Raw genomic sequence first — 50,349 nt, 5'->3', positions numbered from 1 at the left:
GCGCGAACATCGGCGTCATCTCGTCCAGGCTCTGCAGCTTCGCCATCTTCGGTACTCCCTCTCGCTTCTTTCCGGGACTTCTCCATCGTCCCGGCGCGAGCGGGCCCTGAAGTCAGCCGCTGCTCCTGTTCCGGCGGGCGACTCCGGTCGGAGTACGTGACGGCGTGTCAGACCTGGGGATGACACCGGGTCCCTGTCCTGCCGGCCGGGCCGCCGTGTCACCGCATCACACGAGGCGGAGCGGAACCGCCTGCCACGGCGGCCGTCGCAAACGGACCAGAACCGCCCGCCACGGCCGCCGCCGGGTCACTCCCCCGTGAGGCGGATGGCCTGGGCCGGGCAGGCCGACCGGGCCTCCTCCAGGGCGCGCTCGTCCAGTCCCTCGCCGGATCCGGCGCCGGCCCGGACCCGGCTCAGGCCCTCCTCGTCCTGTTCGAAGACCTCCGGTGCGTTCCAGGCGCAGAGCCCCGCGCCGATGCACACCTCGCGATCGACCTCGATCATCGCCATCTCCGTCGTCCCTCCTCGCCGTCGCCCTGTGCCGGATCCGTCACCATTCGACCGGGAACTCGATCAGGCCCTGGATGGTGTCCCCCGGTTTGATCGGCAGCTCGTCCACGGTGACGGACGAGCGCAGCCGGGGCAGCCGCCGGAACAGGGTGCCGAGTGCCACCTCGAGTTCCAGCCGCGCCAGGTTCTGGCCCAGGCACTGGTGGACCCCGAATCCGAACGCCAGGTGGTGCTGCCCGGCGCGGTCCAGGCGCAGCTCGTCCGGCTCGGGGAAGTGGTCCGCGTCCCGGTTGATCATCGAGGTGTTGAAGACCACGCCCTCGCCCGCCCGGATCACCTGGGTGCCGCAGGGGATGTCCTCGGTGGCCACCCGCAACAGCTCGTCCACGACCGACAGATGCCGCATCAGCTCGTCGACCGTCTGCGGCAGCAGCCCCGGATCGGCGCGCAGTGCGGCCGTCCGGTCCGGACGCTCCAGGAGCAGCAGCGTCCCGAGCGAGATCATGTTGGTGGTGGTCTCGTGCCCGGCCACCAGCAGGTTGAACGCCAGCCTGGCGATCTCCTCGTGGTCCGTCTGGCCGGTGAGCAGCCGGTCCCGTACGAGTTCGTCCAGCAGCCCGGACTGCGGGCCGTCCTCCTGCCCCTGCCGCCGGCGCCGCTCCTTGTCGATGAGGAGCCCCTCCAGGTAGCCCAGCATCTTGCCCCGCGCGGCCGCGGACTCCTCCGGCCCGGACCCGCGCATGACCAGCCGCGACAGTTCCTCGAAGGACGTGTGGTCCTCGTACGGCACCCCGAGCAGCAGGCTGATCGCCATCGACGGCACGGGCAGCGCGAACGCCGAGACCAGTTCGGCGGGCGGCCCCTGCTCGACCATCGTGTCCAGCAGCTCGTCGACGATCTGCTGGATCCGGGGCCGCAGCGCCCTGATGCGCGGCACGCCGAATCCGGGGATCAGCATCCGGCGCTGCCGGCCGTGCTCCGGTTCGTCCGCGTTGAACAGCAAGGGGGGCAGGTGGCGCAGCGCCGTCAGCACATGGCTGGTCATGGGGAAGCCGGGCTTGCGCCGGTCGGCCGACAGCCGCGGGTCGCCGAGCAGCCTGCGGGCCTCGGCGTGGCCGGTCACCGCCCAGGCGGTGCTGCCGTCGTAGAGGGTAACGCGGGTCAGCGGGCCCTCCTGCCGCAGCGACCGGTAGCCGGCGGGCGGTTCGTACGGGCAGGAGCGGTCCTGCGGGAAGGTGATGGGACGGGTCACCGGGCCTCCTCGGGTGTGATGGCGGGTTCTTCGCCGCGGCCTGCTGCCCCGGCTCCTGCGGCGGTCATGGAAGGGGAGAGGGCTCACCGGTGGACGTCGAGGACGGCGGAGCCGAGCGCCGGATCCGTATCTGCTCGGGCCTTTTCGAATGACACGTCACTCAAGGAGTCCTCGACGTGTCCTCATGTATTCGAATGGCGGCGGCCGAGGAATGAAAGAAATAGAGCTGCGCGCATTCCATGGCCAGGCCCCCCAGGATGCCCGGTGACGGTAGCGGCGCACTGGAGGCGAAATAGAGGCGCGGTAGAGAAGTACCGGACGGTAAATGGGCAGTTGACACCGCGACAGACCCGGTGGCACGGTAATGCGCAGCGGGGCGGCGAGCCAGATTTCTTCGAATTCCTCTCATAAGCGCCCCGGCCCTTCGGTCATTTCCCGGCCGCGCGCACCGCCTGCCCGGCCACCGCCCTTTCTCCCGCGGCTTCCTGCCGCGGTTCCCGCCTGCCAAGGAGGCCCCATGGACGCTCCGGTGATCATCGTCGGCGCGGGCCCCGCGGGGCTCGTGCTGGCCGCGGAACTGCGCCTCGGCGGCGTCGAGGCCCTCGTCCTGGACCGGCTGGAGCGGCCGTCGCAGGAGTCGCGGAGCCTCGGCTTCACCGCCCGCGCGGTGGAACTGTTCGACCAGCGCGGGCTGCTGCCCCGCTTCGGCGACCTGGGGATCAGCGCCTCGGGGCACTTCGGCGGGCTGCCGCTGGACTACAGCGTCCTGATGGACGCCCACTTCGGGGCGCGGAGCATCCCGCAGGCCACCACCGAGCGGGTGCTCGGGGAGTGGGCGGCGGAGCTGGGCGCCGACGTCCGGCGCGGTTGGACCGTGGTCGGCCTGCACGACGACGGCGACAGCGTGCGGGTCGAGGCCGAGACGCCCGGCGGGCCGCGCCTGCTGCGCTGCCGCTACCTGATCGGCTGCGACGGCGGCCACAGCTTCGTGCGCGCTGCCGCCGGGTTCGAGTTCCCCGGGACCCCGTCGACCCGCGAGATGTTCGTCGCCGACATCGGCGGGTGCGCGCTCAGGCCGCGTCCGATCGGTGAACGGCTGCCGGCCGGCATGGTGATGGCCACCCCGCTCGGCGACGGCGTCGACCGCATCATCGTCGTCGAGCACGGCGTCCCGCCCCGGCGGCGCACCCGGCCCCCGGAGTTCGCCGAGGTGGCGGACGCCTGGGAGCGGCTGACGGGCGAGGACATGCGCGGCGGCACCGCGCACTGGATCAGCTCCTTCGGCGATGCCACGCGCCAGGTCACCGAGTACCGGCGGGGTTCGGTGCTGCTGGCCGGCGACGCCGCCCACACCCATCTCCCGGTGGGCGGGCAGGGTCTGAGCGTCGGTGTGCAGGACGCCGTCAACCTCGGCTGGAAGCTCGCCGCGGTGGTGCGCGGGTCGGCCCCGCCGGCGCTGCTCGACTCCTACCACGCCGAACGCCATCCCGTCGGCGCCCGGCTGCTGGTCAACACGCTGGCCCAGGGCGTGCTCTTCCTGTCCGGATCGGAGGTCGAACCGCTGCGCGCGGTGGTCGCGGACCTGATGGAGCTGGACGAGGTCCGCCGCCATCTGGCGGGAATGGTCAGCGGTCTCGACATCCGCTACGACGTCGGCCCCGGCACCCATCCGCTGCTCGGCGCCCGCGTCCCCAAGCGGGAGCTGCGCGGGCCGGACGGGCCGACGACCACGATCGCGGGCCTGAGCACCGGGCGCGGCGTACTGCTGGACCTGGCGGACGACCCGGAGCTGCGCCGGGCCGCCGAGCCCTGGGCCGACCGGGTCGACGTGGTGACGGCGGCCCCGCACCGCCTCCCGCCGGGGTGCCTGCTCGCCGGGACGTCCGCCGTGCTGCTGCGCCCCGACGGCCATGTCGCCTGGGCGGACCCCGGTTGCGGGCCGCTGCCCGACGCGCTGGACCGCTGGTTCGGGACGCGTCGTGTGGCGGCCTCCCGTCAGTAATCGCCTTCGAATGAGGAGAGATCGATGCACAGCACCTTGATCGTTGCCCGGATGGACCCGGCGTCGCAGGCCGAGGTCTCCCGCATCTTCGGGGAGTTCGACAACACCGAGATGCCGGGGCTGATGGGCACCCGCCGCCGTCAGCTGTTCAGCTACCGCGGCCTCTACTTCCACCTCCAGGACTTCGACTCCGACGGCGGCGGCGCGGCCATCGAGGAGGCCAAGAACCACCCGCTGTTCGTGAACGTCAGCGCCGACCTGAAGCCGTTCATCGAGGCCTACGACCCGGCCACCTGGCGCTCGCCCGCCGACGCGATGGCACAGCGCTTCTACCACTGGGACGCCCGGTGAGCGAGCTGCTGAGCGACGGCCGCTCCGCGAGCCGCGGGATCGGTCTCCCCGGTGCGGTCGCGGTCCGCTCCCGTGCGGCGAGGACCGGCGGCGGCCCGGCGCCCGAGGGCCTTGGGCCGTACCCGGCGGGCGCCGCCCTGGGGCACGGGGACCACACCGAAGGCCGGTGCTGACGTGGACGACCGGGTCATCGTCGTCGGTGCCGGGCCCGTCGGGCTGGCGCTCGCCGGCGAACTGCGCGTGGGCGGGGCCGAGGTGACGGTCCTGGAGCGGCTGGCGGCGCCTGCGACGGAGTCCAGGGCCACCACGCTGGACGCCCGCACCATGGAACTCCTGGACGAGCGCGGCCTGCTGGCGCGGCTCGGCACCGTGCCCCGTGAACCCCGGGGGCACTTCGGCGGTCTGCCCCTCGGCCTGGACGGCCAGCCCTCCCCGTTCGCGGGCCAGTGGAAGGTGCCGCAGGCACGGGTCGAGGCACTGCTCGGCGACCGGGCGCGCCGGCTCGGCGCGGACATCAGGCGCGAACACGAGGTCCGCGCGCTGCGTCCGGCCGCGGACGGCGTGAGCATCGACGCCGTCACCGGCGGGTCCGGGCGGCGCGTGCGGCTGACCGCCGGGTACGTGGTGGGCTGCGACGGCGAGGAGAGCACGGTCGCGGCCCTGGCGGGCTTCGATCTCCCCGGCCGGGACGCCCGCCGTGAGCTGCTGCGCTGCGACGTCCGCGGGGTGGACATCCCCGACCGCCGCTTCCAGCGGCTGCCCCGCGGCTTCGCGGTCGCCGCGACGCGGGAGGGACTGACCCGGGTCATGGTGCACGAGTACGGGCGCACGCCCGCGGTGCGTACCGCCGCGCCCGGCTTCGACGAGGTCGTCGCGGCGTGGGCGCGGGTGACCGGGGAGGACATCAGCGGCGGCACCCCGGTGTGGGTGAACGCCTTCGGCGATGTCAGCCGCCAGGCCGCGCACTACCGCCGGGGGCGGGTGCTGCTGGCCGGGGACGCCGCCCACCGCCACCTGCCGGTCGGCGGCCAGGCCATCAACCTCGGGCTGCAGGACGCCTTCGACCTGGGCTGGAAGCTCGCCGCCGAGGTCGCGGGCACCGCGCCGGCCGGGCTGCTGGACTCGTACCACGACGAGCGGCACCGGGCCGGCCGCCGTGCCATGGCGGTCATCGACGCCCAGGCCCTCATCATGCTCGGCGGCCCGGAGATCGAGCCGGTGCGCTCCTTGTTCGGCGAACTCCTCGGCCACCGGGCGGTGCGCGACCTGCTGGCCGCCCGGCTCGGCGGCCTGGACGCTGGCGCCGGGCACCCGGCCGGACGGGCCGGGACACCGGAGCGCAGGCAGGAGGTCCCCTCGTGATCTCCCGTCGGGCGCTGCTCGGGACCGCCGCGGCCGTCCCCGCCACCCGCGTCCTGGGTCTGGGCGCCGCTCCGTGGAGCCGGCTGGGCAGGCACCTCACCGGTGACCTGGTGCTCCCTTCCGACGCCCGGTACGCGACCGCCAGGCAGCTGGACCTGATGCAGTTCGACACCATCGCCCCGCAGGCCGTCGCGTACTGCGCGGATGCGCGGGACGCGGCACTGTGCCTCGCCTTCGCACAGCAGAACGGACTGGCTCCGGCGGTGCGCAGCGGCGGCCACAGCGCTGCGGGGTACTCCACCGGCACCGGCCTGGTGGTGGACGTGTCGCGGCTGGACTCGGTGCGCGTCGGCGGTGGTTCGGTGACGCTGGGTCCGGGCGCGCAGAACGTCGACGTGCTGAACACGCTGGCCGGCTCGGGGCTGGCCCTCACCGGCGGCGCGTGCCCGACCGTCGCCGCCGGCGGGTTCGTCCAGGGCGGCGGGCTGGGGTTCCTCACCAGGACGCTCGGCATGACCTGCGACGCCCTGACCTCGGCGACGGTGGTGCTGGCGAGCGGCCAGGTCGTCACGGCCTCCGCACGGGAGCACCCGGACCTGTTCTGGGCGCTGCGCGGGGGCGGAGGCGGCAACTTCGGCATCGTCACGTCCTACACGCTGACGCCGTCCGTCCTGTCGCAGGTGGCCACGGCGCGCCTCGGCTACACCTACGACCAGGCGCTCGACATGCTCGACGGCTACTCCCGGTGGCTGGCCGAGTGCCCCCGTACGATCGGCTCGGCGGCGGTGGTCACCCTCGCCGACGCCGCCCCGGGCAACGTCCCGGTCCCGTCGGTCATCGTGGTCTCCACCGGGAGCCCGGCCGAACTCGACGCGGAGCTGGCCCGGCTGGACTCCCTGACCGGCACGCCGGCCGCGCGGCAGACGTCGGTGCTGTCCTACCGCGACCTGATGACGGGGATCTTCGGATGCGCGGGGCGGACCACCGAGGAGTGCCACCGGTCGGACGTCTTCCCGCGCGGGCAGCTTCCCCGGACCGCGTTCGCGCTGGAGCGCAGCCGCCTGATCCGCGACGACGTGCCGCGCGAGGGCTGGGCCCGCGTCCTGGCGCTCTTCGACGACCAGCGGGTGTCCGGCGGCCAGACGCACGGCCTCCAGGTGCTGCCGATCGACGGCGCCGTCCGGGACCTGGACCGCACCGCGACGGCCTTCGTGCACCGCGACAGCCGCTTCTCCGTCAACTTCCAGGGCTTCATGGCGCAGGGGCCGGTCACCGACGAGCTGCGGGCCGCCGCGAAGGCCTGGGTCGGCGCGGGCTTCGCGGCCGTCGACCCGCTCTCGTCGGGCGAGGCCTACCAGAACTTCATCGACCCGGACCTGGCGGACTGGAAGACCTCCTATTACGCCGAGAACTATCCGCGACTGGTGAGGACCAAGAACAGCTACGACCCGAACGGCCTCTTCAGCTTCGCGCAGGGAATAGGCGCGGCCTGAAGGGCCGGCAGTGAATCAACACCGAGAGAAAGAGTCAGAAATGGCCAAGCTGGAGAACCTGGACCCGACCACGCCGCTGTTCGCGCAGTTCAAGGAGAAGACCGGGCCCATCGTCCTGGCCAACACCTTCATCGTCCCGAAGGACAGGTCCGAGTCCTTCCTGGCGCACTGGAAGAAGCAGGCCGAGTTCATGAAGGCGCAGCCGGGATTCGTCTCCCTGCAGATGCACCAGGGCACGGCGGGCAGCCGGCAGTTCATGAACGTCGCGATCTGGGAGTCGACCGAGGCCCTCGCCAAGGCGCTCGGCAACCCGCAGTTCCAGGCCATGTCCGCGCAGGTCCCCGACGACATCGTGTCGTACGCGCACATCTTCGAGAAGATCGCCGTCGAGGGCCTCTGCGAGGCCTGACCCGGGGATCTCGCAGCCCACGGATCCCAGCGGTTCCGGCACCTCCCGCGGAGGTGCCGTACTCGCTTTCCGGCCCCGGGTCCGCACCGTCCGACGCGGCGCCCACCCGGGCGGGAAATCATTCCCGGCCCAGAAGGGGAGAAAATTCACGACTCCCCGCCGCGGTCAGCAGCCGTACGCCGAAAGCCGGTCCGGCTCGCGAACTCACTCACTGAATGGGGACTTCACCATGGATGTCGGAATTCTCTTCGACCTCCGGAACCCGGAGGGCTGGAAGCGCCCCTGGGCCGACCACTACGCGCAGAGTCTGGAATTCTGTGAGGAGGCGGACCGGCGGGGCGTGGGCGGGCTGTGGTTCACCGAGCACCACCTCTTCGAGGACGGCTATCTGCCGCAGCCGCTGACCTTCGCCGCCGCCGCCGCGGCCCGCACCCGCCGGGCCCGGATCGGCACCTCGGTGGTGCTGCCCGCGCTGCGCAGGCCCGCCCAGCTCGCGGAGGAGGCCGCGATCGTCGACCTCGTGAGCGGCGGACGCCTCGAACTGGGCATGGGCGCCGGCTACCGGGTTCCCGAGTACGACCTGATGGGCGCGGACTTCACGCGGCGGTTCCGGCGGACCGAGGAGAACATCCGCGAGGTCCGCAGGCTCTGGGAGGAGGGCGGCATCACCCCGGGCCCGGTCCAGGAACCCGTTCCGCTGTGGGGCGGCTTCTACGGGCCCCGGGGCGCGCGGATGGCGGGCCGGCTCGGCATCGGGCTGCTGCACATCTCCCGCGAGCTGTTCCCGCACTACCGCGAGGGCCTGGTCGAGGGCGGCCACGACCCGGCGACCGCCCGGCTGTCCGGTCTGCTGCCGATCATCCTCGCCGACGACCCGGAGGAGGCGTGGGCACGTGTGGCGCCCTGTCTCGCCCACCAGATGAACAGCTACCGGCAGTCGTCGGTGGAGGGCACCGACAAGCCCCGGCCGCCGATCATCCACCCCGACGAGTTCCGCAACCGGACCTCCAACGCCCCGTGGGGCGCGTTGAAGATCCTCACCCCGGCGGAAGCCGCGGCCGAGATCAAGGAGACGGTCGAGGGGCTGCCGGTGGAGCACCTGATCTTCTGGGCGAGCATCGCCGGCATGCCGGACGACCTGACCGTCCGGAACATCGAGCTGATCAGCGAGGAGCTGCCGCCGCTGCTGGGCCGGTGACGGCCGCCCCGGCGCCTGCCGCCCGGCCGCGCGGTGACGACGATCGCCATGATCTCGTCCGGTGCGTGCCGGGCGTCGCCGGGGCACGCCGCGATCTCGTCCGGAGCGTCCGCCATGCCTTCCCGGGGCACACCCCCGACCCGTCCGGTGCGTGCCGGGCCCTCCCGGGGCACGCCGCGATCTCGTCCGGAGCCTCCCCATGCCTTCCCGGGGCACACCCCCGACCCGTCCGGGGTGTGCCAGGCCTCCCCGGGGCTCCCGTGGCGCCGGATCCTCCTGCGGCTCGCGGCCGGGCCACCCTGTCCGCGCGCCCGCCGCAGGTACCGCCCCCGGGTCCGCCGCATGCACCACCGTCCACCGCGCCCGCCGCACGCACCGCCTGCCCGGGCCCGCCGCCCGTACGGCGCCCGCCCGGGCTCACCGTTGTACGGCGCCCGCGCTCACCGCGCGGTGAGCGCGGGCGCCGTGCGCTGCTCGGCCTCGCGTTCGGCGGTGTACTGGTCGCGGTAGTAACCCTCCTGAGCGAGGAGTTCGGTGTGGCTGCCGCGCTGGACGACGTGCCCCGCGCGCAGCACCACGATCTCGTCGGCCGACTCCAGTCCGCGAAGGCGGTGGCTGACCAGGAGGAGGGACCGGCCGCCCGCCGCGGCCAGGGTGTCGCGGAGCAGGGCGTCGGCCGTCAGGGGATCGACGGACTCGGTGGGTTCGTCCAGGACGAGGACGCGGGGATCGGCGAGCAGGGCCGCGGCGAGCGCCAGCCGCTGGCGCTGCCCGCCCGACAACTCGGCCGCGTCGTCCCGTACTCCGGTGTCCAGGCCGCCCGGCAGGGCACGGATCCACGCGGCGGCACCGGCCTGTTCGAGGGCGGACCACAGTGCGGCGTCCTCGGCGTCCGGCCGGCCGGTCCTGAGCACGGAGCGGACCGTGCCGGCGAAGACGTAGTGCTCCTGGGTGAGCCCGCACACCAGACGGGGCCGCAGCTGCCGGCCGCCTGCCCGCTCCACCGGCACGCCGTTCAGCGTCACCTGTCCCGCCCCGGGGCGGACGAACCCCAGCGCGGCGGCCAGCACGGTGCTCTTGCCCGCGCCGCTCGGCCCGACCAGGGCGACCTTGCGGCCCGGGGCCAGGGACAGGCCGAATCCGCTCAGGGCCGCCCGGGAAGCTCCCGGGGGCACCACGGTGACATCGTCGAACTCCAGCGTGAGGGGGCCCGCGGGCACCGGAAGCGGGTGCGCGGGTTCGGGCACGGGCGGGCGGGCGCGCAGGACTTCCCGCAACCGCCGCAGCCCATGGCCGAGTTCGCCGAACCGCTCCGCGGCGGCCTGCACGGGAGCGCTCGTCTCCACGGCGGCGAGCGCGGTCAGGGTGAGGACGGCGACGGTGACCGGGCCGAGCCGCCCGGCGTCCTGGGCCCTCGCGGCGAGCACCGCCACCGCGCCGGTGGTCACGAGCCGGACCAGGAGCCCTGCGGCACCGGCGGTGGCCCCGCGCAGCGCCACGGAGCGTTCCAGCCGGGCGACGGTCCGCGCGGCGGCGCGCTCGCGCTCGGTGGCGGCGGCCGACGCCCCGCAGACCGCGAGGTCCTCGGCCCCCTCGATGATGTCCACGCTGCGCACCGCCAGCGTGCCGCGGGCCCGCACCAGGCGTACCCGCGCCCGGTCCAGGGCGGCGGCCGCCGCCACCGGCAGCAGCACCGAGCCGGCCAGCAGGCCGCAGCCCAGCGCGGCACCGGCCGCGGGCAGTTGCAGCCAGACCCAGGCGGTGACACCGGCGCCGACCGTGAGCGCCGCGAGGCCGGGCAGCACCACCCGGACCACCAGGTCCTGCACCGCCTCCATGTCCGCGAGCAGCCGGGTGAGCAGGTCGCCGCGGCGGAACGCGGGCCGCCCGGCGGGGGACAGCGGTTCCAGGGCGTCGAAGAACCGGCCGCGCACCCGCTCCATGATCCGCAGCGCCGCGTCATGTCCGGCCAGCCGCTCGCCGTAGCGCAGCGTGCCGCGGAGAATCGCCAGGGCGCGGACCGCCACCACCGCCACCGACAGGGCGGCGAGCGGGGGCTGCTCGGAGGCCCGGCAGATCAGCCAGGCGGCGGTGCCGGTCAGGGCCACCGCCGACGCCTCGCACAGCGCCGTGGCCAGGGCCGCGAGGACCAGGCGGGTCCGCAGCAGTGCGGGGGCTGAACGCCTCATCATGTCGGCTGTCCTTCCAGCAGGCGCGGCTGGACGTCGACCGAGCCGTCAGCGGCGTGGAAGACCGTGTCCGCGAGTTCCATGACCCGGGGGCGATGGGTGACCACCAGCACCGTGGTGCGCTCGTTCCCGGCGAGGGCACGCAGGGCGCCGAGCACCCGCTGCTCCGTCTCGCCGTCCAGCCGGGCGGTGGGTTCGTCGAGCAGCAGCAGCGCCGGCTTGCGCAGCAGGGCGCGGGCCAGCGCGATCCGCTGCCGTTCACCGGCGCTGAGCACCGCGCCGCCGTCGCCGAGCGGGGTCGCCGGGCCGTCGGGCAGTGCCGCCACGAAGTCGGCGGCACCGGCCGCGGCCAGCGCCTGCCACACCTCGTCGGGGCCGGCGTCGGGGCGGCCGAGGCGGACGTTGTCCGCGAGGGACATGGCGAACAGGTGCGGTCGCTGCGGCACCACCCCGAGCTGGGCGGTCCACGCGGCGCCGGGGACGTGCGGCAGCGGGTGGGACCCGACGCGGATCTCGCCGCCGAGCGGTGCGAGCTGGCCGGCGAGGGTGCGCAGCAGCGTGCTCTTGCCCGCGCCGCTGGGTCCGGTCAGCGCGTGGCAGCGGCCGGGTTCGAGCGTCAGCGACACCCCGGTCAGCGCGGCGGGGCCGCCCGGGAACCCGACCGTCAGCCGGTCCAGGACGACAGGCGCGCGGGCCGGGCTGGGCACGGGCACCGGGTGCGGCCCCGGCGCGGCCGGCCGCACCGGCTCAGGGGCGGCCGCCCTGATCCGGCGGGCCTGGTCGAGTACGGCCCGGCCCTCCTGGCTGGCGTGGAAGCGCAGCGCCAGGGAGCGCAGCGGGCGGTACGCCTCCGGGGTGAGCAGCAGGACGGCGAGGCCCGCGGTGAGCGACATGTCCCCGGCGAGCAGCCGGAAACCGACCGGCACCGCGATCAGGGCGACGGCCAGGGTGGTCATGGTCTCCAGGACGAAGGACGACAGGAACGCCTGCCGCAGGGTGGCCATCGTGACCACCCGCAGCTCGGTGCCGGCCGCGCGGATGCGCCGGGCCGCGTCGTCCTGCCGCCCGAACACCCGCAGGGTGGTGAGTCCGCCGACCGCCTGGCGGAAGCGCTCGCCCAGGCGCAGGAGCACGTTCCAGTGCCGTTCGGTACGCGCCTTGGTGTGCAGTCCGACGACGGCGAGCACCAGCGGGACGAAGGGGAGCGTGACCAGCACGGTGAGCCCGGAGGGCACGTCGAGGTACAGCAGCGTGCACACGACGGCGGGCGGCACCACGACGGCGTGCGGCAGCACGGCCACGGCGCCCGAGACGTAGCCCTCCAGCGCGTCCGCGCCGCGCGTCAGCACGGCCACCACGGCGGCGGGCCGCGGCCCCGCGCCCCGGATCCGGCCCCGGCCCGCGGCCTCGACCAGTTCCTCGCGCAACGCCTGCTGCACCCGCGTCGCCTCCCGCGCCGGGTACCAGCGCTCCCACCAGGCGAGCCCGCACCGGGCCGCGACGACCCCGGCGACCAGGGGCAGCGGCACCGTGGCGAAGGCCTCGCGGGAGCCGCCGCCGAAGAGGGCGGCGAGCACCCGGGCGAGGAGCAGCGCCTGGGCGACGAGCAGCGCGCCGCCGAGCGCCGCACCGGCCGTGCACACCAGGAGGAACACCTTCACGCGCGGGTGGATCCGCACCAGTTCGGGGTCGAGCGGTCCGTGCTTCATGCGTCCCCCGGGGGCGTCAGTGGAAGGCGGGGGCCGTGGACCGCTCCGCGGGTGCGCGCAGCAGCCACCACATCCGCAGTTGCACGGCGATCACCAGCACCAGGACCGGGCCCGCGGTCCAGGTGATCAGGGCCAGTGCGGTGCTGTCCGCGGCGAGGTCCTGGGCCGCGACGGCCCGTACTCCGGACCGCGCGGGGGTGGCCAGGTAGGGGTACTTGGCCGCGAACACGGCGACCGGCGCGAGCCCGACCGCGACGGTCGTGGCCGCGTACGCCCGCCAGGGCTGTCCGGCGGACAGCGCGCGGGCGGCCGGCAGCAGGGCGAGCACGGCGAGCGCGAGCAGCAGCAGCGCGAGGGCGGGCCGGCGCAGCGCGGCCCCGTCGGTGTGCCCGCCGGCCCAGGAGGCGAGGACGGTCAGGGCGACGAGCAGGCAGCCGGCGCCGCACAGCCGGCGGGCGAGGACGCCGGCGCGGGCGGCGACCGCCCCGGTGGTGCGGGCGGCGGTGAAGGCGCAGCCGTGCGCGCCGAGCAGCGCGACGGCACTCACCCCGCCCAGCAGGGCGTACGGGGTGAACGCCGCGCCGCTGCCCAGGACACGGCCGCCGCCGTCGAGGTCGAGCGACCCGGCGACGGCGACCAGGAACGCTCCCCAGCCGAACGCCGCCGCGGTGCCGGCCGCGCAGATCACGCCGTCCCACCGCCTGCGCACGGTGGCCCCGGGGTGCCGGCTGCGGAGCATGACGGCGCTGATCAGGACCAGTGCGCCGGCCATGGCGATCAGGGCGAACGGCGCGGCGCCGACCAGGAGCTGGGTCTCCAGGCCCGGCATGGTGCCGACCAGGACGCCGAGGGACACCAGCAGCCAGGACTCGTTGACGAGCAGGAACGGGCCGAGGCCGCCGAGCACCTGACGGCGTTCGCGGTCGTCACGAGCCGTGAACAGCAGGGTCGAGCCCACTCCGTAATTGGTTCCGGCGAGCGTGAGGTAGCCGGTGAACAAGGCGATGAACCCGATGGTCCACAAGGTCGGGTAACTCATGGCCGGTGTGCTCCTTTGCAGCGTGAGGTGCGGGGGCGGGACGGGACGGCGGGCGCCGTGACGGGCAGGCAGGCTCCGGGGCCGGTCCGGCGGACATCGCGGTCGCGGCCCGGCGCGGAGCGGCTGAGGCGCCGGGTACGCTCCTCCGCCGCGTCGTCGCCGGCCGCCCGCGCCCGCGTGGACGCCGCCACCGCCTCGCAGCCGCACGCACCGGCCCCCGCTCTCCGGTACGGCAAGGCGCGGGCCACGGGGGTGCGAGCCGATCCGCCGGACAGGCTCTAGAGCAGGACGCTGTCGCGCTCGTCGTCGAGTGCGCCGCCGGGGTCGGGGCGTTCACCGGAGCCGGACTCCTGCGCCCACAGATCGGCCTGCGCGGGGCCGCGCATCGCCGCTTTGCCGAGCAGCCACCAGTCGAGGATCAGCAGGGTCGTGACGATCGCCCCCAGCACCACCAGGGAGACGGTCAGTTGGGTGGTGGTGAGCGAGGGGGTCAAGGCGTGCCGGGTGGTGAGGATGTCGTCGATGACGAACGGCTGCCGGCCGATCTCGCGGACCAGCCAGCCGGCGATGTTCGCCACGAAGGGCATCACCATGGCGACCCGCAGCACCCGGTGCAGCGGCTTCGACGTGAGCATCCGGTCGCCGCGCAGTGCGATCAGGGTCCACACGGAGACGATCAGCAGGACGAACCCGACGGCCATCATCACGTAGGCGCTGTACTGCACCAGTGGCGCCGGCGGCAGCCCGGCGTCCCCGAAACGCTCCGTCAGCTCCCGCTGGAACGCGGTGATGCGCTCACTGTCGCCGTCCAGCAGCGCCTGCTTGATCGGCTGCTGCTCGCCGATCCGCTCGATCTGCACCGCGCCGCTGAGGCCGACCAGCAGGGCGCCCCAGAAGCCGGCGTGGGCGCCCATGCGCATCGAGTGCCGTACGAACGTGTCGTCGGCCCGGCCGCGCCTGCGCAGCAGCACCGAGACACCGAGCATGAAGAACCCGCCGACCGCGACGGCTCCGCCGATGACGTGCAGGATGGCGATCCAGGCGTTCGGGTTGGTGAACAGGGCGAGCGGGTCGGTCAGCTGGAGGGTGCCGTCGCGCATCTCGTACGCGACCGGGTTGTTCATGAACCCGTTGGCCAGCAGGGCCCAGACGACGGAGAGGTACGCGGCCGCGGCGACGATCCAGATGCAGGCCAGATGCGCCTTCGCGGGCAGCCGCTGCCAGCCGAAGATCCACAGCGCGAGGAAGGTCGACTCCACGAAGAACGCGACGACGGTCTCCACGGCGAGCGGGGCGCCGAACACTCCGGCGCCCATGTTCTCCAGGCCCGACCAGTTGGCGCTGAGCTGGTACTCCATGGCGATGCCCGCGCCGATGCCGACCGCGTAGTTGATGACGTAGAGGGTGCCCCAGTACTTCGTGGCCTGCCGCAGCGCCGGGTCGCCCGTGCGGACCCAGCGGGTGTGGCAGATCGCCACCATGACCACCAGTCCGAGGGTCAGTGCGACGAGCAGGTAGTGCACCCCCACGGTCAAGGCGAACTGGGTGCGTGCCAGTCCGACGGTTCCCATGTCCTAGTCACCCCAAAGAGATCGGTCCGGCCGCCGGCGGCGCGTCGGTGGCGTCAGTGCTCGATGTCCGAGCGGCGCCGGACAGTCGGTCATCGGCAGGGATACGGGAGACCGGCATGAGCATCCCTTCGCGGGCGTCGGCGGCTTCGGGCACGTCCGTCCCCCTGATTCCTCCGGCGCGCGCCGTCCGTCGGCCGGGCACGGGATCCGGTTCGCCACGGGCGGGCGGTTCCGTCCGGTCCTGCACGGTGCGGGCACGGAGCCGGTGACGGCCTGCTGTTCCGTTCCTGATGCCGTTCATCGAAGCAACCGGCGGTCGAGTTTCGCTTGAGTCCCGCCGGCCGCCCTTCCTCGCCCGCTCCGGCACGGGCCGCCCGGAGGGCGGGCAGCGGTCGCGGCGGGGATGCGAAGGCCGGTGCGCAAGTACGGAGTACAGGTGGCGCGGGGGGTACGGAGTGTCGGTGCGCAAGTGGCGCGGGGGTACGGAGTGTCGGTGCGGCTCGGGGGGTGGTTACGCTGCGGGGCATGGATCCGGCCCTGACCAGCGGTGTGACCGCCCCCCTCACCCTCCTCGACGCCGGGGAGCTGGCGTCCGACCCGGAGCTGGAGGCCGGGTTCGCCGCGGCGGCGCACGGCGTCCTCGCGGAGCTGGTCCGTGCGGGTGCCGCGCTGGGCTGGGTCGAACCGCCCTCGCCAGACGAGGTGGCGGAACTCGTCGGCCACGTCCGCTGCGAGGCGCGCTCCGGTGACGCGGCCCTGCGCGCCGCCTACCTCGGCCGGCGGCTCGCCGGGTTCGGGTACTGGGTCCGCTACGCCCGGCCGACGCACCGGCCGCACGCCGACCTGGAGAAGCTCGCGGTGGCCGCCGCCGCGCAGGGCCGAGGGGCCGGCCGGGCACTGACCGCCGCACTGATCTCCGACGCCCGGGAGGCGGGCGTCGAGGTCCTCACCCTGGACGCCCGCGGCGACAACACCCGTGCCCTGGGCCTGTACCGCTCCCTCGGCTTCACCGAGTACGGCCGGCTGCCCGCCTTCGTCGCCGTCGGCGAGGCCCGGTACGACAAGGTCTTCTGCATGCTGGACCTCCGCCGGGAGAGCTGACCCGCGGGCAGTCCTCACGCGGAAGCAGCCCGCTCCTCTCCCGCGAACATCTCGAACAGGCCGCGGGGTGCACGGGGGCCGAACATGCGTTCGTGGAGGCGTACGGCTTCGGCGGCCTCCCCCGCACTGCGGGGGAACAGGTCCCGTTCGTACGCGGCGAGCGCGGCCTCGGTGTCGTCGGGGTGCGCGGCGAGGGCCCTGCCGAGTTCGGCGCCGTCGTACATGGCCAGGTTGGCGCCCTCGCCGGACGGGATCATGAGGTGGGCGGCGTCGCCGAGCAGGGTCACCCCCGGCACCCGGTCCCACCGGTGGGCCGGCGGCAGGGTGTACAGGGGGCGCAGCACCAGCGGGGTGTCCCCGCCGGTGATCAGCTCCGTCAGTTCCGGTGCCCAGCCGGCGAACTCCCCGGCGATCCGCGCGGCCGTCGCGGCGGCGTCGGCGAAGTCGAGGGCGGCGAACCACTCCAGCGGCCGGGACAGCGCCGCGTAGGTGTGCAGCGCGCCGCCGTCCTCCCGGTGGGCCTGGATCCCCTTGCCGGGGGCGAGCGCGAGCATCGACCCGGCGCCGACGGCCTTCGCGGCGGCCGGATGCCGGTCGTCGGCGTCGTACAGGTAGGTCTCGACGAAGGACGTGCCCGTGTACTCGGGCACCGCGCCGGACAGCAGCGGCCGGACGCGCGACCAGGCTCCGTCCGCGCCGACCAGCAGCTCCGTGACGGCCGTGCCGCCGTCGGCGAACGCCACCTCGTGGCGGCCCCCGCCCAAGGACCGGACGCCGCTCGCCTTGCTGCCCCACCGGACCGTGCCGGCCGGCAGCGACTCCAGCAGGATCCGGCGCAGTTCACCGCGCCGCACCTCGGGTCGTCCCCCCGTGCCGTCGTCGGGTTCGTCGAGCAGCACGCTGCCGTCCCGGTCGAGGATCCGCATCGCCTGGTGGCCCTCCAGGACCAGCGCGCGGAACTCGTCCGTCAGACCGGCCGCCTCCAGGGCGAGCTGTCCGTTGTGGTCGTGGATGTCGAGCAGTCCGCCCTGCGTGCGGGCCGCCGGGGAGGACTCGGCCTCGTGGACGGTGACCGGGACGCCGTGGACGTGCAGGACGCGGGCGAGCGTGAGGCCGCCCAGGCCCGCGCCGACGATCGTGACGGGGGTGCGCATCGTGGTTCCTCGTTCCTCCGGGGGCGGGGCCGCGGACGGGTCCGGGCGGCCGGGCATTCTGGTACGACGTTCCATCCTGGAGCGCCGTTCCAATGTTGGAACGGCGCTCCAGGCGTGTCAAGATGTCAGCCATGGCAACGCGGACGCGCCGGTCACAGCGGCGTACGGAGGCGCTCTCCCGGGAGCGCATCGTCGAGGCCGCCGTCGACCTGCTCGACGCGGCCGGTGAGAACGGGCTCACGTTCCGGGCGCTGACCGAGCGCCTCGCCACCGGGCCCGGGGCGATCTACTGGCACGTGGCCAACAAGGACGAGCTGCTCGGCGCCGCCACGGAGGCGGTCGTCACCAGCGCCCTGACCACCCGCCCCGAGGCGGCTGGCGCGTCTGCGGGACCGGGAGTGCCCGGCGCGCCTGCGGGACCGGGGGCGCCTGCGGGTTCCGGGACCGCCGGCACGCCCGGCGAAGCCCGCACGCCCGGCGAAGTAGGTACGCCCGGCGGAGCCGGCGCGGCCGGGGCTTCCGCCGAGCCCGGCGCCGCCGGGGTGCCTGCCGGAGGCGATGCGGGGGGTGCCGCTTCGGGCGCCGATACCGGCGGCGTGGCTGCGGGAGCCGGCGCGGGCGGTGCGTCCACGGGATCCGGTACGCCTGACCCGCCCGGCGTGCCCGACACGGCCGGGACGCCCGCCGGAGCCGCTGCGGGCGGTGCGCCCGCCGCAACCGGCACGGGTCGCCCGCCGGCGGAGGCCGGCGCGGGCGGTGCGTCCACGGGACCCCGCACCCCTGGCAGGTCCGGCGCGGCCGCGACGTCCGCCGGAACCGGTGCGGGCCGGGCGCCTGCCCGGCCGGGCGGGCCCCGTGAGGCGGACCGGGCCGCCGGATCGCCGCAGGACGCGATCCGGGCCGTCGCGCTCGGCCTGTTCGACGCGATCGAGGAACACCCCTGGCTCGCCACGCAACTCGCCCTGCAGCTCTCGCGCAACCCCTGGGGGTCGGTGACCCCGCGGATCTTCGAAAGCATCGGCCGGCAGGTCGCCGCGCTCGGCGTGCCCGAGGCCGGCTGGTTCACGGCGACCTCTGCGCTGGTGCACTACGTCCTCGGCGCCGCCGGCCAGAACGCCGCCAACTCCGCGGGCGCCCGGGCCGGCGAGCCGGTCCCGGACCGCGCCGCGTTCCTCGGCAGCGTGTCGGCGGCGTGGGAGGAACTCGACCCGGACGACTACCCGTTCACCCGGGCCGTCGCGGCCCAGCTGCCCGGACACGACGACCGCGAGCAGTTCCTCTCCGGGCTCGGTCTCGTCCTCGCCGGCATCACCGCCCTGCACCCGCCCGGGGAGTAGGCCCTCCCCGCACCGTGCGCCGCGCACCCGGACGCCGTTCCCCGGCGCCCGCGCGCAGTTGCCCGCGCGCACGCCCACGGCCCGCCGTGAAACCCGGGCAGGCACTGGTGCGGAAGCGGCACCGGCTGATCCCCCACCGGTCCGCCGGAAGGGCGAGCGGACCGTCCCCGGCTCCGCCGGCCGGTGGGCAGGTGTGAGCCGTCGGACGGCGACGTACCGTGTGAAGGACGGAAGAGGCGCGGTCCGCGTGAGGAACGCGGTGGCGCGCCCCGCCCGCACCTCTGGTGCGGTGCGGAGAACGTCGAAGGCGGGAGAAGAAGTCATGCCGGCACGTGTCCGACGCACCCGGGGCCACCGGGCCGCCCTGCGCACCGCGGTCCCCGTGGTCACCCTGCTTCTGGCGGCGACGGCATGCGGGGGGACCTCCGCCCAGGTGGGCGCCGTCGGCTCGACGAGCGCCACCGGCTCCCCGACGGGACTCCCGACCGCCCGCGGCACGCAGAGCACGGCACCGTCGAGCGCGGGGCGCACCCCCGCCGACCCGCCCGCCGCCGCCAGGAGCCAGGGTTCCACCCTCGGTGACCATCAGAGCACCCCACGTGCCCTGCCCTCGGCCAGGGCCGCTCAGTGTGTGAACGACTACTACTCCGGCATGACCACGGCCCAGCGGGTGGGGCAGCTCTTCATGGGCGGGGTCTCCGCGGCGCACCCCGACGCGTCCCAGTTGCGCACCCTGCGCGACCAGCACGTGGGCTCCGTCATGCTGACGGGCCGCAGCAACGCCGGTACGGCGGCGACCCGGAAGCTGGTCGACGGCATCCGGGCCCAGTCCGACCAGGTCGGCGGGCGGCGGGCCGGCATGGTGGTCGCCACCGACCAGGAGGGCGGCCAGGTGCAGGTGCTCAGCGGCCCCGGCTTCTCGGCGATGCCCGACGGACTGACCCAGGGCGGCTGGAGCACCGCGACCCTGCGCACCCGCGCCTCCGACTGGGCCAAGCAGCTCAAGGCCGCCGGGGTCGACCTGAACCTCGCTCCGATCGCCGACGTGGTTCCCGCGAGCCTGGGCACCCGCAACCGCCCCATCGGCTACTTCCACCGCGAGTACGGTCACACCCCCGCCGCCGTGACCTCGCACAGCGGCGCCTTCGCCGCCGGGTTCGCGCAGTCCGGGGTGATGACCACGCTCAAGCACTTCCCCGGCCTGGGCCAGGTGCTGGGCAACACGGACACCACCGCGAACGTGGTGGACTCGGTCACGACCGCCAAGTCCGCCTCGCTGGAACCCTTCCGCGCCGGGATCCAGGCCGGTTCGCCCTTCGTCATGATCTCCTCGGCCGTCTACACGAAGATCGACGCCAAGCACCTGGCGGCCTTCTCCCCGGCGGTGATCGGCCAATTGCTGCGCCACGACCTGAACTTCAAGGGCGTGGTCATCTCCGACGACCTGGGTGACGCGGTGGCGGTGCGGTCCTTCACCCCGGCGCAGCGGGCGGTGGACTTCATCGCGGCCGGTGGGGACATGGTCCTGACGATACGGCCGTCCATCGTGCCGGAGATGACGCGGGCCGTGCAGAGCCGGATGAAGCAGGACGCCTCGTTCCGGGACAAGGTCGACGCCTCCGTGCACCGGATACTCGACGCCAAGCACAAGGCGGGCCTGCTGGACTGCGGATGAGGGGACGGCGTCCCGAACCGGGGCCGAGCCGGAATCAGGAGCGCCGGAGCGCCTTCGGAGAACCGTGAGCACGGGAATGGTTGTACGGCTCATGTTGCGCTTCTGTCCCGCTTCTGTACCACTTCGCCCACAGGGAGAAATCCCGGTTGATGCGTGAGGGAGCTGTGGAAAGATCGCGGAGTATCTCCGGATCTTTCCGGGCCGCAGCGCGGCCCGTCATCCGGCCCCCATGATCAACTGGAGGACCCACGTGGCCAAAAGCTCCGGCCTGAACACGCGTCGTACCGCGGCGCGTGTCACGGTTGCGGCGGTCACCGCCGCGCTGGTGGCGACCGGCACCACCGCCGCTTTCGCCGCCGACGCACCCGGACGGTCTGTCTCGCAGGTCTCCGCCGCCGCCAAGGCGTCGGGCGCCGCGAAGTACAGCGTCACTGCGCAGTTCAAGGCGGCCCAGGTCAACGCCGTGTACGGCGTGGACAGCAAGGGTGACGTGTACGGCTACCCGCCCAACGGCACGGGTGGCCTCGACTCCCGCCAGCCGTCCGGCTACGGCTGGCAGGACGCCCGCTCCATCACGCAGGTCGACCAGAACCTCGACGGCGAGTCGGACGGCACCTGGGACGTCACCGCGGGCGAGCTGCACTACAACAAGTGGAATTCCCCGTCGGTGCTGGTCGGCGGCGGCTGGAACATCTACAACCGCGTGCTCTCTGCGGGCAACCTGGGCGGCGCCTCCTACGAGGACCTGCTGGCCCGCGACAGCTCGGGCGTGCTGTGGCTCTACCTGGGTTACGGCAACGGCAAGCTGACCTCGCGTTACAAGGTCGGCGGCGGCTGGAACGCCTACACCGACCTGGCGGGCAAGGGCGACCTGACCGGCGACGGCAAGGACGACCTCGTCGCCAAGGACTCCTCGGGCGTGCTGTGGCTCTACAAGGGCACCGGCGACTCCAAGGCCCCGTTCGCCGCGCGCACCCGCATCGGCAGCGGCTGGAACACGTACAACACCCTGCTCTCCGTCGGTGACATCAACTACGACGGCATCACCGACCTGCTCGCCCGTGACAAGAACGGCGCGCTGTGGCTGTACAAGGGCACCGGCAAGGCGTCCGCGCCCTACGCGTCGCGTGTGAAGATCGGCAACGCGGGCTGGAACACCTACCGCATCCTGTACTGATCCGGACGCCCCGCCCCGCGCGGGGCATCTGAACGGGCCGTTCCCCGCGGGGGACGGCCCGTTCGACATGTGTGACCGACCTCTCTTGCTCACCGGTTCCACACATCGGCACACCAGTCTCTGAATCTCCTTGAGGTGTCGTCTCAAGGTGTCCGTCGAACACCACCTCGACGAGAAGGACAGGGACGGTAGGTATGCGCAGACCCAGGAGACATCTGGTGAGCGCCGTCGCCCTCGCGACGGTACTCATCTCATCGGGAACAGCCGGCGGGGCCGCCGCGGCGCCGCCGGGCGGCGCCCGCCACGTGACCGGCGCCGCGGCGTCCGGTGCGCCGAAGACGGTGACGCTGATCACCGGCGACCAGGTCAAGGTGACCGCCGCGGGCCAGGTCACCGCGGTGGAGCGGGCCGCCGGCCGGGGACGGGTGCCGTTCTCGCTCCGGACGGTCGCCGGGCACACTCATGTGGTCCCGGACGACGCCCAACTGCTGCTGGCGGCCGGCAGGCTGGACCCGCGCCTGTTCGACGTGACGGAGCTGCTGGCGGACGGCTACGACGACGCCCACCGGTCCGGGGTTCCACTGATCGTCACCTTCCGGGACCGGAAGGCACGCTCGGTGAACGCCTTCACCGATGCCGGCGCGCGGATCGACCGCGCGCTGCCCGTCATCGGCGGCGCGGCGCTGCACACCGACAAGAAGCGCGGCGCCGACTTCTGGAACGCCGTGACCGGCGGTGGCGCAAGCGCCCGGCCCACGGCGGGGTTCACCGGCTCGACGGCGGTGGCGAAGGTATGGCTGGACGGCAAGCGCCACGGCACCCTCGACAGGAGCGTGCCGCAGATCGGCGCCCCGGCCGCCTGGGCCGCCGGGTACGACGGCACCGGCGTCAAGGTCGCCGTGCTGGACTCCGGCGTCGACAAGACCCATCCCGACCTGGCGGGCAAGGTGATCGGGGAGCAGAACTTCACCGACTCCCCCGACACGGCCGACCATTACGGACACGGCACCCATGCGGCGTCCGTCGTCGCCGGCACCGGCGCCGAGTCAGGCGGCAGGTACAAGGGCGTCGCGCCGGGCGCGGAGATCCTCAACGGCAAGGTGCTCGACGACCGGAACACGGGCGAGGAATCCGGCGTCATCGCGGGCATGGAGTGGGCGGTGGCGCAGGGCGCCGACATCGTCAACCTCAGCCTCGGCGGCGAGGACACCCCCGGTGTCGACCCGGTGGAGGAGACGGTGAACCGGCTCTCCGCCGAGAGCCGCACCCTCTTCGTCGTCGCGGCAGGCAACGAGGGCAAGGACGAGCACACGGTCGAGTCCCCGGGCAGCGCGGAGGCCGCGCTCACCGTCGGCGCCGTCGACAAGGCGGACAAGCTCGCGGACTTCTCCGGCCGCGGCCCGCGCGTCGGTGACAGCGGGGTCAAGCCCGACCTGACCGCACCGGGTGTCGCCATCACCGCGGCTTCGGCGTCCGGCAGCACCCTGGAGGGTCAGTACCCCTCTGACATCCCCGGCTACCTCACGCTCGACGGCACCTCCATGGCGACCCCGCATGTCGCGGGTGCCGCGGCCCTCCTCGCCCAGCAGCACCACGACTGGGACGGCGCGCGCCTCAAGGCGGTGCTGACCGGGTCCGCCGAACCGGGCCCGTACAGCTCGTTCCAGCAGGGCACCGGTCGCACCGACGTGGCCCGGGCCATCGGGCAGAGCGTCGTCGCCGAGCAGGGTCCCCTCGACTTCGGCCGGCAGGAGTGGCCGCACACCGACGACGAACCGGTGACGAAGCAGCTCACGTACCGCAACCTGGGGACCGGACCGGTCACCCTGGACCTGTCCGTCGAAGCGCTGTCGGTGGACGGCAAGCCCGCCGCCGAGGGCCTGTTCGCCGTCTCGCCCCAGCACCTCACCGTCCCCGCGGGCGGCACGGCGACCGCCTCCGTCACCGCCGACACCCGGGCCGGCGACACCGACGGCACGTTCGGCGGCTCGGTGACCGCCGCCTCCGCCGACGGCAAGGTCAGGGTGCGCACCGCTCTCGGGGTGGAGCGCGAGGTCGAGATGTACGACCTGACGCTCAGGCACCTCGACGAGAACGGCACGCCCATCGGCGACGCCACGACCGAGATCCAGGGCATCGACACCGACTTCCACGCCGTCTACGCCGACGAGGAGGACGGCGAACTGACGGTGCGGCTGCCCAGGGGCGACTACTCCCTCAGTGGCATCGTTCACGCGAACCCCAGCGCCCCGACGCGCGCCCTGCTGTTCCAGCCCCTCCTGCGGCTGGACAAGGACACCACGGTCACCGTCGACGCGCGGCAGGCGCGCCCGGTCCGGGCGACCCTGCCCGACCCGGCCGCCGAGAACATCGACGGCGTGATCACCGTCGGATGGCAGCGACGCGCGGGACTGGACCCGGGCCTCTTCACGTACGGCCTCCCCGGCTTCCAGAACTTCACGGTCGGGCAGCTCGGTCCGCGGCTGCCCGCCGGTCAGGCGTTCGCCCAGTATTCCGGCACGTGGAGCGACCAGAGCGGCGGCACGCCCGTCGCCTACCACCTGGCCTGGAGGCGTACCGGTCGGCTGGGCGGCTTCAGCACGGAGGTGAGGCCCGAGCAGCTCGCCAAGGTCGACTTCCGGATCGGCTCCCCCACCGAGGGTAAGGAAGCGGACCTCTTCGCCCAGACGTGGACCCCGCGCGGAGAGCTGTCCGCCCTCGGCACGCCCCTGCATGTGAGCCTGCCGCTGAGCGGCACCCAGTACGTCCTCGGCCACGACGTCGAGTGGAGTTTCCTCGTGCTCGCGGGCGACGGTCCCGACGCCCAGCTCTGGGGCACGGGGACGTACCGGTCCGGCAAGAGCTACACCGAGCGGTACAACGTCGGCGTCTTCGGTCCTGCCCTGAGCGGGGCGGGCGGCACCCCGTCCCCGCTCGTCCCCGGCATCGCCCGGAACGGCAACGTCGTCCGCGCCTATCTGCCGCAGTTCAACGACGGTGCCGGGCACTGGAACACCACCCCGGGAGCCACAGCGGACAGTTCGCTCCGGGCCGACGGCGTGGAGATCTCCGACCCGCACGGCGTCTCCCCGACGGACGACGTCGTCCAGTACGCCGTTCCGGCGCAGGACAGCGCGTACAAGCTGACCGTGGACACCTCCCGTGACGCGGCCCGCACACCGGTGAGCACCCGGGTCAGGACGGAGTGGACCTTCCGTTCCGCCCGGACGCCCGAGGGCACCTGGGCCGCGCTGCCGCTGTCCGTGGTCCGCTTCACCCCCGAGCTGACCCTGAACGGCACCGCGAAGGCCGGCCAGAGGTTCGACGTGCCGTTCCACATCGAGGGGGCCGCCGCCGGACGGCCGCCGCACAAGCTCTCCTTCGAGGTCTCCTACGACGAGGGGCGCACCTGGCAGCACGCCGACGCTGTGGCGGGCACGCACCTCTCGCTCCGCCACCCGGACCGGGCGGGCTCCGTCTCCCTGCGGGCGGCGCTGACAGACGCCCAGGGCAACACGCTCGACCAGACGATCGAACGCGCCTACCTCACCACCGAGTAGGCCCTGGCCCCGGTCACCTGGGGCACCTCACCACGGCCCGGCCGGGGGCGGCAGACGGTCTCTGCCGCCCCCGGCCGGGTGCGTGTGCACCGCGGTCAGGGGGTCACAGCGGTGTTCCAGTCCAGGAGGCGGGCGAGTTCGCCGGCTTCCGGGGCGCCGGGGGCGGCCGCCCCGACGCGGTTGACCGGGGAAGGCGTGTGGGTGCCGCGCGAGATGTTGCCGCTGACGGTCGTGTTGTGCTCGGTCCGGGGGCGGCGCAGCGACTCGTAGAGGGCGAGCGCCGTGGTGTGGTCGGGGCTGTCGCGCAGGCACTTCGCGAGGACGACGGCGTCCTCCAGGGCCATCGAGGCGCCCTGCCCGGTGGCCGGGGAGGCGGCGTGGGCGGCGTCCCCGACCAGCAGGACCCGGCCCGAGCGCCAGGGTGTGCCGGCCGGCAGCTCCGTCGCGTTGGTGACCATCAGCTCGTCGCCGGTGGCCGCGACGATGTCCGCGACCGGGGTGGGGTCCTTGCGCAGCAGGGGGACGAGCAGGTCGCGCCAGCGGCCGGGGGTGCCCCGGTCGATCGCGTCGGCGGACAGCGGCCGGTCGCTCACCCGCGCGAACCAGTACGTCTCCCCCTCGGGCGACGTGGTGTGGCCGAACGCGGCGGTGCTGCCCCGCACCATCGTGATGCAGGCCGGGTCGGGGGAGCCGGGCGCGGTGCGCGTGTAGCCGTAGAAGACGCGCTGGCCCGCGTAGACGGGCCGGGCGGCGGGGGCGATGGCGCGGCGGACCGTGGAGTGCACGCCGTCCGCGCCGACGAGCAGGTCACCCGTCGCGGTGGTGCCGTCGCAGAAGCGCGCGGTGACGCCGTCCGGGCCGTCCTCGACGGCGGTGAGGCGGGCCCCGTGCCGTACGGGGACGCCCCGGCGCGCGGCCTCCGCCTGGAGGGCGGCGTTGAGTTCGCCGCGGCGCAGGCAGCGGTAGCGCAGCAGGGGATCGCCCGGTTCGCCCAGCGGCACGTGTGCGGCCTCGGCCCCGGCCGCGTCGAGGACGCGCATCGAGGTCAGCGGGAAGCCGATCGCGGTGACCGCTGCGGCGGCGTCGAACTGGGCGAGGGCGCGCATGCCGTTGCCGGCGAGCGTCAGGAAGGCGCCGATGTCCTCCGCCGCGTCCGGATGCGCCTCGTGGACGGTGACGTCGTACCCCGCCTTGCGCAGGGCCAGGGCCGTCGCCGTGCCGGCGATCCCGCCGCCGATGACGAGTACGCGTACCACTGCCATGTCTCCCCCACTCCTGCGCCCGGTCCCCCGGAGTCCTACCCGCCCCCGCGGCACCGACGCGCCCGCGTCCGGGGACGGCCGGTTCAGCGCGCTCCGGCCGGGTTGGCGTCCTCGCCCAGGTAGGTGCCGTACCCCTCGGTGACCAGCGGACCGTCGAAGACCAGGACCTCGTTGACCAGAGCGCCCTTCTGGTTGCGGTAGTTGATGACCAGGCAGTCCACGCCGACGTAGCTGCCGACCACCTCGAACCGCAGGCCGGGGATGCGGCGCAGGCCCTCCGCCCAGTAGGCGCGCAGTGCGTCCTTGCCCCGGATCACGCCGTCCCCGCCGAGCAGCTGGGCGGCCACCGGCGACCGGAACGTCACCTCGTCCGTGAAGTGCGCCAGCAGGGAGTCCAGGTCGTGCGCGTTCCACGCGGTCACCCAGGAGTCCACGAACTTCCGTGCGATTGCTTGGTCCATGGCCGCATTATGTCGTTCCCGGCGCCTTGGCCAGAGCGCCTCGGTCAGGACGCCTCGGTCGGGGCGCCCTGGTCATACCGTCCGCGGGGCCGGGAGGAGCGCCGGTGCCGGGGCCGGCACCCAGCCGGTCCTGGTCAGACGTCCGAACGCCTGGTCGCCGAAGTGGAACGCGAAGCCGATCGTTCCCGGCTGCTCGAGTTCCGCCGTCAGACGCCGGCGCGCGGCCCTCACCCCGGCTCGGTCGATGTCGGGGCGTGAGGGCCAGTCGGGGTGGGTGAGCTGCGCCGGTGTGTGGAACACGTCCCCGAGGACGATCACCCGCTCCCCCGCCGCGTCGATCACGTACGAGGTGTGTCCCGGGGAATGGCCGGGAGTGACCAGGGCGCGCACACCCGGAAAGATCTCGTCGCCGTCGTCGAACGGGGTGTGTTCCGCGCCGATGCGGGTGAGGACGTCGGCCTCCGGGGCGCCCGGCACCGTGGTGCCGCGGTCGTGCGGGGCCCATTCCGGGGCTGCGACGAGGTAGCGGGCCCGGGGAAAGGTCTTCTCCCCCTCGCCCCGCGTCCTGCCGGGCGTGAACGCCCAGCCGGTGTGGTCGACGTGCAGGTGGGTGAAGGCGACCGCCTCGATGTCCTCGGGTGCGTGTCCGAGCGCCGCGAGTGTCGCGGGGAGTGCGCCGCAGTCGCTGTGTCCCACCAGGTCCCCGGAGACGTGGACCGGCCCGCGCACGGGGCCGAGGCCGGCGTCGATCAGCAGGCGGCGCCCGTCGCGTTCGACCAGCAGGCCGCCCGCGGACATGGGCAACCGGCCTCGCTCGTCGAGCAGTTCGGGGTGCGCGTCCCAGTATTCCTGGGGAAAGCCGGGGAAGAAGCCCGACGGCAGCATGGCCATCGCGCCGTCCACGACGTAGGTCATTCGCACGTCGCCCAGCACGAGCGACCGGACGGCGGACTGCCGGTTGAGGGCTGAGGGCTGTGCTGCGGGATGCGCGACGTGGGCGGGATGCGCGGCCGGGTGCGGGGCGGGGTGCAGGTCCATGGTGAGGCACTTCCTCTTCTGCTGGGCCCCGCGGGCTGCTTCACGGGGCCATCGGCTTCAGCTTCTTGCGACGGCCATCGGCCGGTGTGCAGGGCGGTCAGTGGACGGTCGCGGCCGTCCGGTGCCGGTTCGCCTCACCGACGGCGAGCAGGGTGAGGGCGTCGAGCACGTCGCACAGCAGCCGCTGGGCCGGGGAGCCGTCCGGGAGGCATCCGTCGGCACCGAACTGCTGGTGGGCCTGGAAGAGGAGGAACTCGGGCTGCTGCACGACGCGGGCGTTCATCTTGTGCAGCACCTGCCGCAGGGCCAGTTGGGCGCGGACGGTGCCGAAGGGACCGGGGGAGGCCCCCATGACGGCGACCGGCTTGAGGGCCAGCACCGGGCCTTCGTCGCCCGCCGGGCGGGAGAGCCAGTCCAGGGCGTTCTTCAGCGCGCCCGGGATGGAGGCGTTGTACTCGGGGGTGGCGATCAGCACCGCGTCGGCGTCCCGGACGCGACGGCGCAGGTCGGTGACGGCGGACGGCGCGGGGTGCTCCTGGTCCTCGTTGAAGTGCGGCAGCCGCCCGAGCCCGTCGAAATGGTCGAACCGCAACTGGGGGCAGAGGCGTTCGGCCTCGCGCAGCAGGGCGCTGTTGAGGGAGTCGCGGCGCAGGCTCCCGGACAGGGCGAGTACGTCGTGTCCGGTGCGTGCGATCGCAAGGCGCCGGAAGGTTCTTGTAGCGGAGCTACCAGGGCCTTCCGGCAACGCGGCGAGGGCGCGTGCCGGGCGCCGCCCGCCGGGGCCCACTTTTGTTCGCAGCTCTGAGCCGGGTGTGCGGGCGGGTTCTCCGATGTGATCCATCCTGGGCGTTGCGGCGGTACCACGCCAGAAAGACCCCGCAGAAGGCCCATCGAGCGCCATGTGGACGGCGTAGAGTGCCGATCGTGCGCCAAAGCCTCGATGAGACGGACCAGCGGATCGCCGCCGCCCTGATCGCTTCCCCGCGCGCTTCCTGGCGGGACGTCGCCGCCTGCCTGGACCTGTCCGAACGCACCGTGGTCCGCCGCGCCGGCCCGCTGTACGCCGACGGCACGCTGCGTGCCACCGCGGAGCGCAACCCGATCCGCTTCCCGCACCTGGTGCCCATGGCCCTGCGCATCCGCTGCCGCCCCGACCGCATCCGGACGGTGGCCTCCACACTGGCGCGGCGCAGCGACACCCTCTGGGTCGACATCCTCGGCGGGGGCGACGAGATCAGCACCATCGTCTTCCTGGACGGCACGGAGGAACGCAACCGTCTCCTGCTGCGCGATCTGCCGGCCACCGCCGCCGTCCACGACTGGACGTCCCACACCCTGTTGCGGGTCTTCCCCGCCTCCCTCAACTGGGGTGCACGGCTGCTCGACGACGAGGAGGCGGCACGCCTGGGAGTACGCCCGTTCCCGCTCAGCTCCCCGCCGCCGAGCCCGCTGCCGTCCGCGGACCTGGCGCTCGTCCGGGCCCTGACGGAGGACGCCCGCGCCGACTACGCCACCCTCGCCGGGCGGACCGGCACCACGCCCCGCACCGTCCGGCGCCGGCTGGAAGCGCTGCTGCACGACGGCACGGTGCGTCTGGTCACGGAGACCGACCTGGCCCTGCTCGGCCTGCGCACCAAGGCCCAGTTGTGGCTGTCCGTGGCGCCCAGCGCCCTCCAGGCCGCCGGTGAACGGCTCAGCCGTGAGCCTGCGGTGCGCTTCACCGCCGCGACCACGGGACCCGCCAACCTCCTGGTCATGGTCACCACGACCGACCTGGACGCCCTCTACCGCTTCCTCACCGACACCATCGGCGCCATGGCACACGTCACCGCCATCGAGACCACCCCGGTCCTGGCCACCGCCAAACGCACCGGCCTGACCCGCCCCGGCTTCTGAAGCGCCCGGCGGCCCGCCACGGACCGCGCGCGTCCGACCGGCCGGGGCGAGAGACCGGCGCCTCACCCCCCGCCGGACGGGTCGCCGCCGGTTCAGGTGCGCAAGTGGCGGCTCACGTCGCCCACCAGATGGATCCGGACCCGGCGTTCCGTGAAGCGCCATTCGCCGTCACGGCGTGCGAAGCGGTCGTTGTAGCGGCCCGCGGCCACGGGTTGCAGCGGCAGGCCGGGCAGGCTCTGGAAGACGGTCACGTAGGCGCGGGCGGTGGCCGTGCCGGTCTCCTCGTCGATCTCGACGGCGATGTTGGTGGTGGCGTGATGGGTGCGTGGCGTGCCGTCCTCGTAGAGGATCACCGAGTCGCGGAGCATCTTCTCCACGGCCTCCCGGCCCCGGACCGGCGCGCCGCTCCCGGTGAACTCGGCGTCGGCGAACAGTTCCCCGACCCCGGCGAAGTCTCCGGTGTCGACGAGTTCCGCGTACCGGGCGATCAGGTTGGTGACGGCCTGCACGTCTGTGGTGGCTTTCATACGCGTGAGGATAGAGGCGGGAACACATACAGCGCGGAGGGGCGGAACCGGCACATGTGTGTCACCGGTCGCGGTGGCTCCGCAGGCACCGCGCACGCCCCGGCATCGTCACCGCGCACGTGCCCGGCGCGGCCGGCCGCGCGCGGTGACCGGCCGGCCCCCGCGGGCCGCATCCCACCAGCGCCGTCCTGCCGGTGATCGCCCGGCAGTTCCGCGGAGGGCGGGCTGACGACGGCGGGTGCGACAAGGCTGTCGCGCGAACGCCGGAAACGGCGTACCCCGACATGATGTCGCGGTACGCCGCTCCCGCCTCGCCTGCCTGCCGCGAGCGCCCGCCCTCACGTGGGGTCGCGGCGCCCGCCCCGGGTCGTCGCCGTCACTTCGCGGCGCGTTCGTACGACGCCTTCGACCAGCGGTATCCGAGTGCCGTCAGGCCCAGGCACCAGGCCACGGCGATCCACCAGTTGTCGTCGATCGGGGTGCCGAGCAGCAGCCCGCGCAGGGTCTCGATGGCCGGGGTGAACGGCTGGTACTCGGCGAACGGCCGGAACCAGCCCGGCATCGCGTCGAGCGGCACGAAGGCGCTGGACAGCAGGGGCAGGATCATCAGCGGCAGGGCGTTGTTGCTGGCCGCCTCGGCGTTCGGACTGGACAGGCCCATGCCGACGGCGATCCAGGTGAGCGCCAGGGAGACGAGGACCAGCAGGCCGAACGCCAGCACCCACTCCAGGACGGTGGCGTCCGTGGACCTGAACCCGATGGCCACCGCCACGGCTCCGACGAGGACCACGCTCATCACACACTGCAGCACGCTGCCGACGACGTGCCCGATGAGCACCGAGCCGCGGTGGATCGCCATCGTGCGGAAGCGGGCGATGATCCCTTCGTTCATGTCCATCGAGACGGAGACCGCGCTGCCGATCGTGGTGCCGCCGATGGTCAGCATCAGGATGCCCGGGACGAGGTAGGCGAGGTACTCGGACCGGTCGGCGTGGCCGCCCCCGATGCCGGCACTCATCACGTCGCCGAAGATGTAGACGAAGAGCAACAGCAGCATGACCGGCGTGAGCAGCAGGTTCAGCGTCAGGGAGGGATAGCGCCTCACGTGCAGCAGGTTGCGCCGCAGCATCGTGGACGAGTCGCGCAGGGCAAGGGAGAGAGAGCCGCTCATCGGACGTTCTCCTTCGGCTGGCCGGGCTGGTCGGGCAGGCTCGGCTGGTCGGGCTGGTCGGTGGCGCCGGTCAGGGCGAAGAACACGTCGTCGAGATCGGGGGTGTGCACGGTCAGTTCGTCCGCCTCGACTCCGGCGGTGTCCAGCCGGTCGAGGACGGAACGCAGGTCGCGCTGGCTGCCGTCGCTGGGGATCTGCAACGACAGCGCCTCGTCGTCCCGGGTGACCCCGCGCAGCGCCGAGACGGCGCCGCGGTAGGCGGCCGGGTCGGAGAAGCGCAGGCGCACGTGCCCGCCGGGGATGAGCCGCTTCAGTTCCTCGGCGGTGCCCTCGGCGGCGATCTTCCCGTCGTTCAGCACCGCGATGCGGTCGGCGAGTTCGTCGGCCTCCTCCAGGTACTGGGTGGTGAGGAAGACGGTGACGCCGTCGGAGACGAGCGCGCGGATGATCTGCCACATGGTGTGGCGGCTGCGCGGGTCGAGTCCGGTGGTCGGCTCGTCGAGGAAGATGATCCGCGGATCACCGACCAGGGTCATCGCGATGTCGAGGCGGCGCTTCATGCCGCCCGAATAGGTGGAGGCGGGCTTCTTCGCGGCGTCGGCGAGGTCGAACCGCTCCAGCAGTCCGGCGGTGACGCGCCGCCCCTCCCGCTTGGAAAGGTGGTGCAGGTCCGCCATGAGGAACATGTTCTCCTCGCCGGTGATCAGTCCGTCCACGGCGGAGAACTGCCCGGTGACGCCGATCGCGGCGCGCACCCCGTCCGGGGAGGCGGTGACGTCGTGGCCCGCGACCTGGGCCCGTCCGGCGTCGGCGGTGATGAGCGTGGAGAGGATCTGCACGGTGGTGGTCTTGCCGGCCCCGTTCGGGCCCAGCAGCGCGAACACCGATCCGGTGGGAATGCGCAGGTCGATGCCGTCGAGGACGACCTTGTCGCCGTACGACTTGCGCAGACCGACGGCACTGACGGCGGCCGGCGAGGGGGCGCCGCCCCTTTGCCTGGACATGGGCATGACAGAAGAAGGCATGGAGCCCTCCGTTTCGAAGGCTGGAGTGGCGGGAGGAGTGGGCAGGCCGAGGCCGGTGCCCGCGCGGCGGTCAGGCCTTGGCGCGGACGATGTCGATGTTGCCGTGCCGGGTGCGGGCGTGGATCGTGACGGTCTCCTCGGTCTGAGCCGGGGCGTCGGACGAGGTGAGCCTGTTGCGCACCTGCCCGGAGTCCGAGTGGGCGTCGAGCCAGGCCGCGGTGCCCTCCCGGATGCCGACCTCGATGGCACCGTAGGAGGTCTTCAACTGGACTTCGCCGCGGACCACTTCGCCCACCCGCAGAGTGCCGTTCGCGGTGGTGGCGGTGACCGAGTCCCCGGCGCGCCGTACGTCGATGTCGCCATTGGCGCCACTGACGCGCAGCTCCCCCGTGACGGCCTCGACGGTGGTGGTGCCGTGCGAGTTCTTCAGGACGGCGGGTCCGTCGAGGAGCCCGGCGCGCACGCTGCCGGAGCTGCTGGTGATCTCGGCCGCGCCCTCGACCCGGCCCACGGTGACCGAGCCGTGCGAGGAGGTCAGCCGGAGCGGCCCGGTCGCGTCGAGGCGGACGTCACCCACCGACGTCTTCACCCGCACCTCGCCGAGCCTGCCCTCGCCGAGCACCTGGACCCAGGAGCCGGTCACCTCGATGTCCGAGCCCTCAGGCAGCTCGACCGTCACCCCGACGACGCCGCTGGGACCGATGAACCGGCGCTCCTTCGTCCTGACGGAGAGCACACCGTTCGCGTAGGTCACCTCCGTCTGCTCGGCGGCCCGCACGTCCTTGTCCCGCTTGGGATCGCCGGGCTGCACCGAGACGACCGTGTCGGTGCGGTCGCCCGCGGTGAACTGGACGGAACCGGCGCCCACGTGGGCGGTCACCGCGATCGGTCCGGGAGTGTCGAAAGAAGGCATGGCTGTACCGTCCTCATGAGTCCTGGAAGCATCCGCGCAGGTGGAGCGCGGTGCGGGGTGAAGTGGTGCGCGTGAGGTCGTGCGGGTGGAAAGGCCGTGCGAGCCGGAAGTCCGTGCCGGGGACGGTGCGGGCGGTGCCGCTAGCGCACCCAGCCCGAGAAGCTCTGTCCCGTGGTTTCCGTCGTTCTGGTGGTACCGGTCGCCGCGGTGGTGCGGGTCCTGTCCGCCGTACGCGGCCGTCCGCCGTCGACCGCGGCCGACACGGCCCGGACCAGCCAGGCGTTGACCGACAGGCCCTCGCGGCTCGCGGCCTCCTCGGCGCGCGCCTTGAGGTGGGCCGGCAGACGCAGGTTGACGCGGGCGGTGCCGCCCTCGTCGCCCTCGGCGGGCGCGGGGGCCGCGACCGGTCCGGCCGGCGGGGCGACGGCCTCGACGGGGGCGCCTGCGGCGGGCGGCAGCGTCACCACGAAGTCGGGGTCGAGCCCGCGCAGCCGTACGTCGACCGAGCCGGGGGCGAGTTCACGGGTGATCTCGTCCGTCGCGGCGGAGAGCACGTTGAGCATGGTCAGCCGGGTCGCCGACTCCAGGGGAGTGGTGAGCCGCTCGGCCAGCTCGCGGGCGTCTTCCCCGCCGGCTTCGGCGGCCACCATGAGTTCGCGGCGAAGGGTGTCGACATACGGGGTGAGGTCCATGACGCCATCATGGCACCACTATGGCGCCATGCGCAAGCACGCAGGACGCGGCTCGGCGCCAGCCAGGCGGCGATCCGGGATCGTTTCAGGACGAACCAGGAGGAATCCAACCCGGAGCGGAGTCTCCTTGAGGAGATCACGCAGGTTCTTTGGCGCCACTTCGACGTCAAGTGGGGCCAAGTGACACCAGATGACACCGAGTAAGGCACCACATGGCACCAGGTGGCGCCATGCTCGGCGTCACGAAGGGCTCTCCCCGAACCGCGGGCACCCCGGTCACGGCTTCGTCCGTGACCGGGGTGCCCCCGTGGTGGCTCGTCCGGTCAGCCGGCTCGGAGGAAAGCGGCCGGTGGGGGGCCACCCGCCCACGGAGGGTGGGCTCCCGGCGAAGGGTGGGTGCCCGGCGAAGGGTGGGCCCACGGCGGAGGCTGTGCCCACGGCGGACGGTGCGCCGGTCAGGCCGGAGGTCAGGTGGACCGCTGGAACTCGGCGAGCGTCGGCGAGGGCTGCGGCCGCTCCGCGGTCAGGCGGGAGAGAAACAGCACGCCCGGTATGTCAATCAAGGGTGCGGACGCCTGCCGGAGTCCGCTCCTCCGACCCGTTCCCCGAGCGCCGCTCGGTCTCGCGGACGACCTCCTCGACGCGTTCGGGGGTGACGATCAGGCGGCTCAGCACGGCCGGGACGGAGATGCTGGGCAGCAGGTGCTCGAAGAGCGCCACCACCCGCTCCACCAGGTCGGCCCGGTCGCTCAGGGTGTGGGAGTAGACCTGCACGCCGGTCCAGGCGGCGGAGATGACCCAGGCGCTGGCCGCCGGGTCGACGTGCGGCAGCAGCTCGCCCTGTGCCTTCGCCTCCTGCAGCACCTTCTCCGTGGTCCCGATCCACAGGGTGACCGCCTGGCCGCCGAAGAGCGTGCGCATCTCCTGGCCCAGCGAGAGCCGGGCGGCGGCGCTGACCACCGGGTCGCGCCGCATCCGGTACGCCGTGAGCAGCCCGGTGTCCACCAGTTCCTGGAGCTTGCACACCCTGGGCGCCAGGGAGACCTCCGCGAACTGGGCGCTCAGCACGCCCTCGGCCAGCGCCTGCTTCGAGGGGAAGTGGAAGTACAGCGCCCCTTTGGTGACGCCGGCACGGGTCAGGATCTCGCCGATCGTGGCGGCCTCGTAGCCGCGTTCGTCGAAAACGGACGCGGCGGCCTTCAAGATCGCGTGCCTGGTGCGGATCGCACGCTCCTGCTGTGCCACGACTCCTCCTACGCGCTTGCTGCCTGGCGGAGAACGTCCTCACTGCCCGTTCCCCCCTGGAAACAAAACCAGGTAGTCCGTATTTTCACAAGCAGTGCCGAGAGGCCGCGGACTCCGCGCGGCCGGGAGCGGCAAGGATGTCCAGGACCGACAGGGGGCCCGCGCATGTCGCAGCATCTTCTCATCACCGGGGCGAACGGCTTCATAGGACGGCACGTGGTGCGCGCCGCGCTGGCCCGCCCGGAGACGAGGGTCCGGCTGGTCCGCCACCGCGGGGACCTGGCGGCGGCCGGCGAGGACCGGGTGCGGGTGGTCCGCGCCGATCTGGGGGACGCGGCCTCGGTCGACGGGCTGTGCCGGGGCGTGGACACGGTGGTGCACTGCGCCTCGCGCATCGGCGGTGAGGAGGCGGAGCTGCGCGCGGTCAACGAGGCGGGCACGGCGGCCCTGGTCGCCGACGCGCGACGGCACGGCGTGCGCCGCATCGTGTACGTGAGCACCGCCGCCGTCTACGGCCGCGGACCCTTCCGCGGCGCCGAAGCGCACGAACTGCCCGTCCGGCCCCGGTCCGCCACCAGCGCCACCCGCGCCGCCGCTGAGCGGATCGTCCTCGCGGCCGGGGGCACCGTCCTGCGTCCGCACCTCGTCTACGGCACCGGGGACCGGTGGGTGATCCCCGGCCTGGCCCTGCTGGTCCGGCACCTGGGGGCACCGGTCGCGGGCGCCGGCGTGCACTCGGCCGTCGAGGTGTCGGCCCTGGCCGGGGCCGTGGTGGGCGCCGCGCTCGCGGGCCCGGACCTCGACCTGGCGGGCGCCCACCACGTCAACCACCCGGTTCCGGTGTCCGGCGCCGTTCTCATGGAGGCGGTGTGCGGCGTCCTCGGGACGGACGGCGCCGCCCCGCTGGACCCGGAGCGGGCCCGTGCCCGGCTGCGGGAGCACCCGCAGGCGCTGCACCACCTCGACATGCTGACCTCGGACCACTGGTTCGCCGATTCGTCCCTGTGGCGGCTGCTGGGCCAGGACCCCGGCCCGGAACCCGCCGAGGGCCTGGCCCGTCATCTGCCCTGGTACCGGGGGCAGTTGGGCTCAGCCGCGCACGCCGGCCGCTGAGACCCCCGCGCGCTGCCGGCCGAGGAGCAGCGGCACCTCGCGGTGGCCGTTGGAGATGAAGGAACCCAGCGGACGCAGTTCCCCGGCCGGTACCGCGAGGGCCGCCTCCGGGAACCGGTCGAACAGGCCGCGCAGCGCGATCTCCGCCTCCATGCGGGCGAGTTGGGCGCCCACGCAGAAATGCGCGCCGTGCCCGAAGGCGAGGTGCTCGCGGCGGGTGGCGCGGGTGACGTCGAAGCGGTCCGCGTCGTCGCCGTGCACGGCGCGGTCGCGCCCGGCAGCGGCGAAGGAGATGACGAGGGGCTCGCCCTTGCCGATCACGGTGTCGCCCACGGCCACGTCCTCCACGGCGTAGCGCAGGATGCCGTTGGCCCCCGGTGCCTCCACCCGCAGCGCCTCCTCGACCGCGTCCGCCCAGGTGGCCCGGCCGGCCCGGACGCGGGCGAGCTGTTCGGGGTTGGCCAGCAGCAGGCACAGGGCGTTGTCGAGCAGGTTCACCGTGGTCTCGTAGCCGGCGGTGAACAGCAGGATCAGATTGTCGACCAGTTCCTTCTCGCTGAGCCGGGAGCCGTCTCTCTCGTCCCGGGCGGCGATGAGGCTGCTGGTCAGGTCCTCGCCGGGGGTGTCCCGTTTGATCGCGACGAGGTCGCCCATCGTCCGGTACAGGTCCACCTGGTTGCGCCGTGCCGCCTCCAGGGAGGCGGTCGTGTCGAAGAAGCCGCTGATGATCCGGTGCAGTGAGGCGCGGAACTCCTCGGGGATGCCGAACAGTTCGCTCAGCACGCGGGTGGGCAGCAGGTGGGCGAAGCGGCCGCGGAAGTCGACCGGCCGGCCGTCGTCGGCGCGGGCGAGTTCGTCCAGGAGCGTCTGGGTGATCTCCTCGACGCGGGGCCGCAGCCGGGCCACCCGGCGCGTGGTGAAGGCCGAGGCCACCAGGGCGCGCAGGCGCTTGTGGTCGTCCCCGTAGGCGGTGACCATGTTCTGCACCGAGACCCAGATGGCCAGCGGCCAGGTCTCGCCGATCTCGCCGTTGATCCACGCGGGCCAGTGCCGGTAGGCGTCCTTGGAGATGCGCGGGTCGATCAGCAGTTTCCTGATCGCCTCCTGCCCGGTCACCCACCAGGCCTCGACCCCGCCGGGCAGGACGACCCGGGTGAGGGGTCCTTGCGCGCTGAGCCGGGCCGCCTCCCCGTGGATGTCCCGGCCCGACGGGTCGATCGCGTACGGACACTGCTGCTGACGGGTCATCGATTGTCTCCAGAGAGCCAGATCCGCAGGACATCAGGGGCGACGGCGGCCCGACCGTAGCACTGCGCCAGGGCCCTCCACCGATGCTTCGGCGGAACCATAACAAACCAGATGACCGGTTTTGCAAGAGTGCGGCACCCAGCAGAACAACAAGGGGCCGCCGCGTTCAGTCACCCTGGAGGAAGCGCCCCCGCCTCGCGCAACCCCCGGAGGCGAGGCCCCTGTCCCCCCTGGCGCGGGCCGGGAAGCTGCACCCTTGAGCCACCCCGAAGGAGGCTTTCCTCCAGGCGCCGCGCGTACACTTGACCAATCCTTTACATAGAGGCCCCCACCAAAAAACCGGTGGGTCCGTATCTTATGAGGCGTCGTCGAACAAAGCTTCCAGGCGGGGGGCCTGCGATGGGTTTGCACAGCACGCACGACGAAGTCGGACTGTCGACGCTGCCGCATCTGACCACCACGGTCCCGAAGGAGTACGTCCACCGCGCCTGTGTGGCCGAGGTGTTCCTCACCGGCTGCACCAGCCAGGAGAGCCAGCGGTTCTCCCTCACCGGGCAGTGGCCCAGGGCGCACACCCTCTTCAACCGCTCGGACGGCCGCGGCCATGATCCGCTGCAGGTGGCAGAGACGTTTCGGCAGGCAGGCATGTTCCTCGCCCACGCCGAACTCGGTGTTCCGCTCACCCACCAGTTCGTGATGTGGAACCTCAGCTACACCACCTATCAGCAGCACCTGGGGATCGCGCTCAGCCCGACCGACTTCGAACTCGACGCCAGGTGCGCGGAGATCACCTGGCGCCGGGGGATGGCGGCCTCGCTGCGACTGGAGATGGCCATCGTCCGCGACGGCGTCCTCGCCGCCCATGGGGCGGGCACCTTCTCCACCGTCCCGCCGGCCGTGTACCAGCGGCTGCGGACGAACCGCACACCCGCACCGGACGACGCGTTCGACCTCACCACGTCCCGCGTGCCGCTCGACCCGGCGGCGGTGGGCCGCACCTCACCGGCCGACGTGGTGCTCACCGCCACCGACTCGCCCGCCCGCTGGCTCCTCACCCCGGACCTCACCCACCCCATCCTCTTCGACCACGCCGGCGACCACCTGCCCGGCATGGTCCTCCTGGAGGGCGGCCGCCAGGCGGCCTGCGCCGCGCTCGCCCCCCGGGGTCTGGTCCCGGCGAGCGCCACCACCGAATTCGTCCGCTACGCCGAACTGGACCGGCCGTGCTGGATGGACGTGGTCCGGGTGACGCCCGAGTCCGGCGGCATGACGACCGTCGAGGTCGCCGCCCACCAGGACGGAGAGCCGGTCTTCACCTCGACGATCACGGGCCCCGCCTGCTGACCGCACCCGGGCCGCCGGGACCGCAGGAACCCCGCACTCGCCCGTGCTTCCGCCACCCGCGCCGCTCCGGGCCTCCCGCCGCCGGGTGGTGATGTGCCGCCCCGCGCGGTGGTGTGCCGCCGCCGGGTGATGATGTGCCGCTCCGCCCGGCCGCGGGGAACGGTGGCCCGCCTCCCTCAGCAGGGCCGGGGCACGCGACCGCACGGGAGTGCGCCGCCCACCGGAGCCCGCCCGCGGTGGACCATACTGATCCCGAACGCCCCGCCGGCACCGTGCGCCCGGACCGGGGCCGGGCACAGGCAAGGAGGCGGACATGCCCGAACGCACCCAGGAGTTCGGCAAGTACGGCGCCCGCGGCATCAAGGGGTACGAGGCCGTCGCCCGCCGGCTCGACGCGCTCGCCGGTTTCATCGTCACGCCGGTGACCGTCCGGCGCGGTCTGCTGGCCCGGCTGCACTACCTCACCCGCACCCCGCACGCCCGTGCCGCGGCCCGGGCGGCGGGCCTCACGGTCACCGACCGCACCCTGAAGGCCTGGCTGGAGGGCCGGCGCAACCCGTCGAAGAAGAACCTCGAGCGCGTCGAGACCGCCTACCGGACCGTGCGCCGGCACAACGTCGCCCGCCATCTGCTGGGCCGACTCAACCGGGAGGGACGCGGGACGCGGGTGGAGATCCACCCGCTCAACCAGTCCCAGGTGCCCCGGCCACGGCAACGCGTCGTCGAGTTCCGCGCCCTCAACATCCGCCGCTGGGACCGTATCGTCGAGGCCTGGGCGGCCGACGACGCGCAGGCGCTCGACGACGCCTGGGTCGACCAGATCGTCGACCTGGGCTCGCAGTGGGGCCAGTACGAGTACGTCACCAACGTCGGCTTCGCCGCCTGACCACAACGCCGGGCGGCCCCGCGGATGCGCGGGCCGCCTCATGCGCCATACGCCATGCGCCACACGCATGGTTCATGGGCCCTGGGTGTTAGATTCGGCGGTATGCGGATGACTCTGGCGGACCGGGTCCGGACAGCGGTGGCGGCGCTCCTGCATGCCACCGGCGAGTCGCAGACGGACCTCGCAGCGGCGCTCGGCGTGAGTCAGGCGCAGGTGAGCCGGCGTCAGTCCGGGAGCGCCGCGTGGAGCCTCGACGACTGCGACGCGGTCGCCGGGCACTTCGGCATCGACGTACTCGACCTGCTGGCCGGACCGACGAGGGCCTCGGAGGCGCTGCCGGACGCCCGCCGCCGGGGCGCCGGACGCCGTGCGGGGACGGCCGCGGCCGGGCAGGCGCCCGCGCCCGCCCGTCCCGTCGCCCTTCCCGCCGCCCAGGAGGAGGCCGCGCGATGACGGACTTCGACGCGATCGACGCCCTGCTGGCCGCCGCCCGCCAGGAGGTGCCGCTGCCGGACGTGACGGAGCGGCGCGTGCTGCGGGAGGGGCTGAACCTGTCGCGCGCCCAGGTGGCGCAGGCCCTGGGGGTCAGCCCGTCCACGGTGGGCGGCTGGGAGTCGGGGCGCGACCCCAGCGGTGAGGTCCGGGAGAAGTACGCGTACTTCCTCTCCGGGGCGCGCGCCCGGCTGGCGGAGCGGACCGGACCGGCGGAGCCGACCGGAGCCGGTGAGCGGGAGGCTGAGCGGGAGCGGGAGCAGGACCCGGCTGCTGAGGGGGCCGCGGAGTCGGCCGCCGGGTCTCGCACCGGGGGCGAGGTCGCGGGGGGCGTGGGCACCGACGACTCGGGCCCCGTGAACGAGGGCTCCCTGGACGAGGGCTCCGCGGACGAGGGCTCCGCGGACGAGGTGGAGGCACTGGCGGAGCCGCGGGCCTGTGTGCTGTGCGGCGGGCCGGCCCGGCAGCAGGTGGCGGGCTTCCCGCAGCATCTGGACCCCGCCGAGTGCTCCGCACCGGTGACACCCGCCCCCTCCCCCGCGCAGACCTCCGGCCCCTCCGGCCCCGGCGCCGCGCACGGGACGGGCGGAACCGCTCCCCGCACCGCCGCTCCCCGCACCGCGGGTCCCGGCGCCCGCGCCCCCCGGCCGCCTGCCCGCACCGCCGGTCCGGCCTCCCGTTCCGGTGACCGTGACCGGGGCGGCGACCGGACGGGGGACCGTGGCGGTGTGCGGATCGTCGCGGCCGGGCGGCGGGCGCAGGCGGCCTCCGCCGCGGAGGCCGATCCGATCGCCCAGGCCGTGTCCGAAGCCCTGACGCAGCACTCCGGTGATGTCGAGGCGGCCACGGCCGCGCTGGTCAGGCGGGCGATCCCGGACGCGATGGCGCTGCTCGACCACACCCGCAAGGGCGGGCGCTACGACGTCGTGGCCCATCCGTGGCTGCCCGATGTGCTGCACAAGCAGAGCGCGCGCGGGGCCGACCAGATCTGGGAGGCGCGCCCCAAGTGGACGCGGCCCGAACTGCCGCCGGGTACGCACGAGGTGACCGCTCTCGACGTCAACGGCGCCTATCTCAGCGCGCTCAAGACGCACCTCCCCCTCGGCCAGCTGGAGCACTCGACCGGTGACCACCACGACCGCCGCCGGGCGGGCGTGCATCTGATCACCCCGCCGGAGTGGGAGCACGACGCGGTGCTGCCGAACCCGATCGGCAGCCGCGAGGAACCGGGCCCGCTGTGGGTGACGGAGCCGACGCTGCGGCTGCTGCTGCGGCTGTCCGGGCCGAAGTACGGTCTGTGCGACCCGCCGGAGATCCACGAGTCCTGGACGTCGGGCGCGACGGAGAACCTGCTGGAGAAGTTCCGGGTGGCGCTCAAGGACGCCCGGGACCGGGCCCTCGCCGAGGACGACGAGGTGACACTGACGTACGTGAAGGCGATGTACTCGAAGTTCGTCTCCACGCTCGGCGAGTCGAACTACAACCGCGAGATCTACCGCACCGACTGGATGCACCTCATCCGCAGCCAGGCCTTCGTGAACCTGTGGTGGAAGGCGCACCGGTGCTACGACGAGGGCCTGCTGGTGGTCCGCGCGATGGGCACCGACGAACTGCACGTGACCGGCGACTGGCGCGGGGTCTTCCCGGAGGGCCGCGGTCTGACCGAGGTCAAGGTCAAGGACACCTACACGGTGGAGGCCGAGGACGGCACCCCCGCCGGCGTCCCTTCACCCGAAGGCGGCTGAGCAGCTGAACGACCGGCCGCCTCGAGGAAGTCGCACCGTCCTTCGCCTGAAGGGCAGTTGGCCGAGCGCCCGCCCGACGGCGGCCGGACCGGGCCGGCAGCCGGACGGGGCCGGCGGTGGGTCCGCCGGCCCCGGCGGCCCGCTCAGTACCAGTGGTTGGTCTGCCAGAACGACCAGGCCCCGCACGGGCTGCCGTAGCTGGAGTTCATGTAGTTCAGGCCCCACTTGATCTGCGTGGCCGGGTTGGTCCGCCAGTCGGCGCCCGCGGAGGCGTACTTGCCGGCCGGGAGCGCCTGGAAGAGGCCGTACGCCCCGGAGGACGCGTTGACGGCGTTCATGTTCCAGCCGGACTCGTGGCTCACGATGTTGCTGAAGCACTGGAACTGGCCGCTCGGCACCATCTGCCGGGCGATGGCCTGGATCTGGGCGGTGGAGTAGGAGCCCTGGACGGGGAAGTCGGAGGCGTCGGCGGTCGTGCTCTGGCTCGACGCCTGCTTCAGTTCCTCGCGCTCCTTGGCCTGTTCCTTGGCCTTCTTCTCGGCGGCTTCCTTCTCCGCGGCCTCTTTCTCCGCGGCCGCCTTCTTCGCGATCGCGGTCTCGGCCGCCGCCTTGCGGGCCGCCTGCTCGGCGTCCTTCTTCGCGGTGGCGTCGGCGGCGATGGCCTGGGCGTCCGCCTGCTGCGTGAGCGACGCGGTCTGCACGGGGGCCTGCCGGCCCACCGGGATGTCCGTGAGGAGCGTGGCGTCGGCCGCCGTGGCCTCGGCGTCGTTGTTCTGCGCGCTGCTGACCGAGGCAACGCCCACGACGCTTCCGACAGCGGTGACCGCGGTGGCTGAGGCCACTGCGAGTCCCCGGACCGAGATCCGGCTCACACGATTTCCTTTCGGCAGGCCCCCGTTCGGCACGGGGGCGGGTCTCTCCGACCCTGACTCTGCCGTACCCGGCACCACAAGGCAATCCCCGGCCTCTGCGATCACGGGCGCACCGGCGGCCTCACAGATCACACCTGCGGGGATGAACTTCCGACGACGTCGCACACGTGTGCTTGCCGTAAGGGCTTCTCCCCGCCGGTGACCGGCGCCGCGCCCACGCGACGGCCGGGGCGGCGCGACCCGGGAACGAGCCGCACAGCCAGTGGATTTGCGAGATCAGCGTGAACGTGGACGTGAACATGGACTTGGACGTGGCCTCCCTGCGGCAGGCCGTCACCGGGCCGGTGCTGCTGCCCGGCGAGGAGGGCTACGCGGCCGAGTGCGCCACGTACAACCTCAACAGCGGCCTGGCGCCGGCGCTGGTGGTCGGGGCCACCGCCGAGGCCGACGTGTGCGCGGCCGTCCGGTTCGCCGCCCGGCACGGGCTGCCCGTCGCGGTGAAGAACACGGCCCACCAGGTGACCGCGCCCGCGCACGGCGGACTGCTCATCACCACCGGGCGGATGAAGTACCTGTCCGTGGACGCGCAGGCGCGGACCGTGCGGGCGGAGGCGGGTCTGCGCTGGCGCGACGTGCTGCCGCGCACGGCCGAGTTCGGGCTCGCGCCGCTCGCGGGCTCCGCGCCCGACGTCGGTGTGGTCGGCTACACCCTGGGCGGCGGCCAGAGCCCGCTGCTCGGACGGACCCTGGGTTACGCGGCCGACCACGTGCGCAGCCTGCGCGTCGTCACGGCGGACGGCGAGGCGCACCACGTCGGCGCGGACAGCGAGCCCGACCTGTTCTGGGCGCTGCGCGGCGGCAAGGGCAACTTCGGTGTGGTGACCGAGATCGAGTTCGACGTGTTCCCGGTGACGCGGTTCTACGGCGGCGGCCTCTACTTCCCGGGTGAGTGCCTGGCCGAGCTGCTGGAGGCGTGGCGCGCCTGGCTGCCGACCGTGCCGGAGGAGATGACCTCCTCCGTCGGCATCCAGCGGCTGCCCGACCTGCCGGTCCTGCCCGAGCCGCTGCGCGGTGCCTTCGTGGTGCACCTGCGGGTCGGTTACCTGGGTTCGGCGGCCGACGGCGAGCGGCTGCTGGCGCCGCTGCGGGCCGTGGCCCCGCCGCTGCTCGACCTGGTCGGGGAGAAGCCGTACACCTCGCTCGGGGAGATCCACCTGGATCCGGTGGACCCGATGCCGTACTACGACCGGAGCGTGTGCCTGGGCGAGTTCACCGGAAAGACGGTGGACGCGCTGGTGCGGCTGGCCGGTCCCGACTCCGGCTGCACGCTGGCCAACGTGGAGATCCGGGCGCTGGGCGGCGCCTTCGACCGCGAACCGGCCGTTCCCAACGCGGTGTCGACGCGGGGGGTGCCGTTCGTCGTGTTCGGGTTCGCGGTGGGCGGGGCCGATCAGGCGGACGCGCTCAGGGGCGGGCTGGCCGAGGTGGTGGACGGGCTGGCGCCGTGGGCGCTGGAGCGCAACATGGTGAACTTCCTGTCACCGGACGAGGCGACCGGCCCGGAGGAGGTGCGGGCGGTGTACGGGCCGGAGCGCTACGACCGGCTGGCCGGCGTGAAGCGGCGCTACGACCCTTCCAACGTCTTCCGTTTCAACCACAACGTGGCTCCGGGCAGGGCCTGAGCCTGCCGGCGGGCGCTACTTCTTGGCCTGGAGCGGGCCCGCGAAGGACTTGCGCAGGGTGGCCGGGGCGGCGAGCGGGAGCAGCGCGGCGAGCATCTTGCCCTTGACCGAGGCGGGCCGGCGGGTCAGTTCGACGTCGACACGGGTGCCGTCGGTCTCGGGGGTCGCGGTGAAGACCCAGCCGCCGCCGGCGCCGAAGAGCTTCGAGTCGAGCGTGGTGATGTCGACCCTGCCCTTCTCGGCGTCCCACTGGTAGCGCGCCCGCTCCCAGGCCGCGGCGGTGCCCTCGGTCACCTCGGCCCAGGTGTCGCCGAGTTCGTGGACGGTGAAGTGCTCGGCGTCGATGGTCGGCCAGTTCTCGGCGCGCGAGGGACCGAAGTCGGTCAGCACCCTCACCACGTCGGCGGGGCTGAGCGAGGAGATGAGGTGGAAGCGGATGACGGCCATGGTGTGTCCCTCACATCGAAATGTAGTAACCGGTTGGGCTGGTGACGACTCTTCCATGAAGAGCGTCACCAGTCAAGCCGGTTACTTGCGAGGGGCAGGGTGCGAATCCGCGCCGGGGCCTGGCCCGTCAGATCGCCGCATCGGCACCTCGGCACATCGGCACATCGGCAGGCCGCCAGGCCGTCAGGTCGTCAGCAGGACACCCCCGTAAGAGACACCCGCGATCACGATCCAGGAGCAGAGGCCGAGCGCCGCGACCCGGCCGCCGTCGCGGACCAGGGACGGCAGGTGGACCGCGCTGCCGAGACCCACGAGGGCGGCGGCGAGCAGCAGTTCCTGGGCGTGGTGGGCGAGGCCGAGGGCGGTGTGCGGGACGAGTCCGGTGGAGCGCAGCGCCACCATGGCCAGGAAGCCGACGACGAAGAGCGGTACGACCGGCGTCCGCGCTCCGGCGCGTGCCTCCTGCGCGACCGCCGTGCCCGTGCCAGCGGTGCCACCGGTGCCGTCGGTGCCGTCGCACCCGGCCGCCGTCCGTGCGGCGGCCTTGCGCCGGGCCCGCCGCAGGGACAGTCCGACCGAGGCGACCAGCGGTGCGAGCATCGCCACCCGCATCAGCTTGACGAGGACCGCCTCGCGCAGCGCGGTCGGCCCGGCGGTCTGCGCGGTCGCCACGACCTGGCCGACGTCGTGCACACCGGCCCCCACCCAGCGGCCGAACTGGGTGGCGTCCAGGCCCAGCGGGTCGTGCAGCAGTGGCAGGACGACGATGGCGAGGGTGCCGCAGAGCGTCACCATCGCCACCGCCGTGGCCACGTCCTCCTCCTCGCTGCCCGAGACGTCGCTCATGGCCCCGACCGCGGAGGCGCCGCAGATCGAGTAGCCGGTGGCGATCAGCAGCGGCTGGTCCCCGGGCAGGCCGAGACGCCGCCCGAGCCAGACCGTGCCGGCGAAGGTCGCGGCGACGGTGCACACCACCATGACGACCGTCTGCCAGCCCAGGCCGAGGACGTCGTCGAGGCCGACGCTCAGGCCCAGCAGGACCACACCGGCGCGCATCAGCCGCTTGCCCGCGAAGGTGAGTCCGGGCCGCGCCGCGCCCCGCACGACGGTGCGCACGCGGGGCAGGTGCGCGGCGACGACACCGGCCACGACGGCGGCGGTGAGCATCGGCACAGCGGGCAGCAGCCGGTGCACCGTCCAGGCCAGCGCGACGCCCGCGGCGGCCGCCGCCAGACCGGGCAGCTCGGTCCGCGTCCCGGCCCCCGCCGCCGGCCGGGACGGCCCGGTGCCCGCCGGCGCGGGCTCCGGCGGCCTCGTCACCGGAGCGGTCCGCCCGCTCATCGTTCGTCGGCCGGCGGCTCGTAGACGCGGCGGACGCTGCTGCCCAGGCGGTCGATGTCGGCGCCGTAGACGTGCAGGGAGACCGCCTTGCCCGCACCGCCGTTCCAGACCCGGTGGATGTCGCCCGGCGGCGCGAACCCGCAGACGTCGCCCTGCTCGTTGACGACCTCCTCGGTGGCGACGAGCCGCGCCGCGGCGCCCTCGCCGGTCAGCCGGTAGCGGCGTTCGTGCTCGCGTCCCTCGTGCACTCCCGTGACGCACCAGGAGACGTGGTCGTGGACGGAGGTGCGCTGTCCCGGCAGCCACACCAGGGCCACGACCGAGAAGCCGCCGTCCTCCTCCACGTGCAGGACGTGCTGGCGGTAGTGGTCGGCGCTGCCCTCGCGCTGGGCGTCGGTCAGCAGGTCACCGGCGCCGAGGTGCGGCGCCAGCCGCCGCGCGACCAGGTGTGCGGTGCGGTCACCGGGCAGGTTCTGCCGTACGGCCTCGCGCACTTCCTGGACGAGACGGTCGAGGCGGGGGGTGGTCGCCCTGCGCGTCCGGAGGTCGGTAGTGGTCATGGCGCCAGCGTCGGACCGCGGGAACCGCACGTCCAACGACGGTTTCTTCGGTCGTTCCCAAGCTGTGCTTATGCGGAGCCTGTCCCGGTCGCGGGCGTGGGTCCGGCCCCGCGCGCCCGGCCGGGCCGGACCCGCGTACGCGACCGGGACAGGCCCCGCATACGCGGCCGGAGCGGCCGGGTCAGCAGCCGACCCTCCGCTGTGCGACCGCCTTGATCGTGTCGACGACCAGGGCGGTCGCCGGGACCCGCAGGTGCTCGCGCAGCACGTACGCCGAGATACGGCGGCGTACGGCGGGCTCCAGGGCGCGGCCCGCGACCCGGTCGAGCCGCAGGAAGGACAGCACGAGGCCGGGCATCATCGCCACCCCCAGCCCCTCGGCGACCAGCGACTGCACGACGAGGCCGTCGTCCGTGGTGTACGCGATGTCGGGCGCGAAGCCCAGTTCGGCGCACTCGTGCAGGAAGTTGGTGCGGCAGCGCGGGCACCCGGCGATCCAGCGTTCCTCGGCGAGGTCGGCGAGCCGGACCGCGCGCCGCCGGGCCAGCGGGTGGCCGACCGGCATCAGCACCGTCAACTGGTCCTCCAGCAGCGGTATCTCCACCACCTCGTCCGGCACCGACTCGCGCAGCCCCGGGTAGGTGAAGGCCAGGGTGATGTCGCACGCGCCGCGCGCCAGCCGCTCCAGCGAGTCGGGCGGCTCGTCCTCCAGCAACTGCACCCGTATTCCCGGGTGGTCGGCGGTGAGCCGGGCCAGCGCCTCGGGGACGACGGTGGCGTTGGCGCTGGGGAAGGCGCAGACCCGTACGCGGCCGCTGCGCAGCCGGGTGATCGCCGTGACCTGCTCCTCCGCCACGGACAGGCTGGTGAGGATGGCCTCCGCGTGCCGGGCCAGGGTCTCACCGGCCTCGGTCAGCCGCATCCGCCGGCCGACGCGGACGAACAGCGGTGAGCCGACCGTCCGTTCCAGCGCCTTCATCTGCTGGGTCACCGCCGGCTGGGTGTACCCGAGGGCCGCGGCGGCCCCGGAGTAGGTCCCCGCACCCACCACCGCGTGGAAGGTCCTTATGTGCCGTGAATCGAACACGTGTCAAAGCATAAGCGGAACTTGGGTTCCCGTCCCCGAAGGTGTGCGCGGACCCGCACCTTCCCCGGTCTCCGAGCGGTTTTCGGTTGCGGGGACAGGGCAACCATCGGCGGTGCACGGCTGTCGTACACTCCGACGATCATCGGCTTCACTGAATCTTTTCAGGAAGCCGACACCACAACCTGATCAGTGGGGGGCTTTTGTCTATCTCGCGCCCATTCGGTAGAGCGCGCCGGTCCCGGCTGCTCGCCTGCACCGCCCTGGCGGCGGCCGCGGGCATGTTCCTGAGCACGCCGGCCCTCGCCGCCGACAAGCCGTCGCAGGACGTCACCATCCCGACGCCCAAGGCCGCCGTGCCCAAGGGGGAGCGCCCGCAGGCCACCCCGCACGCGGCGCCGCACCTGCGCGCGGGCGTCAAGGCCGCCGGGGCGACCTTCGACATCGACGGCGACAACGTCGGCGACAACATCATGCGGCTCGACGACGGGACCACCCTCGTCTGGCTGAGCACCACGGGCAAGTTCGAGCAGTACACCATCAACAGCGACAACCCCGACGAGAGGCCGAAGGACATCCTCACGCCGGGGAACCTCGACGGCACGGGCGGCCCCGAGGTCCTGACGCTGTCCACGACCGGCACCCTGTCGCTGTTCCACAGCGAGGGCGTCTCCGGCACCGGCTACAGCGCCTGGAACGGCCAGGGCTGGCAGATCTACAACAAGGTCGTCGCGCCCGGCGACGTGACCGGCGACGGCAAGCCCGACCTCCTCGCCCGCACCTACTCCGGCGACCTGTACCTGTACCAGGGGACGGGCAGCGACAGCTCCCCGTTCCGCGCGCGGGTCCTGGTCGGCGGCGGCTGGTCGATGTTCGACCAGCTGGTCGGCATGGGCGACATGAACAAGGACGGCATCGGCGACGTCGTCGCCCGTACGCCTTCCGGCGACCTGTACTTCTACGCCGGCCAGGGCAACGCCACCGCGCCGCTCGCCGCCCGGAAGAAGATCGGCAGCGGCTGGAACTCGTACAACCAGCTCATCGCCGCCGACGACTGGAGCGGCGACGGCCTGGGCGACCTGCTCGGCCGCACCGCCTCCGGCGAGCTGTACTACTACGTGGCCGACGGTTCGGGGAACTTCCGCACCCGGCAGACGAACGGAAACGGCTTCGAGCCCGTCGAACTGTTCGCCGGCAGCGGGGCGAACCCGTACTGGGGCAAGTCCTCGCTGATCGGCATGGACAACGGCGGCACGCTGTACTGGTACGGCGTGATGCACAACGGCCAGTTCGGCGCGCGCACCAAGATCAGCGACACCGGCGGCTGGGCGGGCGCCCGCATCGCGTACGCCTCCTCGCTCGACCCGGACGGGTACGCGGACCTGCTGGAGCAGTACGACGGGGTCCTGTACAACCACGGTTACGGGGCCGACGACTCCCTGGCCACCGGCTGGAGCAAGTACAACCTGTTCCTCGGCGCCGGTGACCTGAACGACGACGGCAAGGGCGACGTCCTCGGCCGGGACACCTCCGGCAACCTGTACCTGTTCCGCGGGAACGGCACCGGTGCGTCCCTCGCCTCGCCGCTCAAGATCGGCGGCGGCTGGAACGGCTTCGACAAGATCGTCGGCGCGGGCGACCTCACCGGCGACGGCCGTGCCGACATCGTCGCGCGGACGCCCTCCGGCACGCTGTACCTCTACCGCGGTACGGGCAACAGCGCCTCGCCGTTCGCCTCCAAGGTGAAGATCGGCACCGGCTGGCAGCAGTACAACAAGCTGGCCTCGCCGGGCGACATCGACGGGGACAACCGCGCCGACCTGGTCGCGGTCAACTCCAAGGGCGAGCTGTACCGTTACTCCTCCACCGGTCAGGGTCAGTTCAAGACCCGGGCGAAGCTCGGCACCGGCTGGAACACGTACAAGAACCTGTACTGACGCACGGCGCGCACGCACAGGAAGGGGCTCTCCCCGGCGGTTTCGCCCGGGGGAGCCCCCTTGTGTGTCCGCGTCCGGCCGGACATCCCTCGCAGGAACCCCGGGAAGCGGAGGGGGACCGAGGAACGGAAGGGGACTGAGGAATCGAAGGAGACCCAGGAATCGAAGGGGATCGCGGGACCTAGATGAATGAGTCCGATGTCTTCAGTGGTCGTAGGCGATCAGTGATCGTTTGACTGCGGTGCCGGTGGTCCAGTTGTGCCAGATGCATGCGGCGAG

Annotated in this window: 41 protein-coding genes and 2 pseudogenes; 20 read left to right on the top strand and 23 right to left on the bottom strand. The window is 73.3% G+C overall.

From position 1 onward, the window contains the following. Positions 1-306 precede the first annotated feature (306 nt). On the bottom strand, positions 307-510 hold the full coding sequence (locus IG64_RS35445) for a ferredoxin (RefSeq protein WP_234438710.1): 204 nt from the start codon (positions 508-510) through the stop codon (positions 307-309). A 40-nt stretch (positions 511-550) separates the two neighbouring features. Continuing rightward, a complete protein-coding gene (locus tag IG64_RS35440; protein WP_037864174.1) occupies positions 551-1,762 on the bottom strand; it encodes a cytochrome P450 in 1,212 nt (403 codons plus the stop codon). Between the two features lie 517 nt (positions 1,763-2,279). On the opposite strand from IG64_RS35440, the gene IG64_RS35435 reads away from it, so the two are divergent. From IG64_RS35435 to IG64_RS35410, 6 genes are all read left to right on the top strand, one after another. Beyond that, positions 2,280-3,764 (top strand): FAD-dependent monooxygenase, encoded by a 1,485-nt coding sequence (locus IG64_RS35435; RefSeq protein ID WP_037864173.1) that lies wholly within the window; start codon positions 2,280-2,282, stop codon positions 3,762-3,764. A 24-nt stretch (positions 3,765-3,788) separates the two neighbouring features. Further along, entirely contained in the window at positions 3,789-4,115 is a 327-nt protein-coding gene (locus IG64_RS35430) for a TcmI family type II polyketide cyclase (RefSeq protein WP_037864172.1), read from the top strand. A gap of 174 nt (positions 4,116-4,289) precedes the next feature. After that, positions 4,290-5,477, top strand: a complete 1,188-nt coding sequence (locus IG64_RS35425) for an FAD-dependent monooxygenase (protein WP_051813717.1) — start codon at positions 4,290-4,292, stop codon at positions 5,475-5,477. Next, a complete protein-coding gene (locus tag IG64_RS35420; protein WP_037864170.1) occupies positions 5,474-6,970 on the top strand; it encodes an FAD-binding oxidoreductase in 1,497 nt (498 codons plus the stop codon). Before IG64_RS35425 ends, IG64_RS35420 begins: the two co-directional genes overlap by 4 nt. A gap of 40 nt (positions 6,971-7,010) precedes the next feature. After that, positions 7,011-7,379: an antibiotic biosynthesis monooxygenase family protein gene (locus IG64_RS35415; RefSeq protein ID WP_037864168.1), complete on the top strand. Its 369-nt coding sequence runs from the start codon at positions 7,011-7,013 to the stop codon at positions 7,377-7,379. Between the two features lie 229 nt (positions 7,380-7,608). Further along, positions 7,609-8,577, top strand: a complete 969-nt coding sequence (locus tag IG64_RS35410; protein ID WP_037864165.1) for an LLM class flavin-dependent oxidoreductase — start codon at positions 7,609-7,611, stop codon at positions 8,575-8,577. Positions 8,578-9,017: 440 nt separating this feature from the next. Here IG64_RS35410 and cydC read toward each other — a convergent pair whose 3' ends face one another. The 4 genes from cydC to IG64_RS35385 all read right to left on the bottom strand — a co-directional run bounded on the left by cydC (position 9,018) and on the right by IG64_RS35385 (position 15,085). Then, positions 9,018-10,769 carry a thiol reductant ABC exporter subunit CydC gene (gene cydC / locus IG64_RS35400; RefSeq protein WP_078884400.1) on the bottom strand — a complete coding sequence of 584 codons (1,752 nt, stop codon included), beginning with the start codon at positions 10,767-10,769 and terminating at the stop codon, positions 9,018-9,020. Further along, positions 10,766-12,475, bottom strand: coding sequence for a thiol reductant ABC exporter subunit CydD (cydD, locus tag IG64_RS35395; protein WP_051813714.1), 1,710 nt, complete (start codon positions 12,473-12,475; stop codon positions 10,766-10,768). The genes cydC and cydD overlap by 4 nt, the downstream gene beginning before the upstream one ends. A 16-nt stretch (positions 12,476-12,491) precedes the next feature. Next, positions 12,492-13,514, bottom strand: coding sequence for a cytochrome d ubiquinol oxidase subunit II (locus IG64_RS35390; RefSeq protein WP_037864157.1), 1,023 nt, complete (start codon positions 13,512-13,514; stop codon positions 12,492-12,494). A 278-nt stretch (positions 13,515-13,792) separates the two neighbouring features. Continuing rightward, the gene (locus IG64_RS35385) at positions 13,793-15,085 is read right to left on the bottom strand and encodes a cytochrome ubiquinol oxidase subunit I (RefSeq protein ID WP_037864153.1); all 1,293 of its coding nucleotides are present in this window, start codon (positions 15,083-15,085) and stop codon (positions 13,793-13,795) included. Positions 15,086-15,610: 525 nt separating this feature from the next. Here IG64_RS35385 and IG64_RS35380 point away from each other — a divergent pair. Further along, complete coding sequence (locus IG64_RS35380; protein WP_037864152.1) at positions 15,611-16,186, top strand: GNAT family N-acetyltransferase; 576 nt, start codon at positions 15,611-15,613, stop codon at positions 16,184-16,186. 14 nt (positions 16,187-16,200) lie between these two features. On the opposite strand, the gene IG64_RS35375 is transcribed toward IG64_RS35380, so the two are convergent. Beyond that, positions 16,201-17,340 carry an FAD-dependent oxidoreductase gene (locus IG64_RS35375; RefSeq protein WP_037864149.1) on the bottom strand — a complete coding sequence of 380 codons (1,140 nt, stop codon included), beginning with the start codon at positions 17,338-17,340 and terminating at the stop codon, positions 16,201-16,203. Between the two features lie 131 nt (positions 17,341-17,471). On the opposite strand from IG64_RS35375, the pseudogene IG64_RS35370 reads away from it, so the two are divergent. The 5 genes and pseudogenes from IG64_RS35370 to IG64_RS35350 all read left to right on the top strand — a co-directional run. Next, a pseudogene (locus IG64_RS35370) lies at positions 17,472-17,708 on the top strand (TetR family transcriptional regulator); the annotation flags it as partial. A gap of 426 nt (positions 17,709-18,134) precedes the next feature. Further along, positions 18,135-18,677 (top strand): annotated as a pseudogene (locus IG64_RS35365) (TetR/AcrR family transcriptional regulator C-terminal domain-containing protein); the annotation flags it as partial. Between the two features lie 322 nt (positions 18,678-18,999). Then, entirely contained in the window at positions 19,000-20,352 is a 1,353-nt protein-coding gene (locus tag IG64_RS35360; RefSeq protein ID WP_037864148.1) for a glycoside hydrolase family 3 N-terminal domain-containing protein, read from the top strand. Positions 20,353-20,602: 250 nt separating this feature from the next. Next, positions 20,603-21,529 carry an FG-GAP repeat domain-containing protein gene (locus tag IG64_RS35355; protein WP_037864146.1) on the top strand — a complete coding sequence of 309 codons (927 nt, stop codon included), beginning with the start codon at positions 20,603-20,605 and terminating at the stop codon, positions 21,527-21,529. Between the two features lie 218 nt (positions 21,530-21,747). After that, positions 21,748-25,089 carry a S8 family peptidase gene (locus tag IG64_RS35350; protein WP_234438709.1) on the top strand — a complete coding sequence of 1,114 codons (3,342 nt, stop codon included), beginning with the start codon at positions 21,748-21,750 and terminating at the stop codon, positions 25,087-25,089. Between the two features lie 95 nt (positions 25,090-25,184). On the opposite strand, the gene IG64_RS35345 is transcribed toward IG64_RS35350, so the two are convergent. The 4 genes from IG64_RS35345 to IG64_RS35330 all read right to left on the bottom strand — a co-directional run bounded on the left by IG64_RS35345 (position 25,185) and on the right by IG64_RS35330 (position 28,691). Next, positions 25,185-26,351 (bottom strand): FAD-dependent oxidoreductase, encoded by a 1,167-nt coding sequence (locus tag IG64_RS35345; RefSeq protein ID WP_037864140.1) that lies wholly within the window; start codon positions 26,349-26,351, stop codon positions 25,185-25,187. An 83-nt stretch (positions 26,352-26,434) separates the two neighbouring features. Beyond that, the gene (locus IG64_RS35340; protein WP_037864137.1) at positions 26,435-26,812 is read right to left on the bottom strand and encodes a YybH family protein; all 378 of its coding nucleotides are present in this window, start codon (positions 26,810-26,812) and stop codon (positions 26,435-26,437) included. Positions 26,813-26,884: 72 nt separating this feature from the next. Continuing rightward, on the bottom strand, positions 26,885-27,850 hold the full coding sequence (locus tag IG64_RS35335) for an MBL fold metallo-hydrolase (RefSeq protein WP_078884399.1): 966 nt from the start codon (positions 27,848-27,850) through the stop codon (positions 26,885-26,887). A 97-nt stretch (positions 27,851-27,947) separates the two neighbouring features. Then, complete coding sequence (locus IG64_RS35330; protein ID WP_078884398.1) at positions 27,948-28,691, bottom strand: NADPH-dependent FMN reductase; 744 nt, start codon at positions 28,689-28,691, stop codon at positions 27,948-27,950. Between the two features lie 83 nt (positions 28,692-28,774). Between IG64_RS35330 and IG64_RS35325 the strand changes: the two genes are divergently transcribed. Beyond that, entirely contained in the window at positions 28,775-29,746 is a 972-nt protein-coding gene (locus IG64_RS35325) for an Lrp/AsnC family transcriptional regulator (protein ID WP_037864187.1), read from the top strand. Positions 29,747-29,838: 92 nt separating this feature from the next. Here the strand turns inward: IG64_RS35325 and IG64_RS35320 are convergent, their stop codons facing one another. The 6 genes from IG64_RS35320 to IG64_RS35290 form a co-directional block, all read right to left on the bottom strand. Continuing rightward, on the bottom strand, positions 29,839-30,273 hold the full coding sequence (locus IG64_RS35320) for a nuclear transport factor 2 family protein (RefSeq protein ID WP_037864135.1): 435 nt from the start codon (positions 30,271-30,273) through the stop codon (positions 29,839-29,841). A gap of 376 nt (positions 30,274-30,649) precedes the next feature. Next, positions 30,650-31,444, bottom strand: coding sequence for an ABC transporter permease (locus tag IG64_RS35315; protein ID WP_037864133.1), 795 nt, complete (start codon positions 31,442-31,444; stop codon positions 30,650-30,652). Further along, positions 31,441-32,454 carry a daunorubicin resistance protein DrrA family ABC transporter ATP-binding protein gene (locus IG64_RS35310; protein ID WP_037864132.1) on the bottom strand — a complete coding sequence of 338 codons (1,014 nt, stop codon included), beginning with the start codon at positions 32,452-32,454 and terminating at the stop codon, positions 31,441-31,443. Before IG64_RS35310 ends, IG64_RS35315 begins: the two co-directional genes overlap by 4 nt. 85 nt (positions 32,455-32,539) lie before the next feature. Continuing rightward, a complete protein-coding gene (locus IG64_RS35305) occupies positions 32,540-33,382 on the bottom strand; it encodes a DUF4097 family beta strand repeat-containing protein (RefSeq protein WP_037864127.1) in 843 nt (280 codons plus the stop codon). Between the two features lie 140 nt (positions 33,383-33,522). Then, positions 33,523-34,074: a toxin-antitoxin system HicB family antitoxin gene (locus IG64_RS35300; RefSeq protein WP_037864124.1), complete on the bottom strand. Its 552-nt coding sequence runs from the start codon at positions 34,072-34,074 to the stop codon at positions 33,523-33,525. A 555-nt stretch (positions 34,075-34,629) separates the two neighbouring features. Continuing rightward, positions 34,630-35,319 carry a ScbR family autoregulator-binding transcription factor gene (locus tag IG64_RS35290; protein ID WP_037864119.1) on the bottom strand — a complete coding sequence of 230 codons (690 nt, stop codon included), beginning with the start codon at positions 35,317-35,319 and terminating at the stop codon, positions 34,630-34,632. Between the two features lie 165 nt (positions 35,320-35,484). Here IG64_RS35290 and IG64_RS42970 point away from each other — a divergent pair, with 165 nt between their 5' ends. Continuing rightward, the gene (locus IG64_RS42970; RefSeq protein ID WP_037864115.1) at positions 35,485-36,432 is read left to right on the top strand and encodes an NAD-dependent epimerase/dehydratase family protein; all 948 of its coding nucleotides are present in this window, start codon (positions 35,485-35,487) and stop codon (positions 36,430-36,432) included. On the opposite strand, the gene IG64_RS35280 is transcribed toward IG64_RS42970, so the two are convergent. Next, positions 36,409-37,680, bottom strand: coding sequence for a cytochrome P450 family protein (locus IG64_RS35280; RefSeq protein ID WP_037864113.1), 1,272 nt, complete (start codon positions 37,678-37,680; stop codon positions 36,409-36,411). The genes IG64_RS42970 and IG64_RS35280 overlap by 24 nt on opposite strands. A 399-nt stretch (positions 37,681-38,079) precedes the next feature. On the opposite strand from IG64_RS35280, the gene IG64_RS35275 reads away from it, so the two are divergent. From IG64_RS35275 to IG64_RS35260, 4 genes are all read left to right on the top strand, one after another. Then, entirely contained in the window at positions 38,080-39,024 is a 945-nt protein-coding gene (locus tag IG64_RS35275) for a ScbA/BarX family gamma-butyrolactone biosynthesis protein (protein WP_051813709.1), read from the top strand. A 313-nt stretch (positions 39,025-39,337) separates the two neighbouring features. Then, complete coding sequence (locus IG64_RS35270) at positions 39,338-39,910, top strand: hypothetical protein (protein WP_037864111.1); 573 nt, start codon at positions 39,338-39,340, stop codon at positions 39,908-39,910. A gap of 102 nt (positions 39,911-40,012) precedes the next feature. Then, positions 40,013-40,363 (top strand): helix-turn-helix transcriptional regulator, encoded by a 351-nt coding sequence (locus IG64_RS35265; protein ID WP_234438708.1) that lies wholly within the window; start codon positions 40,013-40,015, stop codon positions 40,361-40,363. Next, positions 40,360-42,147, top strand: a complete 1,788-nt coding sequence (locus IG64_RS35260; protein ID WP_037864107.1) for a helix-turn-helix domain-containing protein — start codon at positions 40,360-40,362, stop codon at positions 42,145-42,147. The genes IG64_RS35265 and IG64_RS35260 overlap by 4 nt, the downstream gene beginning before the upstream one ends. 143 nt (positions 42,148-42,290) lie before the next feature. On the opposite strand, the gene IG64_RS35255 is transcribed toward IG64_RS35260, so the two are convergent. Beyond that, on the bottom strand, positions 42,291-43,019 hold the full coding sequence (locus IG64_RS35255; protein WP_037864106.1) for a transglycosylase SLT domain-containing protein: 729 nt from the start codon (positions 43,017-43,019) through the stop codon (positions 42,291-42,293). Positions 43,020-43,318: 299 nt separating this feature from the next. Here IG64_RS35255 and IG64_RS35250 point away from each other — a divergent pair, with 299 nt between their 5' ends. After that, a complete protein-coding gene (locus IG64_RS35250) occupies positions 43,319-44,701 on the top strand; it encodes an FAD-binding oxidoreductase (protein WP_037864180.1) in 1,383 nt (460 codons plus the stop codon). A 15-nt stretch (positions 44,702-44,716) separates the two neighbouring features. Here IG64_RS35250 and IG64_RS35245 read toward each other — a convergent pair whose 3' ends face one another. The 4 genes from IG64_RS35245 to IG64_RS35230 form a co-directional block, all read right to left on the bottom strand. Next, positions 44,717-45,148 carry a hypothetical protein gene (locus IG64_RS35245; RefSeq protein WP_037864105.1) on the bottom strand — a complete coding sequence of 144 codons (432 nt, stop codon included), beginning with the start codon at positions 45,146-45,148 and terminating at the stop codon, positions 44,717-44,719. Between the two features lie 183 nt (positions 45,149-45,331). Beyond that, entirely contained in the window at positions 45,332-46,489 is a 1,158-nt protein-coding gene (locus IG64_RS35240; protein WP_037864104.1) for a YeiH family protein, read from the bottom strand. Next, positions 46,486-47,049, bottom strand: coding sequence for a cysteine dioxygenase family protein (locus tag IG64_RS35235; RefSeq protein ID WP_037864179.1), 564 nt, complete (start codon positions 47,047-47,049; stop codon positions 46,486-46,488). The genes IG64_RS35240 and IG64_RS35235 overlap by 4 nt, the downstream gene beginning before the upstream one ends. Positions 47,050-47,230: 181 nt before the next feature. After that, positions 47,231-48,136, bottom strand: a complete 906-nt coding sequence (locus tag IG64_RS35230; RefSeq protein ID WP_037864102.1) for a LysR family transcriptional regulator — start codon at positions 48,134-48,136, stop codon at positions 47,231-47,233. Between the two features lie 278 nt (positions 48,137-48,414). On the opposite strand from IG64_RS35230, the gene IG64_RS35225 reads away from it, so the two are divergent. Then, a complete protein-coding gene (locus tag IG64_RS35225; protein ID WP_107474452.1) occupies positions 48,415-50,070 on the top strand; it encodes an FG-GAP repeat domain-containing protein in 1,656 nt (551 codons plus the stop codon). Positions 50,071-50,349: the final 279 nt, after the last annotated feature.

It is taken from the genome of Streptomyces sp. NRRL S-340 (assembly GCF_000720185.1).
Classification (GTDB): Bacteria; Actinomycetota; Actinomycetes; order Streptomycetales; family Streptomycetaceae; genus Streptomyces.
The sequence above is the reverse complement of the archived record's forward strand: the minus strand, read 5'-3'. Positions and strand labels throughout refer to the sequence as shown.

Coding starts and splice junctions, on each gene's coding strand:
- IG64_RS35300 (WP_037864124.1), bottom strand. CDS start 34,074: ATGGACCTCACCCCGTATGTCGACACCCTTCGCCGCGAACTCATGGTG.
- IG64_RS35315 (WP_037864133.1), bottom strand. CDS start 31,444: ATGAGCGGCTCTCTCTCCCTTGCCCTGCGCGACTCGTCCACGATGCTG.
- cydD (WP_051813714.1), bottom strand. CDS start 12,475: ATGAAGCACGGACCGCTCGACCCCGAACTGGTGCGGATCCACCCGCGC.
- IG64_RS42970 (WP_037864115.1), top strand. CDS start 35,485: ATGTCGCAGCATCTTCTCATCACCGGGGCGAACGGCTTCATAGGACGG.
- IG64_RS35250 (WP_037864180.1), top strand. CDS start 43,319: ATGGACTTGGACGTGGCCTCCCTGCGGCAGGCCGTCACCGGGCCGGTG.
- IG64_RS35240 (WP_037864104.1), bottom strand. CDS start 46,489: ATGAGCGGGCGGACCGCTCCGGTGACGAGGCCGCCGGAGCCCGCGCCG.
- IG64_RS35275 (WP_051813709.1), top strand. CDS start 38,080: ATGGGTTTGCACAGCACGCACGACGAAGTCGGACTGTCGACGCTGCCG.
- IG64_RS35265 (WP_234438708.1), top strand. CDS start 40,013: ATGCGGATGACTCTGGCGGACCGGGTCCGGACAGCGGTGGCGGCGCTC.
- IG64_RS35260 (WP_037864107.1), top strand. CDS start 40,360: ATGACGGACTTCGACGCGATCGACGCCCTGCTGGCCGCCGCCCGCCAG.
- IG64_RS35360 (WP_037864148.1), top strand. CDS start 19,000: ATGCCGGCACGTGTCCGACGCACCCGGGGCCACCGGGCCGCCCTGCGC.
- IG64_RS35225 (WP_107474452.1), top strand. CDS start 48,415: ATGTTCCTGAGCACGCCGGCCCTCGCCGCCGACAAGCCGTCGCAGGAC.
- IG64_RS35445 (WP_234438710.1), bottom strand. CDS start 510: ATGGCGATGATCGAGGTCGATCGCGAGGTGTGCATCGGCGCGGGGCTC.
- IG64_RS35435 (WP_037864173.1), top strand. CDS start 2,280: ATGGACGCTCCGGTGATCATCGTCGGCGCGGGCCCCGCGGGGCTCGTG.
- IG64_RS35380 (WP_037864152.1), top strand. CDS start 15,611: ATGGATCCGGCCCTGACCAGCGGTGTGACCGCCCCCCTCACCCTCCTC.
- IG64_RS35305 (WP_037864127.1), bottom strand. CDS start 33,382: ATGCCTTCTTTCGACACTCCCGGACCGATCGCGGTGACCGCCCACGTG.
- IG64_RS35410 (WP_037864165.1), top strand. CDS start 7,609: ATGGATGTCGGAATTCTCTTCGACCTCCGGAACCCGGAGGGCTGGAAG.
- IG64_RS35280 (WP_037864113.1), bottom strand. CDS start 37,680: ATGACCCGTCAGCAGCAGTGTCCGTACGCGATCGACCCGTCGGGCCGG.
- IG64_RS35270 (WP_037864111.1), top strand. CDS start 39,338: ATGCCCGAACGCACCCAGGAGTTCGGCAAGTACGGCGCCCGCGGCATC.
- IG64_RS35345 (WP_037864140.1), bottom strand. CDS start 26,351: ATGGCAGTGGTACGCGTACTCGTCATCGGCGGCGGGATCGCCGGCACG.
- IG64_RS35415 (WP_037864168.1), top strand. CDS start 7,011: ATGGCCAAGCTGGAGAACCTGGACCCGACCACGCCGCTGTTCGCGCAG.
- IG64_RS35245 (WP_037864105.1), bottom strand. CDS start 45,148: ATGGCCGTCATCCGCTTCCACCTCATCTCCTCGCTCAGCCCCGCCGAC.
- IG64_RS35335 (WP_078884399.1), bottom strand. CDS start 27,850: ATGGACCTGCACCCCGCCCCGCACCCGGCCGCGCATCCCGCCCACGTC.
- IG64_RS35310 (WP_037864132.1), bottom strand. CDS start 32,454: ATGCCCATGTCCAGGCAAAGGGGCGGCGCCCCCTCGCCGGCCGCCGTC.
- IG64_RS35340 (WP_037864137.1), bottom strand. CDS start 26,812: ATGGACCAAGCAATCGCACGGAAGTTCGTGGACTCCTGGGTGACCGCG.
- IG64_RS35390 (WP_037864157.1), bottom strand. CDS start 13,514: ATGAGTTACCCGACCTTGTGGACCATCGGGTTCATCGCCTTGTTCACC.
- cydC (WP_078884400.1), bottom strand. CDS start 10,769: ATGATGAGGCGTTCAGCCCCCGCACTGCTGCGGACCCGCCTGGTCCTC.
- IG64_RS35320 (WP_037864135.1), bottom strand. CDS start 30,273: ATGAAAGCCACCACAGACGTGCAGGCCGTCACCAACCTGATCGCCCGG.
- IG64_RS35430 (WP_037864172.1), top strand. CDS start 3,789: ATGCACAGCACCTTGATCGTTGCCCGGATGGACCCGGCGTCGCAGGCC.
- IG64_RS35385 (WP_037864153.1), bottom strand. CDS start 15,085: ATGGGAACCGTCGGACTGGCACGCACCCAGTTCGCCTTGACCGTGGGG.
- IG64_RS35330 (WP_078884398.1), bottom strand. CDS start 28,691: ATGGATCACATCGGAGAACCCGCCCGCACACCCGGCTCAGAGCTGCGA.
- IG64_RS35235 (WP_037864179.1), bottom strand. CDS start 47,049: ATGACCACTACCGACCTCCGGACGCGCAGGGCGACCACCCCCCGCCTC.
- IG64_RS35375 (WP_037864149.1), bottom strand. CDS start 17,340: ATGCGCACCCCCGTCACGATCGTCGGCGCGGGCCTGGGCGGCCTCACG.